Origin of the sequence: Litoreibacter ascidiaceicola (genome assembly GCF_900129235.1) — a bacterium.
In the GTDB taxonomy this organism is placed as follows: Bacteria; Pseudomonadota; Alphaproteobacteria; order Rhodobacterales; family Rhodobacteraceae; genus Litoreibacter; species Litoreibacter ascidiaceicola.
Genome location: NZ_FQUV01000009.1, coordinates 57,672 through 113,038 on the forward strand (window position 1 = coordinate 57,672; position 55,367 = coordinate 113,038).

The following is a 55,367-nucleotide window of genomic DNA, read 5'->3' on the forward strand; positions in this document are numbered from 1 at the left end:
TCGACATTGATCCCGGCACTTATGTGCCGCGCATCATGACGATGGCGGATTTTAACCTCTGGACATGGAACAGCCGGATCTTCCCTGACATCGACCCTCTGGTCGTTAACAAGGGGGATAAGGTCCGCGTCCGCGTTGGCAATCTGACGATGACGAACCACCCGATCCACATGCACGGTTACGACTTCAAGGTCACTTGTACGGATGGCGGGTGGGTGCCGGAGTCTGCGCAATGGCCCGAAGTCAGTATCGACATTCCCGTGGGTGCGATGCGGGCCTATGAATTTGTCGCCGACAATCTTGGCGACTGGGCGATCCATTGCCACAAGTCACACCATACCATGAATGCCATGGGCCATGACGTGCCGACATTCATCGGCGTGAACAAAGATCAGCTGACCCAAAAAATCCGTAAGTTTCAGCCTGAATACATGCCCATGGGCACCGCCGGTATGGGGGACATGGCCAAAATGGAAATGCCGCTGCCGGACAACACCATCCCGATGATGACGGGTTGGGGGCCGCACGGACCCATTGAGATGGGCGGCATGTTTTCAGTCGTAAAGGTGCGGGACGGCATCGACGCGGACGATTATTCCGATCCCGGCTGGTATGAGAACCCGCCGGGCGAGCAGGCCTATGAATGGACGGGCGAATTGCCCGAATTTGCGTCTAACAACAGCGCCAAAACCATTCTCACATCAAAACCAACCTCGAAGGGCTGACATGCTCTTCGTCATATCCAACCAAACCAATCTACAGGACAATCAAATGAAAAATCTTCTTCTGACGACAACCTTTGCAATGGCACTGTCCCTACCGGCATACGCTTCGGGCACACATAGCGATGGACATGGTGAAAATGAGTCCACCGAGCAAGCAGCAATGATGATCGGTATGCCGGGCGAGGCCGCCAAAGTGGATCGGACGATTGATGTCATATTGCTCGAAAACGACGAAGGCCAAATGCTGATCGAGAGTGAAGACCTGAACATTGCGGCAGGCGAAACCATCCGCTTCAACATCACCAACAAGGGTGAGTTGGAGCATGAGTTTGTCCTCGACACAATCGAGCGCAATGCCGAGCACAAGATTGAAATGGCCAAGATGGACATGGAGCACGACGATCCGAACAGTATTCGCCTGGATGCAGGAGCTTCGGGCGAGATCGTTTGGACGTTCGCCAACGCGGGTGCGTTCGAGGCGGCCTGCTTGATCGCCGGCCATTACGAGTCCGGTATGTACCGTGAGATTGCCGTTAGCGAGCAGATGGCGAAGGCCGATGCTGAATACTCGACCGGCACGATCAAGAAGATCGACGTCAAAACTGGCAAAGTGACAATCATTCACGGACCTTTGGTGACCCTTGATATGCCCGCAATGACGATGGTGTTCCGGGCCGACGAGACGATGATCGCAAATATGTCGGAAGGTCAGGACATCGAGTTTGTCGCCGACCGCGTCAAAGGCAAACTGACCGTTACGCAGATGAAATAGGAATTTCGCCGCTGTCAAAATCCAACGGCGAAAAAGCGTGCACCGCCAGGCTTCCAAACCTCTGAAGAAAGGGGCCGGGCGGCGCACATATCGCAACGAAGGCTTAGCCTTCATCACAATCAAGCAGGAATAAACATGAAACTTTTCGCAATCACAACAACTACGTTGATCGTTACTCTTGGCGCCGCAAATGCAAGTTCCGACTTTAGCAGTGTTCAGGAACGATTTGCTTCCGATTCCGACTCCGCAGCTGAGCGGATTCTGAGGGGAACCAGCGAAGGCAATACACAAGCAGCATTGGAATTACTTGCTCAATCCAACAACTCGCCAGCCGAAATGGTTGTCCCTGACCGCAATGTCTTCAACCCTCATAACGAGACAGTGACGCGCGAGCGGTTGTCTCGGTACTTGAACTCCGCCGCAGAGATCGCAGCACAATAATCGAGCTTCGATACTTTAAAGGTATGCCAGTCGGGCGAATGTCAGAAACCGCCCGCTGGCACATGCTTTGACGCGGTTATGGCGATCGAGACGGCTGACGTTGTGTCGGTCGCCAGCATGATCTTTCTCAGCAAAACTCTGAGGCTGCGCTACGTTCTCTTAGTCCGCCTAAAAGCCTTCAAACGCAGCGCAAGCCACCTTGCAATAAACCAATGGAGAGACACCATGAATATTGGAGAAGTCTCAGCGCGCTCTGGTCTGCCGACCAAGACAATTCGCTACTACGATGAGATTGGGCTAGTTAGTCCCCAACGCGATACGAACGGATATCGCTCGTTCCGTGAAAGCGAGATACAAAAGCTCGCGTTCTTATCGAGATCCAGAGCTCTTGGGTTTACTATTGATGACTGTCGTAATCTGTTGGTCCTATGGGAAAACAATAACCGCGCGAGTGCTGACGTCAAACGTATTGCCCTCAGTCATCTTGATGCAATCGATCAAAAGGTGGGTGAACTCGTCTCCATGAGGCGAAGTCTTTCGGACCTGATCGACATGTGTGTTGGTGACCAAAGACCGGATTGTCCGATCCTGAAGGACCTTGCATCGTCCTGATTGAGAGCAATGTTTGGCAAGTGAACTCGTCGGATGAAAGTGACGGCAAACCGACCAATCACGGTTTACTCCGATGTGAATTACCTCGATGTGGCTGAAGTGGCGATGCTCACCAGCACAATTTCAAACAAACTGGCATCTGCATTCAACGGCAGAAAAAGTTCCGACTAAAACCGCGCAAAAATAACCCGGACTGTAGCCTTGTGATTTTGTTGTTCTGACCCTTCAATCGCAGGCTGTGTCCAAGCCAGATAGACCCCGTCTGATGTTTGCACCATTCGCGGAAAGTTGACGGAACCAGCCCCAGTATTGACCGTGATTGTTTGTTGCTGGCCACACGGTTCGCCTATTCTAGCTTGGCAGGCAAAAATGACTTCACCAGCCTCTTGCCACTCCACCCAAGTGATGAGTGCAGTCTGTTCGTTTAGCATTAGCGCGTCGACACGCCCCGCTGCCTCTCCGAGGTCTATTCGCATTGGCGCGTCAAAATATCGACCGCCATTCTTTGAAAATGCGACTTTTACAGCAGGAGTATCATTCGCAGCAGTGTACCATGCTACGACAGCGGTCTCGCCAAGTGCATCTATGGCCGGACCATTTACCGGGCAACCAGAAATCTTCCAGTTATCTTTATGCACGATGCTGGGCTTCGACCATTGTCCGTCTTCTAGCCGAACCACGGATATGTCACGAATTTCCGTGTCGGTCCGGTCACGATAGGCAACCAATACATCACCGTCAGAAAGAACCGTTGCTGATGTTTGGCAGCAACTGCATGTCTGGGCATCCAGTAGAATATCTTCGGACAGAATGCCGTCGGATGTGAGTTGTGTGGCGCGCAGTTGCATCGCATCTGGGAGCTCGGACGCCGGATCGGAAAACAGATCTTTCTTATAGGCACGCGCATCCAGCCAAACACTGATCAGCGCATTTTCTGTGATCGGCATCAAAGTTGCAAACCCATGCTGGCTTTGTGTGCCATCCTGATGAGGCACTATGGGCGCGCTCCATGTTCTGCCTTCATCCGCAGAGAGCGCAATGTTGACATCATAGGCAAACGGACCGTCGCCATCTTCTTGTAGCCAATGAGCTGCCAAGGTTCCGTCTGGAAAAGCTGCGATTGACGGGAAATCGGCCCAGTTAATGAACAGGTCATTGGATCTGACAATAGTGCGAGCCTCGGTCCACCCTGAAAAGTTGCCGACAGTCATTTTGACAACAAACCCGTCTCCATCCGGTTCAGTCCAACTCATAACGACGCGCCCATCGTTCAGAGCAAACAACGTGGGTTCCTGTGGGTCTAGCCCGACCGGCGGATCTAAGATGACAAACTGGAGGGGCTCTGCTGCGACAAAACTAGACGTCGCAATCAAAACGAAAGCAGTAACGATACTCACAAAAGCTGATCTTAGCATGGTACAGAGACTGTGCCATCAAAGACGATGTCTAGCTGTCTTCCATGCAAACAATATTCATTTGAGAGAAACCGCGAGAACCCCTGCTCTTTCCAGCTTTGGTTGAATACAAATATTTGTGGATTTGCGTGGGCAATAGGTGGGAAAGCCAAGCTTGCCATCGCCAGCGTTTTGGTCGCAAAAGAGGGCTTTCTGATCATTGAAACGTCCTAACTAAAAATTCCGGTTCTTAATCTACATTGGCGTTCGACAGATCCTTAAGAATGGGACAATCAGGTCTGTGGTCGCCGTGGCAAGCCTCTACCAAATGAGCTAGCGTGTTTCGCATGGACTTCAATTGCGCGATTTTCTCGTCGATCTGATGCAGATGTTCTTCGGCGATCTGCTTAACCTGAGCGCTTTCGCGGGTGCTGTCATCATAAAGCGCCAGCAACGTACGGCAATCTTCGATGGAGAATCCTAGCGCACGGGCACGGCCCAGAAACGCGAGTTTGTGCAGGTCGTTTTTTTGAAACGCGCGGTAGCCGTTATCACTTCTCAAGGGGCGGATTAGACCAATATCTTCGTAATACCGGATCGTTTTGGGCGGCAGGCCTGCGCGTTCTGCGACTTCTCCTATGTTCATTTTCGGCTCCTATTGTGCGGGTTGAGACGTCATTCTGGTGCGGGCAGCATCGGGTATTTCCATTTCGGACATGAGCGGTTTTACTCGGCGCAAACGCAAGGCATTGGTCAACACCGAAACCGAGGAAAGCGCCATGGCACCCGCGGCAAAGACCGGGGACAGGAGCACGCCAAATGCCGGATAAAGGACACCCGCTGCCACAGGAATAAGTGCTGCATTATAGCCGAAGGCCCAGATTAGATTTTGGCGGATATTGCGCATCGTCGCGCGGGAAACTTCGATGGCATTGACCACGCCGCGCAAGTCGCCTGACATCAGCACGACATCGGCGCTTTCAATGGCCACATCTGTACCGGTACCGATTGCAATGCCCACATCCGCGTGCGCAAGTGCGGGCGCGTCGTTGATGCCATCGCCGACAAAGGCAATCCGCTGACCGTCCGCACGCAGGCTGTCGAGCGCCGCAACCTTGCCCTCTGGCAATACGCCTGCAACGACATGGTCGATCCCCGTCTCGCGGGCTATGGCTTGTGCGGTTTCTTCCTTGTCGCCAGTAATCATTACCACTTTTATTCCCATTTTCCGCAACGCCGTAATCGCCGCAGCACTGGACGGTTTGACCGGGTCTGCCACGGCGATCACAGCTGCAAGCTTTCCGTCGATAGCGGCATAAAGCGCTGTCCTGCCGCGTTCGGCCAACCTGTGTTCTTCGCCAGCGAGCGGGTTAATGTCGATCCCTTCGCGCGTCATCAGGCGGTCAGCGCCAACCAAAACTTTGTGACCTTCGACTGTGGCCTCCACGCCGTATCCGGTAATAGAAGTGAAGGTGTCCGCCACAGCCAGTTTGATACCTTCGGCCTTTGCACTAAGCACGATGGCTTCGGCAATAGGATGTTCCGACTGAGCTTCTACAGATGCGACAAGGCGCAGAGCTTCAGCCCGAACGACCCCGTCCGCCAGAACGAAATCGGTTAGCGTCGGCATTCCTTCCGTCACCGTCCCCGTCTTGTCGAGCGCGATCACGTCAACATCGCTCAGCCCCTGAAGCGCGTCACCTTTACGAAATAACACGCCCATCTCGGCCGCCCTGCCGGTCCCGACCATGATAGATGTCGGTGTGGCCAAACCCATGGCGCAAGGACAAGCGATAATCAGGACCGAAACACCAGCAACCAACGCAAAAGTCAACGCGGGATCAGGGCCTACCGTTAGCCAGACAGTTACTGTGAGTGCGGCGAGGCCCAACACCGCGGGTACGAACCACTTGGTAACGCGGTCCACCAGACCTTGAATAGGCAGTTTGGCGCCTTGCGCGTCCTCGACCATACGAATGATCTGCGCCAGAGTCGTATCGGCCCCCACCCGCGTTGCGCCGAAAGTCAGGCTGCCTGTTCCGTTCACGGTACCGCCCGTGACTGCATCACCTATCACCTTGGAGACCGCCAATGGCTCCCCTGTAATCATGCTCTCGTCTACATTGCTGGTGCCATCGCTTACTTCACCATCGACGGGTATCCGCTCTCCGGGCCGGACAAGGATTAAGTCGCCTAAGCGCAGCGCATCGATCTGAACTTCCTCAATCTCGCCGTTTCGCATCACGCGAGCAGTTTTGGGCTGCAATCCTAGAAGTGCTTGAATCGCCGCGCCTGTGCGTCCTTTGGCGCGTGCCTCCAGCCAGCGGCCCAGCAAAATTAACACAACGATCACCGCTGCCGCTTCGAAATAAACTGCGCGAACGCCAGCAGGCAGAAGCCCCGGAAGAAAAGTTGCGACAACCGAATATATCCAGGCCGCCCCGGTCCCAAGGGCAACAAGGCTGTTCATATCCGGAGCACCTTTGACTAAGGCAGGCAGACCTTTCGTGAAAAATTGACGCCCAGGGCCAAACAATACAATCGTGGTCAGCACAAACTGGATCAGCCACGACATCTGAGTACCAATCGTGCGCTCTATAATCATGTGAAAGGCGGGAATCGTGTGTGCGCCCATTTCCATGACGAAGACCGGTGCTGTCAGGATTGCCGCGAAAATCATCCGCCGTCCCTGTGCGCGTGCTTCATCTTCCTTGCGCTCAGCCCGGCTGAGTTGTGCGTCGGCTTCGGCAATGTCGGCGGGATATCCAGCCGCATTACTGGCTGCGATCAAAGCCGCCGGTGTCGTTGCGCCCTTTAGGTATTCCACAGTGGCGGTTTCGGATGCCAGATTGACTGATACATCCAAAACTCCCGAAACCGCTGACAGTGTTTTGTCCACTCGGCCTACACAAGAAGCGCAATTCATCGAAGCAATATTGAGCGTGACGCGCGCTGTTTGCGCCGGGTATCCCAGCTCGACCAACGCGGCCGCGGCAGCCTCTAATGGCTCAGATCCATTCACTGCAAACGACGCCGTTTCTGTTGCCAAATTCACGGAGACGTCCTGCAGGCCCGGTATGCTGGCCAAAGTGCGATCCACACGACCCACACAGGACGCACAGGTCATTCCCTCAACAGACAGGTTGATCATATTCGAATCAGACATCCGGTAGTTCCTTTAGTTTCTGTCTACGTATGTAGGGGTTCCAGTTGCCGGAAGCTCAAGGGAAAAGTTTTTTGCCCAAAGATTCGTTTTCGAACTTGACCTTCCACCTGCTGGAAGCACCATTTATCGATAAGAACTTCCAATGGAGCATACGATGAAATTCCATGTCCCAAAGATGAGTTGTGGCCACTGTACGGCGGCAATTCAAAAAGGAATAATGGCCAAAGACCCAACAGCAGAAGTTACGACAGAGCTTGAAACGCACCACGTTCTGGTCGCGAGCAGGCTTGCGCAGGCCGATGTGCGACAAGCCATTCTAGATGCTGGCTATGAGGCCACAGTGGCTTAAGGCGTTTCTGCCAAGCCCCACCACTCTAGTTGGCGGCGCGGGCCTGTTTGACAAGCTCAATCATCTGATCCGCTTCGATCAGGCCCGGAACCAGTGCTTCGCCAATGACAAATGACGGCGTCCCGCTGAATCCAAGCGCACGCGCGAGGCGCATCGACGTCTCGATATGCGCGGCAACCTCTGGCGCGTCCATATCTCGACGCAACTGCGCGATGTCCAGACCCACCTGTTCGGCGGCGCTGATCACAGAGTCTTCCTCAGCTCGACCATTCAAAGCCATCACAGCCCAATGAAATTCTTCATATTTGTCCTGCGCACGCGACGCCAATGCCGCCCTTGCAGCGAATACTGACCCCTCGCCGAGAATTGGCCATTCGCGGTACACGACACGTACGTTGTCATCTGCAGCCAATAGCGCTTCCATATGCGGCTTCACGCGTCTGCAGTACGGGCAGTTATAGTCAAAGAACTCCACAACCGTGACGTCGCCCTCAGGGTTTCCGAGCACGGGTGCATTGGGATCTTGCTCAAGTGCCTCCCTCTGGGTGGAAAGAACCTCAGCCGACGCAGCTTCCCTTGCCGCGCTTTCGCGAGCTTCGATGATGCCCACAGCTTCTAGAATGATCTCAGGATTTTCTCGGATGGCTTCAAGAACCAATTCCTTGATCCGACCCTCGTCCAGCCCGTCAGCAAGGGCAGACAGTGGCAAAAGTAACAAAGCGATGCTTGCGAAAAGTGTTTTCATGTCTATTCCCCTTGCGAATTGCTGTCAGCGGCTGTGCGCTCTGCTTGACTAGCACGGACACGGTCAGACCATGTGGACTTGATGTAGGCGATAATATTCCAAATCTCAGTGTCACTGAGCTGATCACCGAAACCTGGCATGCCGCTGTTAAACTCCATACCCTGCGCCGCCAGCGTCTTTTTTCCACCGAGTTTTGTGTACGTAAAAAGCAAGCTGTCAGGATGGTGCCAGGTGTGGCCCGTCTCATCATGGGGTGGTGCTTTCAATTGACCATCATCCCCTGGACTCTGCCAATCTTCCTGACCTTCTAGATTAGCGCCATGACACGACGCACAGGTTTCCAGATACAGCGTTTCACCTTCAGCAATGTTGATCGGAAAGTCTGCCACAGTCGGGGGGTTGGCATTCGAACTATCCCAGATGAGCGCAGCCCCACCGGCAAAAACCATTATCGCCAGCCCGCCATATACCAAGAAGCGCTTCATGCCACATCAATCCACGTGCTCATACCGGAAGCTGCATGAGACAGCATATGACAATGCAACAACCACTTTCCCGGATTGTCTGCCACAAAGGCAATCTCGCGGGTATCACCTCGCTCAATCAGTGTGGTATCACGCAACGCTCCAAGGTTTCCATCGTTTCCGATCTCGTAAAAATGCATACCATGCAGGTGCATGGCGTGTGGAAACACTGTGTCATTGGCAATGGCGATGCGGACATGCTCACCTTGTGAAAGTTCGGCGAAGGCAGGGCCATCCATCCCATCAGCCGCACCGTTGAAAGCCCAGAAACGGCCCGCATCCACGATCTCACCAATGGATTTTGAGTCACCACCCAAGGTTGCAGATCGAAGGCCACCCATCGCACCGCCCTCCATCGTCAAAGACATTGCTCTCGCCTTTCCCAAGTCAACCATGGATAGCGCGTTAGGGGGCAGTGGCGATGGCACACCACGACGCTTGACGGCACCACCCGCGCGCACCTCAAAGGCCACCTGACTGAATGCATCGCCTTGGCCCAGGTGGACGACATGCGCAGTCTCCCCCTCGCTGGCCACCACATCCACAATCAGGTCGATCCGTTGAGCAGGCCCCAGAACAATTGTGTCCGTTATCGGTAGAGGCTTCACAAGCGGCATGCCATCCAGAGCAACGGTCCAGCCTTGCAAACCATCCAGCCGCAATGGGAAAATACGGGCGTTGGAAGCGTTGATCAGACGCAGTCTAAGCCGCTCGTTCTGCCGCGCATCCAGCGCCAGATTGTAGACGCTGTTAGTTGTGATGTAGTTCCCAATTCGGCCACCATGGCTCATTGCATGAGGTGCCGCGAAATCACCCACGATTTGGGCCGTATCGGGATCTAGCAGCCAGTCGTCGAGGATCAAAACCTCTTCGCGATCCACGTCGACCTCATCGGGTTCTTCAATGATCAAAGCACCGGATAGTCCACGGGCTACCTGTTCAAACGACTTGTTATGCGCGTGATACCAATAGGTTCCCGCGTCGCGTACGACGAAATCATATTCAAAAGTCTCGCCGGACGGCACGGCGTTTTGGGTAAGGCCGGACACACCGTCCATTGCATTATCAATCCGCACTCCGTGCCAATGAATAGATGTGGGCTCGGGTAGGGAATTCACCAACCGACGTTGCAGACGGCTCCCTTGCGCAAGCCGGATTTCTGGCCCCGGTGCCGTTCCGTCAAATCCCCAGATCGAAGTTGGCCCATATCCCTCGGGCAATAATTGAATGTCGGCAACCAGCGCATTCAATTCGACTGAGGCGGAGGCCGCCAAAGACGTGCTAGCAGGGAGCATAGCAAATGCGCTGGCTGTCGATAGAAATTGACGTCGGTCAAGCTTGAGCACTGAAATCGCTCCCTTTTAGATATCGCTGTCCATTATATAGGTCGCCATGGCTTTCAGATCATCGTCAAATAGAAAGCGTGTTCCGAATTGGACTACTTCGGCCATGGACCCGCCGAATACATCGCCAGAGGGAGTAACTCCTGACCGCAGCGCATAAGCTAAATCGTCCACGCTCCACCCCTCGGCCTCAAGATCATCAGGTAAAATAGACGGGGCCTTCCCGCCAACCGGGAGCAACGCATTACCTGCAAACCGCTTGGATGAGATGCGAGCACCTGCAATGTTGCGTGGCGTGTGACACGCCGCGCAATGTGCAGCCCCCCTTACGAGAAGCTTGCCACGGTTCCACGCATCGCTTTTGCTCGGAACGGGCTCTACATTTGTTGGAGCTAGGAAGGCAGCACGCCAGAGTTTCAGCCCCCACCGCTGATCGAATGGAAAAGCCGTATCGTGTGGCAGTGCCGACTCATTGACAGCTGGCACCGTCTGAAACGCGGCCCAAAGATCCGCGATGTCCTGATTGGTAAAATTGGCATAAAACGAATATGTGAATGTAGGGTAATAAGGGTCACCGCTTGGCGAAATCCCTTGCCGGACCGCTTTGGCGAATTGTTCTACGGTCCAACTGCCCATCCCGAACTCGGGATCGGTGGTCAGGTTCGGCGGGTAGAACGTGCCAAAGTCTGTTTTCAAGGGCGCGCCGCCAGCCAAAGGCGCACCACCGGCTTCTGTGTTGGTGTGGCAAGCAATGCACCCGCTGGCACGGGCCAGATAGGCACCGCGATCAACGTCTCCCACCTGCGTAATCTTCTCTATGTTATTGCCAATCGGCCAGACAACAGTTGCAGCGGTCACACCTAACCCAGTGCAAGCTCCAGTGAGGAGCACCCACATCCAAGTTCGCATTAGATCACTTTTCCTCTGCGCGGAATTTCTGATGGCATGCAGAGCAAGTCTGCACGACAGCGGTAAACGCCATATCCACTGGCATGGACGCAAGCATTTCTGGCGTTATGGTTTGCTCAGCACCCATCATGCCGCCCCCCATTGAAACGCTCGCCGTCCCGCCCATCATTGATGAACCCTGCTGCACCGCATTTTCAGCCAGACCATTGTCGGCCCCTAGCTTCATGCCTTCAGCATAGCTTTTCAGTTTCTTCGCCAATTCGGTGAAGCCTTCCCAGTCTTCCCAGACCGTTGGCAAGGCTGATGAAGGTTTTGCGCCTGTTCCTTCGGGGAATAAGCGCGTCATCGTTTCCCCAGCATGCGCAATCATTACGTCGGCCGAGGCGCGCACTTGCGCGGCGTCATATGGCGTTTGCCCACGCATCATTGGTGTTAATACTTTTACGGCTTTGCCCATAGCAGACATACCGTCCATGCGCTCTTTCACGATACCGGTTGCCCCGCTATGCGCGAACGCTGCAACGCCTGTTAATGCTATCAGTGCCGATGTTATCCATACTCTTGCTCGCATTTCCGATACCCTTTTTGACTAGTTAATTCCATTGGCCCGCTGTAGTTCGCGCACGTAAGCCACGACCATCTTTATGTCCGCGTCGGTTAATCCCTCAATTGGTGGCATATTCCCAAACCGCCAATGATGCGCCCTTACGCCATTTTTAGCCGCCAATAGAAACGATCCGTCCCCGTGATGATCTGGTTCGTATGTTTTGTGCACCAAGGGTGGTGCGACACCGTTCTGACCTGCCGCATTCACGCCATGGCAGTCGGCACATTTGGCGCCAAACACGCGTTTTCCTATCTGAGCGTTGGAGGAAAACTCTGCGGGAATCGTAACCTGCACGATCGGGCCACCTTCCGCGACCTGAGACAGGTCTGGAGGAGTCATCGAGTGCCCCTCCGATGGAGCCGATTGCACTTGCTGCCACACGATCGCAGCTCCGGCGACAACAAGAAACGCCGCTATAAAAAGCCCTGACTTCGCCATTACAGAAGCTTCACCTGAGTTCCAACCGGCGTACGGGCAAACACTTCGGCGATTTGCTCATTGAACAGGCCAATGCAACCATTCGATGATTTTCGCCCGATCTTGCGTGTGTCCTGCGTCCCATGGATACGGTAGTATTGCCATGACAGATAGAGAGCATGCGAACCAAGCGGATTTAACGGATCACCTCCCGGAATATAGGCTGGCCATTCTGGATTGCGTTCCCGCATCGCAGGTGTTGGTGCCCAACCTGGGGCGACCCGTTTCTCGACCACTTCAGTATAGCCACGTTTGGTCAGGTCATCAGAGATTGGAACCGATGTTGGATAAATGCGCATTTCACCGTCGGCGGTCCAATGCTGCAGAACCTTCGACGTGGTATCCGAAAGCAAGATGCCCTTCCCGATTTCATTAAAGTGGTCCTGCCATTCATGGGTCAGGAAAGACGATACGTTCCGACGGACTGCTGTTTGCGCCTGAGCGCGGAGTATGGAGGGCGCAAACAATGCTGCCGCACCTGACACCGAAATGAAGCTGCGACGGGTCACGGTTTTTATTCTTGTCGACATCAGACTTGCCTCGTTCGGTTACATGCAGATATGGCAAGCTATCTGCTTGGAGTGTTTTTCTGAATAGTTTGAGAGGTGGATTTTTGTAACGAAATGTATCGCCAAGCGGTTGCCGAATTGACGGGTAGATAATCGTCCGAATATACCCGCACTCAAAAAACCTGTTATGCTTTCAAATGGTTACGAACATCCAAACCCTTGGTGTGGTTCTCTTGCGCGGGATGGTCCGTATTGGAGGAAGCTTGCATTTCCAGTTCCAATGGCAATCGTACTTGAGCGCGCAATCCACCCTCCGGTAAATTTGACAGCGAAATCGCCCCACCGTGTTCCAGAATGATGCTTCGCGCGATCGAAAGTCCAAGCCCGTGTCCGCCAGTGTTGCGTGAGCGAGAGGTCTCTAAACGCACATAGGGCCCAAAAACCGCCTCAAGTTCACTATCTGGTATGCCGGGGCCTCTATCATCCACCCAGATCACCGCGTCAGGGCGCACCACCTGCCAAGTTACGCTAGCTTCATTTCCGTAACGTATGGCATTCTCCGTTAAGTTCCGAAGCGCCCGCCGCATCGCACTTGGTTTAACGGGTATGACCAAAGCCTCGTTGCTAAGCAAGGACAGTCCCGGCGCTTCAAGGCTTGCCATCAGTTCTCTCACGTCTGTCGGATTAACTTCTTCATGTTGCCCGACACCCTTCGCAAAATCTAGCGTGGCTTCAACCATCTGTTGCATCTCTTCGCTTGAGGCAATCAACGACACACGGGTGTCTTCATCCCCAACCATTTCCGCTCGAACCCTGAGCGCCGTAAGAGGGGATCGCAGATCATGTGCAAGTGCTGCCATCATCTGCGTACGGTCTGACACGAACCGTGTCAGGCGATCTTGCATCGTGTTAAACGCTCTTGTCAGATCTTGCACTTCCTTGGGGCCCACAATGGGTAACGGCCCTTCCCCTGCGCCTCGGCCGAGACGCTCCGACGCTTCTGCCAGAGTGTTCAGTGGGCCAGTCAATCGGGTTAACAAAAACCAGAAGCTGACCACCAACAGCAACGACGCCGTGATTACGAACGACACGTTCGAAGCTAGCGACCATTGAAGCGGCGGACGTTCAAACCGGGTGCCGACGTTCAACCATTGCCCTCCAGCCAAAGCGATAGAGAGCTCCATTTCGATCGCGGCCAACCTGCCCTGCATCATCTCGGCATGCATTTCGGCCAACTCAGGCGAAAGGTTCGGCAATGGAAGCAGGCCTTGCTCGGTTTCATGAACCTCAACTCGAATATCTCGACTGTAACTGTCCCCAAGTAAGGCGCGAAGGCGTGTTTCAACCGCAACACCCTGGTTTTCGTGCTCATGAGTGACCTTTGGTTGAGTAGATAGATCAAACCGAACAAGCGGCGATGTCGCGGCGCTGATGATCTGGGAATGAAGGTCCGAGGGTGCCCCTTCAATCAACCGGGCGACGTTCGCCGCACGCCCTGCTGCCTCTGCGCCGATAGCTGCTTGAACGGCTAAACTGCGCTCATCGACGAAAAGCCACAGGCTGAGAGCCTGTGCCACGAATAGGACGCCCAGCACGAGAAGCGCGATCTGGGTGCGTAGTCTCAACGCAAAAACCCTCACGATAAAATCTCTACGTCGCAGGTCAGGCTGTAACCTCCGTTCCGTACTGTCGCTATCACACGGGGCCGAAGGACATCTTCTTCGATCTTGCGGCGCAACCGACTAATCTGATTGTCGATTGTGCGGTCAAGCGGTCCTGCTGTACGCCCTGCGCTCAATTCCAACAGTTCATCGCGGCTCAGAACCGTACGAGGCCGTTCAAGCAAAAGACCAAGCAGCTTCAACTCACCCGACGTCAAAAGCGTGCGTGTCCCATCAGACGCAACTAGGGTGCGGCCGTCATAATCCAGTTTGAGGTGGGCAAACTGAATGGTCCTGCCTGAAAGAGCGTCGATTTCTGGAATGCTCTGTGTCCGGCGCAGTATCGCATTGATCCGCGCAAGAAGCTCTCTTGGGTTAAACGGCTTCGCCAAGTAGTCATCAGCTCCTCCGTCAAGCCCGGCAATTCGATCATCGTCCTCACCCAGTGCCGTCAGCATGAGAACGGGAATATTACCGTCCTTTCTCAGCCGCTTACACGCACTCAAGCCGTCTTCACCCGGCATCATCACATCCAGAACAATCAGATCGAACTTGGCTCGGGCGAGTTGTGTGTCCATTTCTATCGCGTTTTCCGCGCTCGAGGTGCGCATACCGTTTCGTTCAAGATAACTTGAAACAGATTTGCGGATCTCTGAGTGATCGTCGACAACAAGGATATGCGGAATGTCAGTCATATTGGCTTTATAACCAATGAAAGCCCAAAAGACCCATGCCGTGTTTGTAGCCAAATGTAACAAGGATTAATGGGAACCTCGCTCGACTATTCTGTATGCCAAGCCTAGATATTGCCTATCGAAAGGATCAACAACAAATGCAACGACGACATTTGCTCATAGCTGCGGCGAGCTACCTAGCCAACAGACCTGCCTTTGCCGCAGTATCACCGACCCTTAGGGTCGTGAAGTCTCCTACCTGTGGGTGCTGCACCGCATGGGTCGAACAGATGCGTCAAGCCGGATTGAATGCCGTCGTCCAAGATGTTGACCAAGACACGCTCTATGCTTTGAAAGCTCAGCTTGGTATCACGCCCGATCTTTCAGGCTGCCACACAGCGACAATTGGCAATTACTTCATTGAAGGCCACGTGCCCGCCGAAGACATCCGCCGCCTGCTGGCCGAAGCGCCTGAGGCGCACGGCATTGCAGTTCCCGGGATGCCAATGGGGTCACCCGGAATGGACATTGGCGATGAGCGCGAGGCTTACGATGTAGTTCTTGTCCTCAAGGACGGCTCAACGCTGGTTTTCGCGAGACACAACTGACTTGCTCTGGTCGGTCATGCTGAACAGGTACTTTGACACAGACCTGCCGTTCCTGCGCTTTTGCTGGAACGTGCTGGTATTCAGTGCAGTTAGCTTATTTCCGGTCCTGCTCTTCTATGTCGTGCTGTCACCCGGCTTGGGCGCGATGCTCATCACGAACGAGGCGGCATTTGTTCGGTTCGCGCGGCAAGTTCTGACCAACGGTGTGACAGTGGTTTTTGCGGTAGATTACGCGGGATTCTTCGCGTTGGCACTGTTCCAACGACAACGGGGCAGCAAGAGACCGCACTATCTATTCCTAGACGTGCTTGCCCGCGCACTACTTTTTGTTTTGTTGCATGTGTTGATCTACGTCCTGTCAGCGGATCTTTTCGCGTCCTTCGGTGGAGACCCTAGAGTTGCCTTGCAAGTCGTCGGCCCCACACTCGAGCGTGCCTTTCTGTTTGAAAACATGTCGGGCGTCTATCTCTACAGCACTCTACCCGGAGCTTTCATTGTTTACCTTACAGTGCTTCATCAAAATTCAGGCTCAGCCGCAGTAAATCCAAATACTTGGTTTAAGTCCGTTACCGCCATTGGTCTTTGTGCTGCAGTCGTGGTGTTGGTAACCACGATGTCTGTTGGATTAAACCATTCCTTGGGAGAGCCTTAACAGTCAGCTATTGAGGCAATCGCTTCGTATTTAACTGGTAGAAGCCACGCCGCGTGTTTTCTACCCTCCCCTGTTTTACTAACTTACGAAGTGCCCGGTAAGTGGCCTCATGGGTCAGGGAAATCGTTGCGGCAAAATCGATCACTTTACCAACAAGCAATCCCGCAGCTAGGCCTGCAAAGACACGCTCTTCAGCCGATCGAATAGCAAGGACTTCCCTGATCTGACGCATCTGTTGCACTTGCAGGGCGAGAGCCTGACAATAGGTTTCGGCGAATTCCGCACTTTGAAGTCCAAGCAATACCGCACCCTTGTCGATCCGGTAAACCGACCCATCACCCTGCGCAATCGCATCGCAATGATAGGTTCCCGAAAACAGCGAGGCTTCGGCGAAACACGTCCCTGGTGCGGCGCGATGGACTATAGTCGATTGCCCATCCTGCCCCATTCGAACCAAATGCACGTCAACATCAATTGATGCGAACAAGCCCACAGTTGTGTCTCCAGACCGAAACAATACACTGCCTCGCCGCACTGCAAGTAGTGCCGCAGAGGTTGGCGGTAAGAGGTTAAACGGTGCAGGTATCATATGATCAAAATCATAAACTGATATGTAGAGATTTGATACTGTGAGCTTCATTTTCTGAAAGGAACCACTTGTGAAACTACTCTTAGGGCTCGCTTTGGCGCTCGTAACTGCGACGGCCGCGATGGCGCAACACGATCATTCCAGTGACGTGGGTCACACATCTTCCGGCGCGAAAGAATCCGGCCAGTCAGCGTTTGCTGCGATCGCCGAGATTGTGGGCATTTTGAAAGACGATCCGACAACTGACTGGTCGCGGGTCGATATTGAGACACTGCGTCAGCATCTAATCGACATGGAACTCGTTACCATCGGCGCAGATGTATCGACCGAGCGAACGCCGCAAGGCGCCATTTTCTCAGTTACAGGAAACGAGCGCACCCTTCGGGGCATCATGGCAATGGTTCCTGCTCATGCACCATTTCTCGAAGGAGAAACCGGGTGGGACGTATTGGTCACCGAAGTCGAGGGCGGTGTGCTTATGCGAGTGGAAGGGAATCCAGCCCAGATTCAGGCCTTGGGCTTCATTGGCCTCATGACCATTGGCGCCCATCACCAAGAACATCATTTGATGATGGCCAAAGGAAACGTGGTTCACTGATTTAACGTGCACAAAGTTGACGAGATAACTCATCGCTACGAAGACAATCGAACCATGCGCCTTCAGTGGCTTGCCTAAGAGTGCGCGCGGAAAGGTCTAGCCTTTCCAACAAAAGTCGATCAAGTTCAGGAGATTGTGGGAGACGCTTACTATGAAAATCTCAGTCTGGCTTATTGGGTGTGCAACGCTAACACTCGCGTCATGCGGTAACATTCAAAACGGTGGTGGAAATCCATCCGATCAGTTCATTACTGAATTGCCAGAAGGTGTGCTCGCGATCGCCGCTCCATTTCAGGACCTGAGAGCCGTCCGAATTGATCCATTGGACGGATGCTACGTATATCGTCACATTGGAAAAGTAGAGACTACGTTCCTGCCGCTACGGGCGCGGAATGGACGGCCAATTTGCACCCGCCTACCTGACGAAGCTCAGCTAGGCTAATCAAGTATCGACGCAAGCAGCTGCGTGTTAGATGCGCGGATGGTCAGCTTTGGGCTGATATTCGATCTTCGGGCGGATACAGATAAGCTGTCGATCCGGTGGAAACTTGCCCGTAAAGACCGTTGATATGGGCCATTACCATACGAACGCATCCCGAGCTGGCACGGCCACCGATGGACTTTGGGCTCGGAGTGCCGTGGATACGCAAATAGGTGTCTCTATTTCCAACATACAAATATAAAGCGCGCGATCCGAGTGGGTTTTTTGGCCCAGCATCCATTCCCTCGGCGTGTTGTTGATAGAGGTCCGGGTCACGCTTGATCATAGCCGCAGTCGGAGTCCAGATCGGCCACTTGGCCTTGCGCCTAATTGTATAGATCCCCGGTTCGTAGAGGTTTCCCCGTGCAATTGCGACGCCATAGCGCATCGCCGTGCCATCATCACCAATATGATAGAGGTACCTTGCGACTGCATCGACATGAATATCACCGGGTGTCAGACCTGCATTCGCCTCCACACGTTGAGGCAGGAACCGCCGGTGAAAACCCCATGGATTTGATGTTGCAGGATCATAGTCGGCGGGTGTCACCTGCGCATCCCATGCCGACCATTTCGATCTGTTTGATGTCGGAGCTGCCCACGCCGTGCTCAGAATAGGGGGCGAAAACAAAGCTGCGGCCGAAACTACAAAATGGCGTCTGTTCAACATGGGTCCAAATTCCTCAACTACGTCTCATTAAGCGATCAAGCTTTCGAGTTAAACATTACACCACGGTGCAAAGCCACTCACATGCCCGTGTGCCGTCCGCAAGTGCACTGATGCACGTTCAGAATGTATAATGTCCGAAGGCTGAAAGAACGCCAGAAGCAATATTTACCCGAATGTATCCTTGACCTTCCCTTACTGGAAGCTTCGACAGTGCTAGCAAAATAACAGTTACGAGGTATCCATGTCCAATATCGACGCTGAAAAGACAGACGCTCCGTCCAAGTTTATGCACTACGGGATGATGGCCTGCTGCGCAGTCATGTTGTTGCCAGTTGCAGCATTTTTTCTTGCCGGTGGCAGCATTGCCCAGCTTTGGACTAATTTGGGTATCTTTGCACCCATAGCGCTTTGCATCGGGGTCCACTTGCTCATGTTTAAGATGATGGGAAAGTCTTGCCATGGCACGAAAAGCGAAACCGACAGAGAAGCCAAAACCGAAATAGAATTGAGCAGGATACCGGCTATCACGCGGGACCATAGCACATGATCAACGCTCTCCGCAGATCAGGCACGGCACATCATCCGACGTCGGTTACCGCTGACGTCTTCATTCGATTGGATCAGCCAGTACTTTATCTAGGCATTCCGTCTTTTGTCTCCTTCAGCCGCATCTAGTAGAAGCGCATTGAGCGCTTGAGCTTCACTGGATTTACCTACTCTGGGTGAAGACAGCTGAGGATCGCGTCGTCTCAAATCATATCGAAGCGCTGTGACATTTCATTACAAATTACTGCCCTCCAAAACCTTTACCAGTTCGTCACGGCTCCCAATATCTGGAAAGACTTCAAAAAAGGAGAAGAAGGATGACAAATAAGAAAGCGCTTGCACTCGGGTTGTTGATTTCGGTTGGGCTGGCAAGCGCCACACTGGCCGACAGCGGCCACGGACATGACAAAAAGGTAGAAGCGACGCCGTCGGTGCCTGGGATGAAGATGCAGGGCGGTGACCCGCAGATGGGCATGATGGGTGGCGACCATCAGGCAATTATGCGCTCGATGATGCAGATGCATATGGCGGGAATGACGGGCAAAGGTATGGAGCAAACCAGAATGGGCATGATGGATCGTGATATGATGACCATGATGATGCCCGGTGACGGGGGCCAGAGCATGGGTGACGCGATGCGCACCAAAATCGACGAATTCGACGCTGACAATGACGGCGCATTGACGCTAGCGGAGTTTGAAAACCTGCACATGGCCGCGCTGCGCGAACGCATGGTTGACCGTTTTCAACACCTCGATTCTGATGGTGACGGACAGATCACGCAGGGCGAAATCGAGGCGGCTGGCACAAGAATGGGCGCGATGAAGGGTAATGCTAATGCCACGGGAATGGGCGGGCAACGCAACGGGGACAACTAGTGGTCCCCGTCGACTTTGCTCTATCAGAGCGAAGATCGTCGATGATAATACTGTTGAATCGCTGCCGGACTGTCGCCTGTGAGTATAGAAAATGCGATCTCGGCTTTGCCGATATCATTAGTCTGAGGAGTTACTCGTGAATCGCCGTCAAATGATGCAAGCCGGAGCTGGTCTAGGATTGGGCGTTGTGCTGCCCAACGGTCTTTTCGCACAATCCATCAAGAAGCTCGAATTTCCTCCGCTTCTCGATGCGACCAGCTCGCAGAAATTTCACTTGCGTGCGCAGGCGGGTGAAACTCAATTTGCCGAGCGTGCGGGCACCGATACGCTTGGCTTTAATCAAGCCTATCTTGGCCCCACCCTGCGGCTTCGCACCGGTTTCACAACACAAGCGGAAGTCGAGAACACTCTGGACGAACCCATGTCTGCGCATTGGCACGGGTTAATGGTACCGGGCGAGTCTGACGGTGGACCACATCAACCCATCTTGCCCGGGCAAACGTGGCGTCCCCTTCTGCCGCTTGATCAGCCTCCAGCGACAGCGTGGTATCACAGCCACGTACATGGCGCGACGGCGCGGCAGGTTATGTATGGTCTGGCGGGTGTGCTGCAGGTCACAGATGGGCGGGATGATGAGCGCGGACTTCCTTCAAACTACGGGGTCGACGATCTCACACTTGTCCTTCAGGATAGGCAGTTCGACTGGCGCGGTCGAATTAAATACACCCCTGGAATGCACGAGACAATGAATGGGTTTCTGGGCGACACCATTCTGGTCAATGGGCAAATTGATACTGCGGCAGAGGTCCCTCGTGGTTTGGTCCGGTGCCGTTTGGTAAACGGCTCAAATTCACGTATCTACAATCTCTGGTTGTCAGATGGTCGCCCAATGCACGTGGTTGCAACGGACGGCGGGTTTATCGATCAGCCTCTACCACTCACAAAATTAACGCTCGCACCCGGTGAAAGATACGAAGCTCTCATCGACTTCACAAACGGGAACGACACTGTTTTGATGTCCGACAATGTCAATAACTCTCCCATGGGGGGAATGATGGGCGGATCTGACGGCGGTGCTGGCTTTGCGGTGTTACCTTTCAGAATTAACGCGTCCCTGCCCGTCCGAATTACAAAGATGCCTCTGCACTTGAACAGCGATATACCGGACTTGATCGGAGCAGACGCGACTGTCAGACGCATATCACTCGATATGTCGATGGGAATGGGCATGATGATGTCGCGCTCGGGTCAGCAATTCTCGATCAACGGCGAGACCTTCGATCAAAACAGCTTAAACTTTACGGTCGCGCAAAACAGTGTCGAGCGTTGGGTTGTTAGCGCCGATATGATGATGCACCCCTTCCACATCCACGGGGTGCGGTTTCAGGTCGTTTCGGAGAATGGCCAAACACCGCGCGCACAAAACGACGGGTGGAAAGACACAGTGTTGATTGATGGGACTGCGGAATTGTTGATGCAATTCGAAAAACCGGCCTCCGCAACGGCTCCTTTCATGTACCACTGTCATATTCTGGAACATGAGGACGGAGGCATGATGGGACAATTTAGTGTTGCGTGATGCCAATAAGCCTTGACCTTCCCCCAACTGGAGCCTGCTAAGTTCGCCTTCCATAACATGCCTGGAGCTCGTCAATGACAACGGAGTTAGATTTACGGAATCCAGCCCTAATCGGTGGCCTTCTCTTCTTGGCAACTGTACCGGTTCATCTTCTTGTGCCGCAAGATGTGTCCATAGCTCTAGCAGCAGTCAGTCTCAGTCTGATCGGCGGTGCATATATCGGGTTTGGCGCGCGGTCAGATAGCTTTCCCGCATTTGCGATGGAACTTGTGGTCGCCAGCATGTTTGGCATGGCCGCCCTCACCGGTCTTTTCTTGCATTGGAGCGCGATTCCCATTGGATTAACCCTTCACGCCGTGTGGGATCTGCTGCACCACAACCCCAGATTTGGCGCCACCGTTCCGCGTTGGTATATCCCGCTTTGCATCGTCTTTGATCTGGCAGCAGCGCTGTTTTTCATCATTTTGTATGCGGTCTAACAATATGCGTTTCCGAAACCTTGGTATCTGGACAGTTGCAGTACTTGCGATAGCGCTCACTGCCGCATGGGCAACGGGGCGACTGCCGCAGGTTGATAGAGAGATGGTTGCCGCACTCGTGGAAGAAGCAGGGCCTTGGGGTCCAATCTTGATCATCGCATTCATGCTTGCTTCCATCGTTGCCAGCCCAATTCCAAGTGCTCCCGTTGCTTTGGTAAGCGGAGCTGCATACGGGCACCTCTACGGCACCATTTATGTCGCGATCGGGTCTGTGCTGGGGGCCGTTACAGCCTTCACTATCGCACGACACATGGGGCGTGGCTATGTGGAGCGTTGGCTGGGCGACAAGACCAATTACGGCCTCCTGGGTTCACAGAACTTGCTCATGTTGACCGTTTTCGGATCGCGTCTTCTGCCATTCATCTCCTTTGATGCAATGAGTTATGCTGCTGGATTGAGCCGACTGCATCTTTGGCGGTTTCTCGTTGCAACTTTGGCGGGGATTTTGCCCGCCAGCTTTGTGCTTGCACATTTTGGTGCTGAAGCGATGACCGGCGATTTCGGAAAAGCCGAATGGATTGTCTTAGGCCTCGGATTAATGACGGCTATTCCGCTAATTTTGGCAGCGATTTGGCGGGGATCAGAAACGGCGAAGTCTTAGGTTTGCAGCCATATATGTGCCAGCGCTCTTCATAGATGAAATTTCACTATCCCTTGACCTTCCTGGACGGAAAGCCTGTTTCCTTAAGTTATGAGCTTCCGATGACATGGGTCTTACGCAGTGGAAAACCACGATATAGTGATCACCACTAAGGGATTGTTATAATGAGAGATTTTGCAATTTTCTGCGAAAATGCCCCTAATCTCTGAAAAAACCTTCAATATCCTTTGACCTTCCATCTACTGGAAGGACTAGGTTCTGGGTAGCACCCGCTTAAAGGAATAATCCATGGCTCAGCATATCCATTCAAACGCAGATACATCACTTTATGTTTGCCCCATGCACCCCGAGGTGCAGCAAGACGGACCCGGAAATTGCCCGAAGTGCGGGATGCATTTGGTGACAAAGACGCAAGCAGATAAAACCGCCCATGCAGACCATGGGCACCACGGCCATCATTCGCCCGAGAAAGCGCCGGATGGTGACTTGGATATCGTCCCCGCCGGATTTTCCGGGCCAGTTTATACCTGCCCGATGCATCCAGAAGTGCGCCAGCCTCATGCCGGGTCTTGTCCAATTTGCGGTATGGGGCTTGAGCTGGAGTCGGCTTCAATGGATGCTGGCCCAAACCCAGAATTGAATGATTTTACCCGCCGGTTCTGGTTCGGGACTATCCTCACAATTCCGTTGTTGATCCTGACAATGGGCCCATATCTGGGGTTGCCGGTTCGTGAGATATTCGGTGAGCGCGCCACGCTGTGGATTGAATTGATCCTTGGAACGCCCGTCGTCCTTTATAGTGGCTGGCCCTTCTTGGTGCGCGGATGGAATTCATTCCGAACGTTGAATCTGAATATGTTTTCTCTGATCGCGATGGGGGTCATGGCAGCTTGGATATTCAGTATTGTCGCTGTCCTTATTCCATCCGTTTTCCCGAGCGGTTTTAGGGATGCGGAGGGCAACGTAGGCGTTTACTTTGAGGCCGCTGCGGTTATTGTTACCTTGGTCTTGTTAGGCCAGCTGATGGAATTGCGCGCACGTGAAGGCACCGGCAAAGCCATCCGTGCGCTCCTCGACATGGCGGCCAAGACGGCACGCGTGATCCGGGGTGACGACACCGAAGAAGAAATTCCGCTGGAGGATGTCCAAGTCGGTGACCGGCTGCGCGTCCGTCCGGGTGACAAGGTGCCGGTGGATGGCATCGTTACCGACGGGCGGTCGTCGATCGACGAAAGCATGATTACAGGCGAGCCGGTGCCCGTCGAAAAAGTGTCCGGCGACGCCGTAACAGGCGCAACCATCAACGGCACAGGTAGTCTCGTTATCGCCGCCACGCGCGTAGGCTCCGATACGATGCTGTCCCAAATTGTCGAGATGGTATCGAGCGCGCAACGCAGTCGCGCGCCTATCCAAAAATATGCAGACCAAGTCGCTGGGTTCTTTGTCCCAATCGTGATCTTGATCGCCATTCTTGCCTTCGGGGCATGGGCGCTGTGGGGTCCGGCCCCCGCGTTGTCCTATGCGCTTATTTCAGCGGTCGCGGTCTTGATTATTGCATGTCCTTGCGCGTTGGGTCTAGCGACGCCGATGTCGATCATGACCGCTACTGGGCGTGGCGCGCAAGCTGGCGTCTTGATCAAAAACGCCGAAGCCCTGGAGCGGTTCGAAAAGGTCGACACATTGATCGTCGACAAGACCGGTACCTTAACCGAAGGCAAGCCAGTATTGGTCGCGGTCATGCCGGAAACAGGCCACGATGAGGCCGAAGTGCTGCGTCTGGCAGCCTCGCTCGAGCGCGGGTCTGAGCATCCTTTGGCAGAAGCGATTGTACGCGGCGCGGAAGATCGTGGCGTGGACATGGTCACCGCAACGGACTTCGAGGCGATAACTGGCAAAGGCGTCAAAGGTGTTGTTGATGGTAAAAATGTAGCCCTTGGTAATCGCGCGTTGATCACGGACATGAGCCTTGAGGGTGGCAACTTGGTCGGCAAGGCAAACTTGCGCCGTGACGAAGGTGAAACGGTAATGTTTGTCGTGCTTGACGGAGCGATTGCGGGCCTAGTCAGTGTTGCGGATCCGGTCAAGGAAACGACCCCGGCAGCCCTTAAAGCACTCCATGAACTAGGGTTTCGGATCATCATGGCCACAGGTGACAATGAACGCACCGCCAAAGCGATTGGAGCCCGTCTGGGGATCGACGAAATTCGCGCCGACGTTCTGCCCGAAGACAAGGCCCGTATCGTGCGTGAATTGCAGGAAGCTGGCGCAAAGGTTGCTATGGCCGGTGACGGCGTGAACGACGCACCTGCATTGGCGCAAGCCGACGTCGGTATTGCGATGGGGACGGGGGCAGATGTCGCGATTGAAAGCGCAGGGATCACCCTTTTGAAGGGGAACCTTGACGGGATCGTGCGCGCGCGCCGCTTGGCAAGTGCGACGATGCGCAACATCCGCCAAAACCTGTTCTTTGCGCTGATCTACAACACGGCAGGTGTTCCGGTTGCTGCGGGCATTTTGTTCCCCTTCTTCGGGATATTGATCAGCCCCATGTTCGCCGCATTCGCCATGAGCGCGTCTTCGATTTCCGTTGTGCTGAACGCACTGCGGTTGCGCAGTGCAAAAATCTAAGGCGAAGGGTATCCAATGCAATATGACCACAACGGCGCAGACATAAACAATGGCTCGATCAGTCTCAATAGTGCTGTGGGCATGGGACCTGGGGTCATGATCTGGACAAGAAGCCGCGCACTGAAAAATCTGATTTTTCTTGGGGTTTGCCATTGCTTCACCCCACACTTTGGGTTCGGCACTTGACGCGGTTTTCGAAGGTTCGGCGATTGAGCGTGATTTTGTGGACCTTGCGCCGTGAAGTGCGGGCATTGCGTCGATACAACTTGCAGTCCCGTGGCGAAACCGACCCGACTCGGTTTGTTGAGGCCCTAATCGAGCTCGGCCCTACATTCGTCAAACTGGGCCAGATTCTCAGCACTCGGCCCGATATTCTGCCTGAAGAATACGTCGCTGCGCTGGAACGACTGCAAGAACGGGCTCCAGTGGTTCCACTGGACGTCATCAAGGCAACCATCAAAACCGAACTTGGTGGCAAACTGGCTGATCACTTTGAGACATTCGAGTGCGACCCAGTCGCTTCAGCGTCGTTGGCACAAGTGCATCGGGCCACTTTGAAAGACGGCACCGTAGTCGCGGTCAAGGTTCAACGACCTGATATGGATGCATTGATCTCACGGGATATGGCGGCGCTAAGCTTCGGCATTACGATTTTAGCCAAAATTGTGCCCCGCAAGCTGCGTCGATCAAACCTGTCAGATTTTTTTGCTGAGTTCCGACGATACACCCTGAACGAGTTGGATTTCGCTGCCGAAGCCCAAACGATAGAAAGGTTTCGTCTGAATTTCGTCGGTCACGATACCGTAACAATCCCCAACACCTACCAAAAACTGACCACACGGCGCGTTTTGACGATGGATTGGGTTGAAGGGCTGCACCTCGGCGATGCGGCTGCGATATTGACCGATGAAAAGAAAGACAAGTTGGTGAGCGGTCTGGTCAATATGCTGCTCAAGATGTTCGTGTCCGATGGCTTGTTCCATGCAGACCTGCACCCTGGCAACATCGTGTTTCATTCTGACGGGCGACTGACGCTGCTTGATTTTGGTATGTACGGCCAATTGGAGCCACGTCAACAAGACCGCTTCATTCTGTATTGGATGGCCGTTGTTCAAGGACAGACGCGCCGCGCCTTCCATCATTTTCGCGCTCAAACAGATGCATTACCTGACGCAGACGAGGCCGCTTTCTTCGGCCAGTTCGCGAAACTGGCAGAGGAATTTTATACCTCTCCCCTACGCGAAACGAGCCTTGCAAAGATATACTTAGAGATGATGCAGGCCGGGTATCAAACTGGGTTTGTTTTTCCCGCAAGTCTGATGTTGCATGCAAAGGCGCTGACGACAGCGGAAGCCTTGTTGTTCGAACTGGCACCCGATGCGCGATTTGAACAGCTTTCGCGGCCATACATCGCTCGGGAATTTGCAGCGCGCGTGGCTTCCCCCAACAGATTGGCCAAACGCGCGTCACAAATTTTGCCCGAGCTTCTGCTACTTGGCGAACTGCCGCCGCAAACCGCTATGGATGAGGACTGGGATTGGTCCACGACCAAGGCGCTGGCAAATGACCTTGCATCACAAATCGGGCTGACAAATGTTGACGGGGGGCGAACTATGCTACGCGATTTGGTGGAGCATCATGCGCTGCCAATTCTACAGGCCACCAAACCCGCCTTAAATGTGCCAGATATTCTGAAAGCGACATGGCGTCGTTATGATGAATTGGAGCGCAATCTACGCATAGCAGAAACGACGGGTGCGATGATCACAACCCATCTCGCCGCGCTCACTCTGGCGATTTACGAAAGCTTGGTCGCACAGGGTCAGAGCCCCGAAGAGGCGCACGGTCTCGTGTATCAAATTGGCTGGTCGATCTACGAGCCCATGTCAGAACTGCCACTTATGCTGGCCAAGACACTGTCCGCTGATCCAACCAAACAGATGCGTATAGCGACTAACGTCTTCCGAAAATTCCCGTTTGGTGACCCGGCGTATGGATGGCGAGACATCGACACCGACCCGAATACCGTAGGTTTTGACTGCACAAAGTGCCCAGTTGCATCGTTCTTCAAACAACATGACGCCAGCGGTCTGTGCGTGAAGACTTGGTGCGCATTGGACTACCCGCTGGCGCAAAAATGGGGCGGAAAACTGGAGCGGACGGGCACCATCGCAATGGGCGATGACCACTGTGATTTTCGCTGGAATATGGATCCGGCCCGACCAAGTCAGCAAAACAATACAAAGGCCGAAACATGACACACTCTCATGGCGATGAGGATCCCAACAAAGACTCGATCAGCCTCTTTGGCGCTGTGGGCATGGGCACCGGGGTAATGATTGGGGCGGGAATTTTCGCGCTGACCGGGCAGATCGCTCAATTAGCGGGTCCCTACTTTGCCCTGTCCTTTGTATTGGGTGCGATCATCACATCTTTTAGTGCCTACAGCTACATCAAGATGTCCAATGCATGGCCATCCTCAGGCGGGATCGCGATGATCCTGCAAAAGGCATATGGGCCCGGCGCGATTGCAGCCGCTGCCTCACTTTTAATGGCGCTCTCGATGGTCATCTCTGAAAGTCTCGTTGCACGAACATTTGCGACATATGTCTTGCGTCCGTTCGATATTGCAGGGGGCCCATTGGTTCCGATCCTGGCGGTCGGAGTGATCCTGTTTGCATTTCTTGTGAACATATCAGGCAACAGGTCCGTTGGCCTTCTGTCGATCATCATGGCGGTGATAAAGATCGGCGGCATCGCATTATTCGGCATCGTGGCTCTCTGGTCCGGTGGGTTCAGTCTTCCAGAGGCCAGCGGCAATGTCAGCGGATTTAGTACAACGGGCTTTGTGGCGTCTGTGGCTCTTTCGATCCTCGCGTTCAAGGGCTTTACTACAATTACAAACAGCGGCGGCGAGATCACCGATCCACACCGAAATGTTGGTCGAACCATCATGATCTCTATTGCGATCTGCATTATGATTTACCTGCTGGTAGCTCTAGCGGTTGGTTCCAACCTGACGATTGATGAGATTGTTGAATCAAAAGACTATTCGCTCGCCGAAGCGGCTGAACCGGCCTTCGGTCAGGCAGGTTTTTATTTCACTGTCGTACTTGCGGCCGTCGCAACTGCATCAGGTGTTTTGGCAAGTGTCTTTGCCGTCTCACGTATGCTGGCGATGCTGACCGAAATGAAAATGATCCCTCACAGTCATTTTGGCATGTCAGGCCCAATTCGCAGCCATACGTTGGTTTACACTGTGGTCCTTGCATCAACGCTGGCCGTCTTTTTCGACCTGAGCCGTATCGCTTCCCTTGGCGCATTTTTCTATCTGATTATGGATATGCTGGTGCATTGGGGAGTGTTTCGGCACCTGCGCAAAGAAATCGGCGCAAGCGGAGCGATATTGCTGTGCGCCCTGGGATTTGACGCGATTGTTCTGATAGCGTTCGCAACGATGAAACTGAGATCTGATCCCATGATCGTGCTTTATGCAGTCATCGCCATCACAGCTGTCTTCGCTTATGAGCGGATATATCTGTCGCATTGGGCCGCCCCAGAGGACGATGGCGGGGACTAGCGGCACGCATCTTTTATAGTAGGGCTTATTGATGTCCTGAGTGGAAGTATACTATATGCGGGCTTTCGCGAATCGAGATCAGATTTAGACTACAACATCGGCGCCCCTCCAGCTTCTGTAGTCAGATGCACTTTCCTCATTCGGAGGGTCCGGGGTTCTTTCTTTCAGCTGAAAACAGCTCGCATATTTTAGTCATTACACTCTCGCGAATTTCTGGTGGTTCCAACAATAAGTTGTGTTTGGCATCCTGAATGATCTCAATCCTACCGCCGGGCCAGCGAGCCATGCGTTCGCGTACAGCAGGGACACTGATGAGTTCATCATGGTCTGGGCAGAAGGTGATACATGGCAGTTCAGGAGACGGCATTTTGGATAAACTACGTGTTTCGGTGAGTGTTTGATAGAGCCAACCCATGCTGGGTCCGCCTGTATGCAGATCAGGAGCCTTCTGAGCTTGATTGACCATGTATTGATACATGTCGGGGTCATTGGTTCGCCTGTTGTCTGGAAAACCAACGCTGAGGATATAGCTCTCGCCGGAGTGACCGGGAGCATAGGTCTGGCCCTTCCCTACCATCTGGGCAGTCCACGACACAGGCCATGCGGCCAAACGCTGAACAGGCGAAAGCTCAATGTCCCACATCGGGGCGCAAAACGCGCAGGCAGCCACTGGTAGCCCGTCGATCAGAGCGCGTAAGCCAATGCAGGCTCCCATTGAATTCCCTACCAAATACCAGGGTTTCGGCAGATCCAGTTCATGTGCCGCTTTGATCATAGCCGCGACGTCTTTGTGATAGTCGGAAAACCGATTCACATGTCCAGTTATCGGATCTTCAGCTACGCGATCAGAAAGCCCATGCCCTCGCCAATCAATCACGAAGGATGAGTATCCAAATTTTTCGAAATCTGCTACCGTACGACCAAACGTCTCTACGAATTCGGTCCTGCCTGGAAACACCAAAATGGAACCCTTCTCGGGGTTTTCTGCTTTCCATATCGCCACACGGAGCCGCAATCCATCTTCCGTATAAATCCAGTGGGCCCTGCCGTTTGCTGGCGCATCTGCAATCTCAGAATAAAAAGGAGCCCTTTCCATAATTCTAGTTTCCTTCGAGTTTCGTCACGTTGATTACCGTTGTTTTTTGTACAGCGCCTAAATCCGAATAATGAGACTGTATGTCGCCACCAGGACACTGACAGCAAGAAGGATGGAAAAGCCCGTAAATTGGCCAATCAGAATAAAATTCACAACGAGCAACCCTACAACAACGGTCATCTTCAACCAAGAAACCCTCGACGCGCTCAACAGGCTTTTGAACAACTGAGTATCACCTGAAGCTGACGCTTCGTTGAATGCCGAGACCTGCTCCAAGGCACGGTAGGTCTGAGCCAAGCAGATCAAGAAAATGAAGCAAGTAATAAACAGAACAAAAAAACTAGTCATGTACGCCGAAGGACCTCGAGTAAGCCAGCCCCACTCTTCGTGGCGCAAACCCATGGCAGTGAGCGCATCGCTAGTCATCCAAACTAAGATATTCTCCGCGTCTGATATCAAATATACGGCGTTCAACTTGATGGATGTGGCTGAGAACAGGCCTAGTATTGTGCAGCGGAATACAAATCCCAATACTCGACCTCCAACCGCGAAGACTTTCCGTCGATCTTCGTCACGAATCTCAAGCCGTTGTTCGCTGCACGCCTGGCAAAAATCGTTAACGACTATGAAGAGAAACAGGAGGCCGGTAAAATAGCACCAATAGGCGAAAGCCGAGTAGAGGTTTGCCAGCCCCGACAAAACTATCGCTTCAGTGATCGAAACGACGTCTGGACGGACGACCGCCACGAGAATCCAGTCCACCATAGAATCGCCAATAGTCCCGCGGCTCAGAGGGCGTAGATATACTCCGGCCCATTGAACTAAGAACACGATCACAAAACAAACGCATAAGATCGCCCAGAAAGGAAAAGCATAAGTCTCGAGCTTTTTTGTCCAGCTAGCGTCTTCGGTCGTTCTTGGATTTCCCAGAATAATCAACAAACGCTGTTCCTTCTTCCAGAAGTTTAGCAGCCCTCCGACAGCGATTGTGAACAGCGGGATAAAGACCATACGATCAACAGTCCAACTCGGCGCCCACAAAAACCCAACTTGCTTTTCCTGATCCGTTACCAAACTGTAAGTAATGCTGTGAACGCCAGCAATATAGACCAAGAACCATAGCAAACCGCCACATGCCCAGATTGCGATCGGTAAATTCAGCGAATCTGTTTCTGAGAACAGAGCTTCCGATCTCGCTGCCAAAGATCGAGATCGTTTTCGCGGTCCGGGTTCATTCTCAAGTCTGATGGCCTTCGCAACGGGTCCAATACTGGTAGCTGCAGACGCTCTGAGTTCTTCGGCAGCCCTACGTTCCGCTTCCTTCCGTTCGCGCCTGTTAGTCGCTAATTTTGACTGAGCCGCTGCAAGCTCAATCTGCCATTGGCTCGTTGCAACCGGATCATCACACCCAAAAATCCTTGCCAGCCACCTTAGATTGTCCGGGCTCACGCCCCTGTCGTTATCCTGAAACCAAAGCTGTACGGTTCGAAGCTCTATTCCTGATCCGTTTTCATCGATCTGAGAAATTGCGTCGGCGAGAAGCTCCGCCGTCCAGGGACTCGGGGAAAACCCATCCTTTTCCATAGGTCGACCAGCACCTGCTGCAGAAAGCCTATTGAACAAGGTCTTGAAATCAAGACCATTGTGTGTCGGGGCAACAAAAAATTTATCGTTTTTGATCATGTGTTTGAAAGAAATAATTTCGTTCTGTTTCGTAATTTTTCGTTTGATTGCGTGACTGTTTTGCCATCGGAGTATGATCTAAAAGCGTATTCTTTTCCGATTTAGACATTTTTCTTTAACAACGATATCTTAAGGAAATTCTCATGCCTGAACTCTTGGAACATCGTTTCGATCACAGGCTCGAAGCACGGTTTGTAAGTTTCATCTTAGACCGGAAATCGCACGAAATCGTTGGCTGGCTATTCGAATGGAATACAGGCGAGCAAATGCCGATGTGGAAGGACGAAGTGCACGAAGACGTCGTGTTTAGGTCGTAAGCCTCATTCTCTATAGCTATCCACATCATCGATACTTCCAAAGTACGCAGTGATGTTATCAATAGCAATTAGTCTGATCATTCACTCCTTACTGGTCAATAGTCTCGATAAATTTGCTATACTCCTTGCTGATCTCACGCGCTTCGTCGAACACGCGTGCTCTTTCTCCATCCAAACACTGGAAATACCGCAGAATGCCTCGGAAGTAGTTCTCAAAATCCTGTCGGATCAGATCAGCATATTCGACAGCCACCACAGGGTCGCTCGGAACAAAGGGCCGCTCTGGTGCGAGACAGGTGGCGCTGCTTGCTGAACTTCCAACCACAGCGCTCAATAGTATAACTTGCGGGATCAAATGCAGCATCTTCATCTTGGGGCAAGAATCCTCTATGTTCCGCAGCACGGCAAAACCGTCGGGCTGATCTGCCCGAGGACAAATACTACATCAGAATCGCAATATTATATCTTGCGCTTCATTAATATACTTTCGTATGTTCGTGGTGTCCATGGTGGACATGGCGATCATGCGTCTCGAGATGAGAGAAGTGTGATCGCGGTTATGAACTGGGAAGTAGAAGTACCGAATGTGGTCACAGAGGCTAGATTCCGCGAACTCGTGGAAAGCGGTTATAGCGCCGAAATCTTGTGCCAGGAATCTGCGCACAAGAAGGGTCCGAGCTATTACGGTATCTGGATCATGCGCGCTGTCAGTGATGACGGCGTGGAAAAGACCTTGGTTACGGCCCGGACCCGCACAACCCACAACGACATCAAAATCCGCGAATTCAAGACCATCACTGGCGTCGTGTCCTTCTTGGTTGGCATCGGCTTCACGCATGCAGATGTCCCGCTCGAAGAGGGGCAGCGAACCACGCATAGGCTCATTGAACCCGTCAAAGGCAGCAGCGACTAGCGTTCTCTTCGTTTGGCTGCTTGCACCACCTGCGGCAGCCCAAATGGTTTTGGTCATGGAGAGCGACGGCTCGCTGACGGCTACGCAATCCCAAAACAGCTTTGCTCGGAACTACAATGACGGCGTAGGCCAAGGCTCGGCAGCCGATGCACTCGCCATACTTGACGAAATTGACGTTGTCGCAGCACCAGAGGAAATCCGCATCGCCGCCATCGCGCCGCGTACTCCCCTGCCCCGAGCAGACATTCTTTCGGCGATTGAGGCCACGGCGCTACGATATGGCAGCCACCCCGGGCTGCGCCGTGCGGAGCTTTCAGTTTCAAACTGGCTCACCCTCTTCCGCGCCAACATAGAAATCGAAAGCGCCTATCGGCAGAGCGCGGTTTCCAGCGCTGGCGCACTTGGTCTTGGACAGCTGATGCCCGCAACCGCGCGCGACCTCGGTGTTGATCCGCGCGATCCCCTCCAGAACCTCGATGGTTCAGCCCGCTATCTTGCGATGATGCTTGAGCTCTTTGGCGATCCGAGCCTTGCTTTGGCAGCCTACAACGCCGGTCCCGATGCCGTGCGCCAATATGGCGGAATACCCCCTTACCGAGAAACCCAAAATCATGTGGCCCGCGTCATGGCGGTGATCGCTCGACTAGAAGGAACAAACCCATGAGACATTTTACATCCCTGTTCACGGCATCATTGGCGTTGTTTTTGATGGTCGCGGGACCTGCACTTGCGCAAAGCATCGACCTCTCTCCGATCCAAAGCCTGCTACAGGGCATCGTTGACGCTCTGACCGGCCCGCTTGGCGTCGTCATCGCCACACTCGCGGTTCTCGGTGTCTTTCTGAGCTGGTTCTTCAACATCATCGATCTGCGCCAAGCGCTCTGGGTGCTCGTCGGCATCGCCGGTGTTGCGGCAGCCCCTACCATCGTCGCTGCAGTTTTCGCTGGTGGCTGAGCGCTCTCCCCTCTTCCTCGGCCTCGTGCGCCCGCCCAAGCTTTTGGGCCTGCCCATCATGTATGCGATGGTCTGGCTCTTTGGCTCGGTGCTGTTGTTCGTCTGGGTTCAGCACATCGTGATCCTCGGGGTTGCGATCGTGCTCTATCCAGTGCTGTGGAAAGCAGCAGATTGGGATCCGCGCTTCATCGACGTGATGATGACGGCCTTGCAAGAAACGCCTCCCACTCGAAACAGGCAAGTTCATGGCGGCGACAGCTATGCACCTTGATAAAACCGGCGACGAGACCCTCGACACCCGCACATTGACGCCAGACTGGTATGCTCGTGAGACACGCCTCGCGCATATGCTGCCTTATGTCAGTTTGGTCGATGATCAAACAGTACGCACGCGGGTCAACGAGCTGTTTCAATGTATCCGTCTGGATGGGGTGAACAGCTACACGACCGACGATGCTTACCTCGACAAGGTCACGTCCCTCTTTGCACGTATCGTCGCGCAGCTGGGGCCAGAGTTCAGCTACTACGTCCACAAGGTGTCGAAAGCGATCGCGCCGGAATTGGAGCCCATAGCTGACGACAGCTTGGCTGGCGAGGTGGATCGACTCTGGCGCGAGAAACTCGCCACCAGTGGCCTCCGAGACAAAACTCTGACACTCACGGTCATTCATCGCCCGCCCCCGAAGAACTTTCTGCCGTTTCTCAATCACAGCGCGCCAGAACGGCTCAAGGAAGCGACCCAGAAACGCCTGCGCCGTCTTGGCGAGGCGGTGAATGTGTTTGTGTCAGGCCTGACAGATCTGAAGCCACGGGTTTTATCTGCAAAATCTGGCGAGTTGATCGGCTTTCTCAGCGCATTGAACACGGGTCAGGAACTGCCGCTCTACCCAGCCAACTCTTATGGGTTTCTGTCGTTCAACGTCGCCAATACCCGCGTAACCTTTTTTGAGGATCACTTTGAGCTTTCAGAAGGCGTCGTAGGCCACCGCTACGGCAAGAGTTTCACCATCGGGGAATATTCAGAGGCGACGTCCTGCACGATGTTTGACATGCTGAACCTGCCGGTCGACATGATCGTCACCCATTCGTTCACGCCAATCAATTCCAACCTCATGGCAGGGCGGATCAAGCGCCAGAAACGACAGATGCAAGCCTCGCAGGATGCCGCCCTGTCACTGATGGAAGCGCTGGACATTGCCGCCGATGATCTCGAAGCCAAACGCCGGAGTTTTGGCGAACATCATATGGTTGTAACCATCTTCTGCGACACGCTTGATGAGCTGCAGACGTTGAGCGCCGAGATCGTCAATGCAGCTGCCGCTGAAGGCGTGAAGATGATCGGCGAGCGGGTTGCTGCCAAGGCGCATTATCTCAGCCAGCACCCCGGCAATCAGCCCAAGCGGGTTCGCGCCAGTGCCATCACCAATCGCAACTTTGCGGATTTCGCAGCGTTTCATCGCACACAACTCGGCAAAGGGGCGGGTGACGTGCCTTGGGGCAAAGTTATCACCATGCTGCCGACGCCCGAGCAAAGTGCCTATCGGTTTTCTTATCACGAGCAAGGCAGCCCAGACAAAGAGCCGACCAGCGGACACACTTTAATCATGGGGCGACCCGGATCGGGCAAATCTGTCCTCTCCGCCTTCCTTATGACCCAAGCCCGTCGAGCAGGCGCTCGGATCTTCGTCTTTGATTACCGTCTAGGTATGGAGATGGCGGTCCGTGCCAACGGGGGCAGCTATGCAGCATTGAAGGCTGGACAAGCCACCGGCCTCAACCCGCTTTGGACCGAGGTAGACAACCGCGGCACGGCTTGGCTCTCGGACTGGCTAGGCACCCTGCTCTACCGCGCGGACAAGCCACTAACGCCCGTTCAAACCAACCGCATCCAAGAAGTCGTGCGCCAAAACGCGAACGCCACCGATCCAGCTTTGCGCAATTGGAAGGACTTCGCTTCGCTCTTTGTCTCCACCGATGATGGCGGCGATTTGCACCAGCGACTGCTCGAGTGGACCAGCGACGGTCGCTACGGCTGGATATTTGGCCAGTCGCTAGAAGACACGTTCTCTCTCGAAGGCGATGTGGTCGGGTTTGATCTGACGGGTATTCTGGATTCTGAGTCCGAGAAAGAACGGATGGCCGTGCTCAGCTATCTGTTCCGCCGTGTGGAGCGTGAGATTGAGGACCGTCGCCCTACGATCATTGTCATTGATGAAGCCTGGAAGGCGCTGGACAACGTTTACTTTGCCGAACGCCTTTCAAACTGGCTGGTGACAGCGCGCAAGCAAAACACGGTCGCGGTGATGATGACGCAATACGCGAGCCAGTTAGAGCGCACCCGCACCGGCAAAACCATTGTCGAGGCGGTGCCCACGCAAATCCTGCTCCCCAACATCCGCGCCCATGCATCCGACTACGCGATGCTGAACCTCTTCGAGAAAGAACTCGATGTGTTGCTGAACACTGGCAGCAATTCGCGGTTGGCACTCATTCGCGACGACCAAGGTTCCATCGTCGTCGATGCCGATCTCAGTGCTTTGGGCGCTAATCTCACCATCCTGGGCGGCATGGAAAAAGGTGAAGCCCTTGTTGGCGCTGACTACCGCGAACGACCGGACTTCTGGAGATTGACATGACGAAATTACTGATCCTGATCTGCGCACTTGGTGTGCTCGCATCCTGCGCACAATACCAAGAGCCGCAAGCGAACTGCTTCACTTTCTTGGCTGCTGTTGCACCGGTAGAACCGGATTGCATCTTCACGCCGGTCAACAGATTGGAGGGCGACATTGAAGTCTAGCCTTCCCCTTCTTTTCTGGCTCTCAACCGCAGTCAGCTTCGTGCATGCCCAAGGTGTGCCGACCAATGATAGTGGGCTAACAATACGCGACATCGTGGAAACCGGCGATCGGGAGATTGATCTCGCGACCCAAGCCGACAAGCTGTCCGTGCGCGAAATCATTGCCGAGATTGAGCGGGAGCAATTAGCGACGCTGGAACGTATTCTGGATGCCCAAACCAGCTTTGGCGGTCAGGGCATGCCTGCGATGGTGTCCGGCTTGGACTCTGGAAGTGGTGATCCTACCCGGTCGGTGGAGGCCGTTTATGGCTCAGGCGAGGTTGATCCCAATCCCGCGGGGACGCAGATGTTTGGCGATGCGGCCCAGAATATCGAACAACTCATTATCCGCGTCGCTCAAGAGACCAGCGGCTTTGCGGGTGTAGGGCGTGCCGGACTCTCTCCCGTCCAATGGCGCGCCCTTCTTCAAGCCCTGATTTGGCAGGAAAGTCGTTTTACCATCGGTGCGCGTTCCCCGGTTGGCGCGTTTGGCCTGACCCAAATCATGCCGGGCACAGCGAGCGATCTCGGCATCAATCCAGAATACTATGACAGCCCCTATTTGCAGGTGCATGGCGGCGCGCGGTACTTGGCCACGCAACTTAACACCTTTGATGGCAACATCATCAACGCACTTGCCGCCTACAATGCAGGGCCGGGCCGCGTGTTTGAATACAGCGGAGTTCCACCGTTTCGCGAAACCCAGCACTACGTCACTGTCATTCCCGAACGCTACAATCTCTATCTCAGCCGGATCGGCGGTATCGAAGCCTTGGGAACAATCGATCCAGCGCTACTGGCCAATGCCAACCTCTCCATCACAGGGCATGGCGCTGCTTTTTACGGAAACAATTCTCCTACTGCCATCAGACAGGCAGCCCTGCGGATCCGTGACATCGTGGAGCGGATTTCCGAGACGGAGGATGTGCAGGAAAGCATGGCGCTCAACACCTACGCCCGCGCGGAACTTGTGCGCCTTGTCGCGGCACGCATTCGCCTGCAAGCGGCAAGAACACGGGCCATGAGCGCGGTTGAACTGGCCCAAGCCTCCGCCCGCATGGCCGAAGGCAACTTTATGAATTTCACAATCGAGGAGTTGGACTGATGCGAAGATCAAATTGGCTTTTGAGGACTGCTCTGGTTGGTACGCTTGCTATGGGGTTCCACGCGACTTCACGTTCCTCGGCGGCCGCCCAAGGCGTTCCTGTGGTCGACACCCAGAATATCGCCCAAAATATCCAGCAACTCCGGCAGATGATCGAAGACGAGATTTTGCAAAACGAGCAGTTGGTGCAGCTTCGTGAACAACTCGCCACCCTCACGGACCAACTCGCGGAGCTGCAACGCACCTATGAGGCCCTGACCCGTCTCGCCGAGCTGCCTGAAATCATCCGCACGCAGATGGAGGATGAACTCAACGGCCTTTTGGACCAAGAGTTTGGCGATATCATCGCGACCATCGAAGCCATCAAGAACGGGGACTTTTCTGGCCTGTCCGGGTCGGGCGCAGGCGAAATCGAAACCCAGATGGACCGCGTTCTGGCTGACCTTGGGTTTGACGACGATACGCTCTCGGAAATGGCCAGCAGCGGGAACGCAAGCGCCAACCGGATTGCGACCCAAGCCACGACTGGCGCGCTGGTCTCGGCCGCGGCGCAAAACAGCTACGGCGATGCAGGCCAATCGCTTGAACGCGTTGATCGGCTGGTCGGTCTGATCGACGACATGGATGAGTTGAAGGAAAGCGTCGATCTCAACACGCGTGTGACGGCAGAACTTGCTATTGCGCTTGTTGCCATGTGGCAGCTTGAAGCCATTCAAACCGTCGGTGACGGCACCGGTGGTGTGATCGATGCCGCAACCATCGCTGAAGAGCAGCGGTTCATGGATTTCACCTTGCCTGAACTCAGCGCTGATTGAACCTGAGGTATGATGCGTGGCGAGTGAGCAAGAAATCATTGAAGAAGAACTAGTCTACGGTGCCCTTCGCCGTGAGCGGACTTGGCAACGGCTCGGCCTCATGGGGCTGATCTTTGGCATCTTGGGTTGTCTGAGTGCGGCGGCTGTTGCACTGCTCGATGTCGATCCACCACCCGTCGTCGTGCCCTATGATCCTGCGACCGGCTTTGCACTTCCCGAGGTCTCTGTCGGAGCCACCACAGTTACGGAAAACCAAGCCATTATCGAAGCGGAAGTGTTTCGCTACATCAGTGATCGCGAGGTCTACAACCAACTCGACAATGATGTGCGTGTGCGCAGTGTTTTGCGGCGATCCGACGGCGCAGCCGAAGCCTCACTTCGCCAAATTTGGAACAGCGCCAATGCGGACTACCCGCCCACGCTTTATGGCACGAGCGGTCGGTTGGACGTCGAAGTCCTGAGCATCAACCGGATCGGCATCAATCGTGCCACAGTGCGGCTGCGCAAGCGCCTCAACTCAATCAATGGCGTCCAGACCGGCCTGTTCACCGCCACGCTGCTGTTTGAGTTCAGACCCGAGGCGAGCCGCTCCATTGATCAGGTTTGGTCCAATCCCTTTGGCTTCACCGTGCTGGAATATTCCATCCGCTCCGACAGATTGGAGAATTAGTTTGTTAATCAAGTATTTCGTTTCGCTGCTGGTTATCCTATTGCCCAGCATTGTCTTGGCCGAAGCCATTCCACGTGGCGGTCCAAATGACAGCCGCGTCCGGCTCGCGACCTATCAAGAGGCTCAAGTCTATCGTCTGAACGTATCACTAACACATGTCACCACCATTGAATTTGGTGAGGGGGAAAGCATCCGTTCGATCATTGCAGGCGACACAGAAGGCTTTGAGATTGATGGCGTTCCTGGGGGACAGGCCTTCGCGATCAAACCCATTGCGCGCGGGGTTCATACCAATGTGACGGTCTACACCAATCGCCGTAGCTACTACTTCAACGTCCAAGAGGTCCAAAGCACCACGTTCTATGTGGTCCAGTTTCGTTATCCCGATGATGACGCGCGGCCAACCCGCGCAATTGCGAGCCAAGCCCCCAACTATAACTACGGGGCCAGCACGCAATCTGAGTTCACTCCGACGCGCGTTTGGGATGACGGGACGTTTACGTATTTCGCGTTTCCCCGAAATGCGCCTGTGCCAGCCATCTTCCGATACTCCAGTGGCCGTGAGCGCACGGTAAACACGCAAGCCGCTGAGGACGGTGTGATCCGCGTCTCAGGCGTGAACACGCAGTGGGTGTTGCGTCTCGGTGATGAGTTGGTTTGCATTCAGGCGACCCCACCAGCAGGGGCGTCATCATGAGCAATTCAGAGGACCCAGAGCTCGAAAAACGCCTCGCCGCACTAGAAAAGGGCGGAAATCGCGGGGGTTCACCTAAGGCTAGACGCTCGCCCCTTCTTGCCCTCATCGTCGTCGCACTCGTTGGTGCCGGTGGCGCCGTTCTCTACATGACATCCGGACCAGATGAGGAAACGTCTCTCCCAACAGCCACACCTGATGTGTTTCAGAACGAAGGTGATGGATTCGGGGCTATTGAGGCCATCCCCCCTCCCCCTGCCCCGGAAACTCAGATTGTCGTGGCCCCTGCCGTGCCTTCGGAACCTAATGCGGAACTCCTCGCTCAGCTGGCCGCCCTTCAGGCGCAAATCGAAGAATTGCGCAATGCGCCGGAACCGGTGGTAGAAGAAGATACAGCGGCTGCAGACGCCATTGATGGGCTAACAGCTCAGATCGCAGCATTGCAAACTGCGACCCAAGCAGCCCAACAGCTGTTTCAGGATGAGCTGGCAGCACGTGATCGCGAGCTCGAACAAATCCGTATGGACTTGGAGCTGGCCCAACTTGAGGCCAATCGGCCAGTGCCTGCGCCAGTTCCTATCGGACCGTCTGAGGAAGATCTTCTTGCGCGAGAGGCAGAACGGTTGCGCCGTGAAGAGGAGGCACGTCGTATGGCGGATCTTGAGCGCCGCGCGGCAGAAGAACGTGCGTTTCAAGATCGCCGCGTTACCTCCCCTACGATTGCATTTGGTGGAACGTCAGGAGCGAATGAAACACCGCTTGCCGAGCGCACATTCGGCGAAGTGACTGATTTTGTCCTGAACGGCGCGTTGCCGACCTCCGTCACCCAAGCACAGGTGATAGCCAATCCTTCCAACACCATCATTCAAGGCACGATGATTCAGGCTGTCATGGAAACGGCACTCGACAGCTCCTTACCCGGTCAAACCCGCGCCGTCGTCTCCGAAGATGTCTTCAGCTTTGACGGGTCGCGCCTTCTCATCCCACGCGGGTCGCGCCTGATTGGGCGCTATCGCTCGGGGCTAGATATTGCACAGCAGCGCGTTACCATCGCTTGGGACCGCATCATCCTGCCAGACAATCAAACCATCCAGATCAGCTCCTTCGGCGGCGACGAATTGGGACGCTCCGGCGTGACCGGCTTCGTGGACACGCGCTTTGCGGAGCGGTTTGGCTCTGCAGCTCTGATTTCGCTCATCTCGGCGGCCCCAAGTGCCGCAGCTGCTTCTGTTAATGATGAGGCGACGGCGGATGTTCTCGAAGACGTTGGTGATGATCTGGCCGATGCGACTGACAGCGTGATCAGCGACTACCTCTCCATCGGTCCCGTCATCTACGTCAACCAAGGCGCCCGCGTCACCGTCATGGTTGACCGCGATCTGGAGATCTTTTGATCCTATGTCGCTGAGCTATCTTCAAACCTCACTTGATAAGCTGGACGCCGCGTCCCGCGAAGATGTCATCGAGATTTGCATCAACCCCGACGGCACCTGCTGGGGAGAATTCCAGGGCGATCACTTCATGCGTCTTCTGGATCAATCGCTCACGGAAACTGAGGTTAAAGACTTGGGCAATCAGATTGCCTCCAGCGCAAACACCACCATGAGTAAAGACAGGCCCATTGTATCGGTCTCGATTGCCTATCGCGATCGCCCAATCCGCGCGCAGGTCATCACGCCGCCTGCCGTAATGTCGGCCATGTCGATCAGCTTGCGGTTTTTCTCAAGTCTCTCCCTTGAAAAAATTGAACTGTCGTTTCTGTTTGGCAAAGAACGCAAGCTCGAAGAGCTGCGGCAGGAGAAGACCCAGGAATTGCGCGCAGTCGTGGCGTCAGGCGTGATCGACGATGCGCTGGCCTTTTGCGTTGAGAATAGGCTCAACATGATCGTCTCGGGTGGCACATCGACGGGCAAAACCGTGGCAGCCCGCAAAATTCTCTCCCATGTCGGCATCGAGGAACGGATCATCACGATCGAGGAGGCTGCCGAGCTTCTGCCCGCGCAACCAAACGTGGTGACGCTTATTGCCAACCGCGATGCCGAGTTCCAAACCGCCGACGTGCTTCTCACCGCAACGCTGCGCATGCGGCCAGACCGGATCATTCTTGGCGAGGTGCGCGGTAAAGAGGCCATGACCTTCTTGGAAGCCATCAACACGGGTCACGGCGGATCAATGACCACGCTACATGCCGAAACCCCGCAACTGGCGGTGCAGCGATTGGCAATCGCCGCCCTCAAGACGGAGATCCCAATGACCTATGCGGACATGGTGCGATACATCGAAAATTCCATCGACGTGATTATCCAAACCGGGCGTCACAACGGCGGGCGCGGCATCACCGAATTCTACCTCCCCGGCATGGAACAGATTGGAGCATCCGCATGAAAACCTATGAATACGAGATCCTGTCGTTCCCGATGAATCGCAAAAACAGCCTGATCGAGATGCAGGCCGCGTTGAATGCGAAGGGCCAGCTCGGGTGGGAGGTCATCTCAATCAGCTCTTCCGAATTTGCCAATATCGGGCACACAGCTTTCCTAAAACGCGAAACCTCCGAAAGCGCAGATGTTGGAGGCACGCGATGAAGCATCGGATTGTCCGACTCACTTGGCTTACCGTTGTTTTGGGACTGATCGCTGCGCCCTTGATGGCGGAGCGTAATCGGATCCCCAGCCTCGAGAGCATTCCGGATGTCTGCTCTGAGCGCCCAGACGAGCCCGATTGGATGGAAAACATCGCGCTGCGAGACGCCTACCAGCGTGTCTTGGTCCAAGACATCTATCGGGCACAGAGCATGGAATGGATCGTTGAGACAGGGTCCTGCGATTGTTCTGTCCGTTTCCCGACTTGGGACACAGCCGAAGACGCCTTCAGAAAAAACCACGCCGGTGCGGACCGTTCAGAAATGCTGCAAGCCTCGGACACCTACAACCGCCGTGCAAATGAACTTCGACCTCAAGCCCAAGCGATCTGCGAAGCCGCAGGCAATTGGTAGGGAAATCCTGAAATGAGCGTTGTCACCTACTTCGTTGAAACCTCACAAGGCTATCTCGACACCGCCGCCGAAACGCAATTCGGATCGGTCGCCGCGACGGTTGGTACGCTGCTCGTCCTTGGAACAACGGTCGTCGTGATCTTCGTCTTTCTGAACATGATCTATCAGTACAAAGCGATGGACGGGCGAACGGCGTTCTGGCTTGCGGTCAAGATCGGGCTCATCGGGATATTTGCGACCAATTGGGTGCAGTTCAACGCACTATCATCCGCGATCCTCGCGGGGATCGACAGTATTGCCGGGGCGCTTGTCGCGTCCGTGGGCGGCGGCGTGCCCGGCCCTTCAGGCACATTCGCCGAAGAATTTGACCGACTCATTGCCGAGCTAGGCGAATATCTGAATGCCGCAGGATCGGAACTCAATTGGATGGCGGGCGCAATGCTCGACATCGTTGGCGTGCTGATGTTGTCGATCCTTGGTGGGCTGGCGGCGTTCATACTGGTCGCGTCGCGTCTAATGATCGCCCTTCTGATTGGCATTGCGCCGATCATGATATTCCTCACGCTATTTGATGTGACAAAAGACTATTTTGCACGCTGGCTGTCGGCACTAATATCGTTCGCAATCTATCCCATCGTTGTGGCAGGCGTCTTCGCAACCATCACAGGAGTCGCGTCAGCACTGATCGGAGAGCTTGGCGATCCTGAAGGAGCGACGAACATCGGAGCACTCATCCCGTTTTTTATGATGGTGCTTATGGCCAAGGGATTCATCATTGCCACTCCATTCATCGTAAGAGCGATTTCAGGGAATATCATGATGCCCGCCTTGTCTGGTGGTTTGGGCGGAAGCTACAGCTTTGCGCGCGCGGCGATGGGCAATCAGCAAGCTTACAATCGCTATCTCGTTGGGGGTGCAAGTGGGGCAGAATACGCCGCGCTCAGAGCGCGTCAGATGTTTGGAGTGCAACAAATGCCTCAACGGCCGGGGATGGCCAATGTGACACCCTCAGGGGGCAATCCTGCCTCTGGAACCGGATCGCAAATGCTGGCTCAGCTTGCGAGGCTTGGCAGATTGGGGAGAAGGTAGTGTAGAGCAGCCATTCGTACACAACGCAGCGAAGGTCTTAAGAGAGCCCCACCGGAACAATTGATTTTGTGCTGCGTGCACTCGCAGCATGGATATTGCGGCAATAGCGCAAAATCCTATGCCGCAGCGCCGCGAGAAAACTGGTCATTCATGCCAACCGCAGCGAATTCGAAACGCCCAAGGATCATGTCGCGGGACAAAGCAGACTCGTGCAGGTTCGGCTCTTGTTGAAGCAGCACTTCCAAAATTAGGTGATTTAGGTTAAGCTTTGGCTGACAAAATGTCCCAACAAACCCCGAGCGTGTGATAGTCGGTTTTACCTGGTGGTGACTTCTGGTTGTCGATTTTGTTGCCTTCGGGCGTAAGAACTCGGAACCAGGCACCGTGCTCATGATCGATCAAATGGTCCCAAGCGTAGCACCAAATCTCGTGGTAATTTTGCCGATAGGTTTCTTCGCCGGTGCGCTGAAAAAGCCTCCAGGCTGTGGCTGCAGCCTCGCTGTTTACCCAATAGTATTTCTCTCGCGCACAGGGAGTGCCGTTTGGCGCGAAGCCATAGATCAATCCGCCCAGTTCTTGATCACGACCATGCTCCATTGCCGCCCCGAACAGGGCGATTGCACGAACCAGATACCATTTTTGCGGTCGGATCTGATCGAGCGTCAGAAGCAATCGCGCCCATTCAACAAGATGTCCGGGCTGGATACCCCAGGGTTTGAATAGGTCATTCGGCTTGTCTTTGTGATAATCGTGGTCCGGCGCCCAGTTGGCGTCGTAGTGCTCCCAAATCAACCCGCCGGTTTTATCCGAAAGCTCCATTGTGAATTTATAGGCCAAGGCTTCTGCTCGATCCAGATAGCGTGTTTCGCCGGTTGCCCGAAAGGCGGCAATGCACCCTTCACAACTGTGCATATTGGCGTTCTGGCCGCGATACGGGCTGAGGTCGGACAGATCGGCGTTGCGCTCATCTGCATAAGCGCCGTGATCGGGTTGCCAGAACTGCGTCTCCATGAAGTTCCAGATATGGTTCAGCGTCGGGCGTGCTTCCGCGATCCCCGCCTCCAGCGCAGTGGCGCTGGCAATCATGACAAACGCATGGCCGTATGCCATAACTTCGCCGTGCGTTACCTTTCCGTTTCGCAATTGCCAAGCATACGCGCCGTTGTCCTGACGGTGTGTGTTTTCGAGAAACTCAAGTCCGTGCAGGGCCTTGTCCCGGTGCTGTTGTGCACCCCGTTTCCGAAAGGCCAGGGCATAGTTGAAAACGAAGCGGCACGAGCTTACCAGATGGCGCAACTCGCTGTCATAGATGCGCCCATCATCCTCGAAACAATGGAAAAAACCGCCATCTGGATCGACCGCCCGGTCTTCATAGAACGCAAGGGTTTTCGAAATGTGATCGTTCAAGAACGACACAGATTCAAAATCCGGATAAGCAGGGTTGGTGGTCATCTTGTTCGCCAATTTTTCAGTTTCCACTGGGTTACTATTAGGCGATCGGGCAGCGAAGAGCCTGACCTGTCAGCGCGCGCTCAAGCTCTTCGGCAACCAATCTTTGAACCCGCTTGTCCGATCCTTGCGAATAAAAGGCTGCGTGAGGAGTGAGCAACAGATTGGGCGCTGTTCGCAGTGGCGAATCCGCAGGTAGCGGCTCTACGCAGAACGCATCCAATGCCGCACCTGCGATAGTGCCGTCATGCAAAGCAGCAACCAGATCTTCTTCGTTCACGATCGCACCACGCGAGGTATTGACCAGGAAACCGGTCGGGCCGAGTCTTTTTAACAGCGACGCGTCTATCATCCCGGTTGTCTGCGGCGTGGCTGCGAGGTGCAGTGAAATTACGGTGCTGATCTCGGCCAGTTCTTCTAACGCTACCATGCGGACATCGGGCGGAACCGACGACGGATCAAGGTGCGGATCATAGGCGGCAAACTGGAACCCAAACGAACTCATCTTGCGATAGGCAGCCTGTGCGATCCGACCGAACCCAACAAAGCCAACCACGGTCTCTGAAAACAGCGGAATGGCGGCGCGGTCCAGGCTTGGATTCCACGCACCCGTTCGGATGGATTTGTCAAACTCACCGAGTCGGCGTAGCAGAAAGCCAACCATCGCCGATGTGTGTTCTGCGACTTCTTCTGTGGTGCCATCTGGCAAATTTGCAACCCGAATACCGTGCTCGGTCGCAGCGGCGACATCGACTTTGTCGTAACCCGCCCCATATTTCAGAATGTAGCCGCCCTCATTAAGGCCTTCGATCATCTTTCGGGTGACTGGAAAGTGCGCGCCTTGTGACAGTAATATTTGGGCGCCAAGGGCGGCATCGACAGCTTCTTCGATTGATGCATCCGACAGGACAAGCAGTTCGGCGCCATGTTTCTCGGCAGCGTGCCGTTCGGCCGAAAGATCGGCCAGAACATTGTCCAGCAATACAACACGGGTCATGAGTTTACCTCTTTCATGCGTTTCAGTGGCTTCAAAGGATTCTGGCCCATCAGTCCAAAATCCAGAGAGCGATCTGCGGGAAGGCCAAAACCAGACCGAGTACGGTGATCTGGATGCAGACGAAGGGCAGCGTGGATTTGTAGATTTCTTCCAGCGTGACGTCAGGCGGAGCAACGCTTTTCAGATAGAACGTGGCAGGCCCGAATGGGGGCGACAGAAACGCAACCTGAATCGAAATCGAAAACAAGATCCCGAACCAGACCGGATCGAACCCCAGATCCTTCACGATCGGAATGAAGATCGGGATCGTCAGAAGCAGAATGCCGACCCAATCAAGGAACATTCCCATCAACAGGAAAATGCCGACCATTATCATCACGATCACAATCGGCTCGAACGGTAGACCCGTGAAAAGCTCACCCAAATAGGCGGTGCCTCCAAGGCGCGTATAGATCCCGACAAGGGCGTTCGCTCCCAGCCCAAGCCAGATCAGGGCACCGATTGATGTGATCGTCTGCCGCAGGCTTTCGGTGACCACCTTAAAGCTGAGCTCGCGGCGCAGGGCTGCGAACAACATGACTGAAAAGGCGCCGATCGAAGCGGATTCGGTAATGGAAGCAACGCCGCCATAGATCGATCCAAGCACCGCAGTGATGATCAGAAGCGGCACGATCATCCCGCTGGCAATTTTGGCTTTTTCGCGAAACGACAACTTGCTTAGTTCGGCATCCTCGGAAGATGTGGGCGCCCAATGCGGTTTGAGATTGGCCATGATCAGGATGTAGGTAATGTAGCTTGCCGCAAGCAGCAGGCCCGGCGTGATCGCAGCTTTGAACAGGTCACCAACCGAGATGTTCGCGGCCAGGCCAAACAGGATCAGAACGATTGACGGTGGAATCATCGTCCCAAGCGAACCGCCCGCACAGATCGTGCCGATCGAAAGACCGCGGTTGTATCCCAACTTGATCATCTGCGGCAGGGCCAGCAAACCAAGAAGAACCACTTCGCCCCCCATGATGCCCGACATCGCCGCCAGGACGACAGACACCAATACGGTCTGGACTGCCGTTCCTCCCCGGAAATTTCCGGATATAACCTGCATTGCAGCGAACAGATCCTTGGCGATGCTGGTCCTCTCCATCAGAGAAGCCATGAAAATGAAAATCGGAATTGAGACAAAGACGTAGGCTGTGGAAAGGCCGTAAACCTTGAGGGAAATCAGCGAGATGCCCTTGGGTCCGATCCAGACGAGCAACAGCACGGCAGCAACCGTCATAGTCACCCAGGAAAGCGCCATGCCGGTCAGCATAAGACCAAACAGGAGCACCAATGCGATGATTGTCATGCCACCAAGGCCGATGACGTCGAGGCTGAGAAAATCAAACATCGTCATGTCCTTCGGCCGGACGTTGCGCCTGCAACAGCGTTTCGTCTTTTGATGTGGTGGTCTCTGGGCCGTTTTTGATCAGTTGAAACAGGTGAGACAGGAGCTGAAGCACAATCAGCGTCGCGCCAATCACGATCATTGGTTTTAGGATCTGTGGCGACGGTGGATCCCAAGGAGTTCCGGCCGTCTCACCCCGTATTAATGCGCGCTCCGCCGGCCCCCAGCCGGACCAGATCAGCACGGACATGGCAAAGATTCCCATGCAATTTCCGAAGATATCAAGGCCATAGCGGATGCGGGGTGATACCATGTCATGGATGACGGTGATGCCGATGTGGCGCCGTTGCTGGGTGACATAGCCGCCCGCGATGAAATAACCGGTGGCGCAGAGCATGACCGTCAGTTCGAACGCCCAGATCGTTGGTTTATCAAACAGATAACGCGCAAAGACCTCGTAAACAGAAATCAGAATGGCAATTGCAAACAGATATTTTCCAAATTCACCCGCATAAAAGTTTATCCAACCTATAAACGTGTCAGGTTTTAGCAGCGCCTGCTGCTCTTCTCCTGCCGCATGACGAATTTGATCGTCATCAACAGTGCGTTTCATTTCAGTTTCCACTTTGCCCCTCCCCTGACGCATCTTGGTCGTGCAGTACGCCCCAATACTTGCCGCCCTGCACTGTTGCATGTGCAGGGCGGCAAGCTGGTGATACGAACCTTACTCGAGCATACCCATCGAGCGCATGAAGTTGATGTTCAGGTCGTAAGCTTCCTGTGCCAGGTCCGATTCTTTGGCGGCATCCTCCCAGGCGCCTTTGGCGATTTCACGCAGCGCATCACGATCTGCAACAGACCAGTCGATGATGGTGAGACCGGTTTCAGCAGCATTGGCTTTGTCTTCGGCAACAAGACGGCGATCACGCTGGTCGACCCACATCATCAGGTCCAGGCTCATGGCCTGGAACCAGACATCCAGAGCCACTCTGCTGCCTTCGCTCAGGCTGTCATACACGTCACGGTTAACTGTGAAGTAAGAGCCGGGCATCGAGTGGATACCAGGAAAAAGCGGGTATTTTGCGACTTCATGGAAGCCATTGTCTTTGTTCACACCATAGTTCGAGGCGTCGGCTGCATCGATCACGCCTTTGTCGAGCGACGTGTAAACTTCTGAAAACGGCAGCGGTACGGCGACCGCACCGGCGCGGGAAAAGATTTCAGCTGCCAAGCCTTCGGGCGAGCGAATCTTAAGGCCCTCCAAATCAGCCACGCCATTGATTGGCACCGCGGCAACAAAAGCTTCCCGCTCAAATGATCCGCAACCGACAACGACAACATTGTCGGTGTATGTGTCGACGATTTTCTGCAGCATCTCCCTACCACCACCGTGGTAACAAAGCTGCATCATCTGCAGCGGGGTATCATATCCGGCGACCAGATCGCCCATGATGGAAAACGCAGGGTCGATACCCGCAAAATAACTCGGCAAGACAAAGTCGCCGCCCAACAGGCCCTGATCGATTGCATCAAGCGTTTCGCTGTGCGGTACAATCGAGCCACCTGAGACCAGCTCAAGTTCGACTTCGCCATCGGTCATCTCTTCAAGCTTGGGGAGCCAGTTATTGATGATATGCTGGTTCACACCGCCAGAAATGTCCCCGCCGACCTGAATTTGAACCGTTTCGGCGACCGCTTGGCCCGACATAGCTAAGGGTGCCGTCAGGGCCAGTGCAGCCAGTGTTGCAGAAATCCTATTCATTTGTGTCCTCCACTTGGATGAATACCGCGCCAGTTACCTTGACGCCGATGGTCGCCTTGGTTACATACATATGTATATAAGTCAAGGCAGGTATGTACATATGTACACGCCGCAGAGGAGTGAACCGATGAACGCCAACCCCCAGTCACATTACAAAGCCGGTTTTCTGACCGCGCTCACCACACCATTCACCGCTTCGGGCAAGATTGACGGCAAAGCCGTAAGCGCTCTGGTGCAGAACGCAAAAAACCTCGGGCTGGACGGTCTCTATGTCGGCGGCTCAACCGGTGAGGGCTTTCTGCTGTCTCCCGAAATCAGAGCCGAGCTTTTTGAATCTGTTGCCGAAGCCGCCGACGGCAGCCTGAAGCTGATCGCGCAGGTTGGTGCCATCGAGGTGGCCCACGCCGAAAGAAACGCGGTTTCTGCGGCCAAAGCGGGGTTTCACGAGGTTTCCTCGACGCCACCGATCTATTTCAAGCATACCTTGGCTGAAATGAAAGACTATTATCGCGATCTGCAAAGCGCTTGCGACCTTCCGATGGTGCTATACAACATCCCAGCACTGACGGGCGTGTCGCTGCCCAACCAGTTCTTTTTCGATTTGTCTGAAGATATGAACATCTCCGGCATCAAATATACGTCGACCGACATCATCCAACTGGTCGGCTTGCTGGATGGGCTAAAGGACGTTCCGGTGTACTACGGTGTTGACGAAATGCTGGTGGCAGGCCTTTCAGTTGGCAGTCATGGCGGGATTGGCTCAACCTACAACATTCTCGGGCGTGAATACCGCGAGCTGGCAGAATACCTGGCGTCTGGAAATCTTTCTGCCGCAGACGAGCTGCAAGCCAGAGCCAATCGTTTCATTGATGTTCTGGTTTCCGTTGGAATGCCAACAGCGTTGAAGGCGTGCCTTGAAATAAGAGGGCTATGCTCTGCGCGGCCCATGCGTCCGTTCCACGCTGTTTCAAAAGACGATATGAAAAGACTTGAGGTGGCACTCGAAAAACTTGACCAAAAGTGAGGTAGAGCAGATGCGGGCAGATCAAAAAGCGAAAGATGCGGCTGATGGGCCCGGAAGTGCACGCCTTTTTGAAGCCGTTGAACGGAGGATTCTTAATGAGATTGTAAGCGAAGAACTAAAGGTCGGTGATCCGCTTCCCTCTGAAAAAGAACTGATGGAAGCTTTTGGGGTTGGACGCCCAGCGGTTCGCGAAGCTCTATCCTCGTTAAGAATTAAGGGATTTTTGGAAGTTCGGCGGGGGGAGCGACCGGTCGTCAGCCCGCCGAATACCAGCCCTTTGCAGGAATTCATGAGCGACTTTGGACGCGTGCTTTCGTTGAGCGAGGATGGGGTTTATCAGCTGACCGAGATGAGAAGGTTGATGGAGTCGGCCCTTGCCTGGGAAGCCGCCAGCAAGGCTACCGAACAGGACATTTCTGATCTCATGCGGATCAACGAAGAGAATGCGTCAGATATTGATGCACCAGAGAAGTTTATAGCCGGTGATCTCCGGCTTCACCGGAAGATCTTTGAGATAAACAAAAACCCTCTTTTTGAGGTATTTTATAAGTCGTTTGTCGCCTGGCAGATGCCGCTCCGAAACGACACCAGCCAAAACGCGCTTGAAGTGACCCAAATGCAGCATACAGCGATAGTGGAGCAGATCGCAAAACGGTCACCCGAAGGTGCCTATTCAATGATGAATGCGCACCTCTATCGAACGCAAAGCCGCCAAGTTGAGCAAGCACGCAAGCGACAATTCGATAAAGAGTAACACGATTTGACCAACGACGGGGGTCGTTCAAGCGCGCTGGCGTGGCAGGGCTTTCAGCATTCATGCCAGGTAGGCCAGTTTTTATGAAGGTTGAGCACTCAGAACGGATCAACATCTGAGAATCTTGACGAACGGCAGGAGCCGTTCGTCAATTCGAAGCGGTCACGGCCGCTTGATAATTCCTACGGCAGCGCTGAGCCCCCCTTTGCAAAATGCTGCGCCAGGGTTTGGACGATCGCGATGCGTGCACCGCGTATACGGTGGTTCGTATTGCCACCCGTCCTGCGTTTTGTTGTATACGCACTGTTCAGATAGCCGCTACTAAGGCCGCTGCAGCTAATTGGCGCTCTGTCCGTGACCTGATTGTTGAGCAATCGTGTAACGAAAGGGAAGATTGCGACTGCCAGATTTTACCATCTTCGATGGAGCGCTCTGACGAAATCCGCTGCGCTGCCAAAAGATCGCTGCTGCACGTGCGAAGGAATGCTGCGTCAGCAATAGCCGCACTTGCACAGGTCCGCTCCGTCCCGCATTCCGTGAGTTCAGGCAGGTGCGGCGAATGCCCGGTCTCGCACTGAGCTGCCGCCGTGCTGCGCCCCAACTAGCCTTGGTCGCTTGCGGCCATCTCGCCGATCCGGCGGTTAAGACGCGCCTTGGCAGCCGCAAGCTTCTCACCGGTCGGTTCTTGTCTGGGTTTCAGGCACTGGAGGCGCGCCTCGACAAGAGGCTCCGCGTCCTCGTAGGCGCATTGCAGCTCTTCCGCGATGCTTGAGATGAAGGCATGACGATTGGCCTCGGCGCTCTGTAGCCCGCCCAGGGTGCGCTGGAGGAAAATGAACGCCGACGCGATTTCCTGATATCCCGATGCGGCAGCTTTCTCGAACTGCCGTTCACCGAGCAGGCCTTCAAGAGCATCGAGCGCCTTGCGCAGATCACCAATGGCATGGGCAACGCCAACGACTTCGCCCATGACAGCATGATCAACAGTTTCAAGCTCAGCCGTCCGGGTGGTCAAAATGGTGTCGGTGTCAGCCATATCCAATTCGCCAAGGCCCCCTACCCTGCCGCGCGATCCAGAACCTCTTCGGCCCATTGATTCAAGCTCTTGCCTGACAGCTCGGCCGCGAGTGCCGCCTTGCGGTGCACTTCAGGATCGACACGGAACATCACCTGGCCCGAGAACGCCTTCTGCGGCTCCTTGCCGATCTTTGCGCAGGTCTCGATGTAATCTTCGACTGCCTCATGAAAGGCATCGCGCAAAGCTTCAACCGTGTCTGCATGAAAGCCGACACCATCACGGATGCCGGCGAGGCGTCCGGTGAAGATTCCATCGTCGTCATCATACTCGATGCGGGCCGAGTAGCCTTTGTAAGTCATGGAATTGGTCATGGCGTTACTCCGATCCGTTCCAGAAACGCCCGTGCGGCGCGCACCTGGTAGCGCTTGGCTTCCTTGGCGGGGTGCGGTCTGTGAAACGTCTCGACCTCGCCATCCTTCTCGAACCGCACCCGCGAGCCGCGCCCTTCGATTACCTGTGCGCCAGCGGCGACAAGCAGACGCTCGACCGCTGACCATTCGATTGTTCCTGACACTGGGTCTGTGAAGACAGCGGCCAGAGTCTTGCGGTGTTTGCTGTTCATCAGGTTATGTAGCCAATGCTAGCGCATAGTGCAAGCAAAACCCTCTTTTTTCTCGGCCGTTATCTGGTTCCTCCAAGGTGGCAGTGATTATCGCCGAGGTAATCTTGATGAGGTAAGGTCAATCCAGCACGCAAAGACGCGTTGCATGCAAGCATGCTTACATGTTTTGCGCTTTGTATGCTTCCCACATCCTGAGAAAGAGCTGTTTCTTTGATCCGTGGCTGAAGCCGAATTCGCGCCCTGCCCTTTCCGAGAACTCTTCAAAAACCGCTCTGGGGATGCGCACCTGAAGCGGTCTGAGCTCAACCTTCTCAGGGCGGGTGTCGTCTGCGATCACATCGGGCGCAACATCTGCGGGCGGCGGAGCGCCCTTCCCGCGTTTCAGCTTGGCAATATTCGTGCTCATTATGCCACCTGCCTTTCCTGAAGCTCGGCCATCTTGTCAATGACGCTTTGTGCCAACCTGGCCGCGCGGTCATTGAGGGTGCGGAACGAGGTTTCGGTGATAGCCTTGCCCATGTCGGAGGCCGACCCATAGGCCGTGGAAACGGAGACCTCCCCATCAAGCACCAGATACCCCGCTTCTGCGAGATATTGCCTTGCAGCGGCATTTTCGCGCTCGCTGCCCGTGGTCTTGAACATGGCAAAGGCGATCTTCTCGGGCGAGATGCCTTTCTTACGCAGGCTGTGCGCCAGTACGACGCCGGGGTGCAGATCATCAATGGTCTGACCTGTCGGAATCACGATGAGATCGGAGGCCTTGGCTATTTCCATTGTCTGCTCAGAGGCGTTTGGCTTGCCGTCCAGGATCAGCGCATCGAACCGAGGGGCGTCTTCGAGCGCGGTCTTTACCGAGGCAAAGCTCTGCACCTGCATTTCCGGGGTGACGCCGTTTTCGGCGCGACGACCAGCCCAATGGGCGCAGGTTTGCTGTTGCGTGTCCAGGTCTGCGATCTTGGTGGTGAGGCCTCCGGCCACGAATTCTCGTGCCATCATGCGGGCCAGAGTCGACTTTCCGACGCCTCCCTTTTGGGAGACCATTCCGATGGTGTAGGTCATTGATACTGCTCCAGTCTGCCTGCTTGTTGTTTTTTGGCATGCTAGCATGATTGCCCTGTTTACGCCAAGCATGGATGGCGACTTAGCGCAAACGCGACTTGCATGCATTCATGCGCGTGCGAGCACAGCTGGGAATGCGCCGCTATTTAGTGGCTCGGTGGGGAAATTGGTCATTATATTTCAAGAGGTAATGATCTTCGGCGTGTGATGCGCCGAGGGAATGATCATTCCCGCCCAAGACCCCAATTTCGGTCAGGGTCGTTTCTTCGATTGCGTACAGTCTCAGGCACCGCATCTCCCTGCCGATTGCCTTCCGCATCCAACCAATAGCAATAGACTTGCCCTGAGTAGCGAGTCTTGCCGCTGTTGGACAAACTGCCCGCTGTCATATCCTTGTGGCATTCCAATCCGGCGATATGCAACGTGCCGAACTTCCTGTACCCCAGCCGTTTCAAAAACACCTTGTCGATAAGGTCGCTGCTGAGTTCATCGGCCCGCGCGCAATCCGGATTCTCGGCAATCTCCGCGATCCGGTACTCGTAGGCTTCCTTCGCGGCTATTCTCACCTCGACCTTCGCGCGAAAGTCCGCTTCAGTCTCCACGTACTCTACAAGTTCTGATAGGTCTTTCGGAGACCCTGCGCGTTTTTGCGGAATCATCCCCGCCTCGAACAGTTGCTTTAGAATCCGGCCACCAATCGGCGATATGCGCATTCCCCAACCTTCAGCTATCGCCAACTTGCGATCTTCGTCCGACAGAACGGTATTGCCGATTTTCCCGGTGCTTACAGCGTCGCGAAGCGCCGCCATCGCAAGCCTCGGTTTGACTTCCGGGATCAAGGCGATGATGTCTTTCGCTCGGACCATCTCGCTCATTGCTTCGTGCATCGATTTTGTTCTTTCTTCATTTCGTCAGGCCCCCAGTGTCACACTGGTTGTAAATTGGCGACGCATTCTTGGATTGCGAAGGTAGGACTGCTGCAAATCTGGCGAGTTAACCTCTATGGGAGAAGCCGGGCTTAATACGACCTAGTCCCATCATAGACCCACCAGCCATCATTCGAATACTTGTAGGCGTATGGAGGGGAGGGGCCGAAGATGAGCTTCCGCCACCACCGCTCGTCCCGTTCAATACAAAGCTCTCCTTGCGACACGAGAACTTGACCCTTTAGCGGGCCATCGAGTGCGATGCCTTTGTAGTTGTTCTTCTCAGTCATACTGCCTCTGATGTCTTCAGCACTGCCTTGCATGAAATCATGCAAGGCGCATTAG

Annotated in this window: 65 protein-coding genes (2 of these 65 cut by a window edge); 34 read left to right on the plus strand and 31 right to left on the minus strand. The window is 54.4% G+C overall.

Annotation, left to right across the window (positions count from 1 at the left end; all coding sequences use genetic code 11):
- The 4 genes from BUB72_RS16260 to cueR (BUB72_RS16275) form a co-directional block, all read left to right on the plus strand.
- A protein-coding gene (locus tag BUB72_RS16260) for a multicopper oxidase family protein (protein ID WP_139250707.1) crosses the window boundary here: on the plus strand, positions 1–725 show its 3' portion. Its footprint begins 634 nt before the window's first position; only the last 725 of its 1,359 coding nucleotides appear in the window; its start codon lies beyond the left edge, outside the window; it ends in the stop codon at positions 723–725.
- 46 nt (positions 726–771) lie between these two features.
- A complete protein-coding gene (locus BUB72_RS16265) occupies positions 772–1,497 on the plus strand; it encodes a copper-binding protein (RefSeq protein ID WP_073145973.1) in 726 nt (241 codons plus the stop codon).
- 135 nt (positions 1,498–1,632) lie between these two features.
- On the plus strand, positions 1,633–1,938 hold the full coding sequence (locus BUB72_RS16270) for a hypothetical protein (protein WP_073145920.1): 306 nt from the start codon (positions 1,633–1,635) through the stop codon (positions 1,936–1,938).
- Between the two features lie 225 nt (positions 1,939–2,163).
- A complete protein-coding gene (cueR, locus tag BUB72_RS16275; RefSeq protein WP_073145974.1) occupies positions 2,164–2,550 on the plus strand; it encodes a Cu(I)-responsive transcriptional regulator in 387 nt (128 codons plus the stop codon).
- A gap of 167 nt (positions 2,551–2,717) precedes the next feature.
- Here the strand turns inward: cueR (BUB72_RS16275) and BUB72_RS16280 are convergent, their stop codons facing one another.
- The 3 genes from BUB72_RS16280 to BUB72_RS16290 form a co-directional block, all read right to left on the minus strand.
- Complete coding sequence (locus BUB72_RS16280; protein WP_245814890.1) at positions 2,718–3,947, minus strand: sialidase family protein; 1,230 nt, start codon at positions 3,945–3,947, stop codon at positions 2,718–2,720.
- A 247-nt stretch (positions 3,948–4,194) separates the two neighbouring features.
- Positions 4,195–4,590, minus strand: a complete 396-nt coding sequence (cueR, locus tag BUB72_RS16285; protein ID WP_073145922.1) for a Cu(I)-responsive transcriptional regulator — start codon at positions 4,588–4,590, stop codon at positions 4,195–4,197.
- 9 nt (positions 4,591–4,599) lie between these two features.
- The gene (locus BUB72_RS16290) at positions 4,600–7,110 is read right to left on the minus strand and encodes a heavy metal translocating P-type ATPase (RefSeq protein ID WP_073145923.1); all 2,511 of its coding nucleotides are present in this window, start codon (positions 7,108–7,110) and stop codon (positions 4,600–4,602) included.
- Between the two features lie 154 nt (positions 7,111–7,264).
- Between BUB72_RS16290 and BUB72_RS19125 the strand changes: the two genes are divergently transcribed.
- Entirely contained in the window at positions 7,265–7,459 is a 195-nt protein-coding gene (locus tag BUB72_RS19125) for a heavy-metal-associated domain-containing protein (protein WP_281250223.1), read from the plus strand.
- 25 nt (positions 7,460–7,484) lie between these two features.
- On the opposite strand, the gene BUB72_RS16300 is transcribed toward BUB72_RS19125, so the two are convergent.
- The 9 genes from BUB72_RS16300 to BUB72_RS16340 form a co-directional block, all read right to left on the minus strand.
- On the minus strand, positions 7,485–8,204 hold the full coding sequence (locus tag BUB72_RS16300; protein ID WP_073145925.1) for a DsbA family protein: 720 nt from the start codon (positions 8,202–8,204) through the stop codon (positions 7,485–7,487).
- A gap of 2 nt (positions 8,205–8,206) precedes the next feature.
- On the minus strand, positions 8,207–8,689 hold the full coding sequence (locus BUB72_RS16305) for a c-type cytochrome (RefSeq protein WP_073145926.1): 483 nt from the start codon (positions 8,687–8,689) through the stop codon (positions 8,207–8,209).
- Entirely contained in the window at positions 8,686–10,023 is a 1,338-nt protein-coding gene (locus BUB72_RS16310) for a multicopper oxidase family protein (protein WP_073145975.1), read from the minus strand. Before BUB72_RS16310 ends, BUB72_RS16305 begins: the two co-directional genes overlap by 4 nt.
- A gap of 66 nt (positions 10,024–10,089) precedes the next feature.
- On the minus strand, positions 10,090–10,980 hold the full coding sequence (locus BUB72_RS16315) for a c-type cytochrome (RefSeq protein ID WP_073145927.1): 891 nt from the start codon (positions 10,978–10,980) through the stop codon (positions 10,090–10,092).
- A 4-nt stretch (positions 10,981–10,984) separates the two neighbouring features.
- Positions 10,985–11,467, minus strand: a complete 483-nt coding sequence (locus tag BUB72_RS16320; RefSeq protein WP_342742173.1) for a c-type cytochrome — start codon at positions 11,465–11,467, stop codon at positions 10,985–10,987.
- Between the two features lie 102 nt (positions 11,468–11,569).
- Positions 11,570–12,025 (minus strand): c-type cytochrome, encoded by a 456-nt coding sequence (locus tag BUB72_RS16325; RefSeq protein ID WP_073145929.1) that lies wholly within the window; start codon positions 12,023–12,025, stop codon positions 11,570–11,572.
- Positions 12,025–12,594 (minus strand): L,D-transpeptidase, encoded by a 570-nt coding sequence (locus tag BUB72_RS16330; RefSeq protein WP_175549188.1) that lies wholly within the window; start codon positions 12,592–12,594, stop codon positions 12,025–12,027. Before BUB72_RS16330 ends, BUB72_RS16325 begins: the two co-directional genes overlap by 1 nt.
- A gap of 164 nt (positions 12,595–12,758) precedes the next feature.
- On the minus strand, positions 12,759–14,198 hold the full coding sequence (locus BUB72_RS16335) for an ATP-binding protein (RefSeq protein ID WP_245814892.1): 1,440 nt from the start codon (positions 14,196–14,198) through the stop codon (positions 12,759–12,761).
- Positions 14,199–14,209: 11 nt separating this feature from the next.
- Positions 14,210–14,929, minus strand: coding sequence for a response regulator (locus tag BUB72_RS16340; RefSeq protein WP_073145931.1), 720 nt, complete (start codon positions 14,927–14,929; stop codon positions 14,210–14,212).
- 224 nt (positions 14,930–15,153) lie between these two features.
- On the opposite strand from BUB72_RS16340, the gene BUB72_RS16345 reads away from it, so the two are divergent.
- Positions 15,154–15,516 (plus strand): DUF411 domain-containing protein, encoded by a 363-nt coding sequence (locus BUB72_RS16345; RefSeq protein WP_342742174.1) that lies wholly within the window; start codon positions 15,154–15,156, stop codon positions 15,514–15,516.
- Between the two features lie 16 nt (positions 15,517–15,532).
- Positions 15,533–16,168, plus strand: a complete 636-nt coding sequence (locus BUB72_RS16350; protein ID WP_175549189.1) for a hypothetical protein — start codon at positions 15,533–15,535, stop codon at positions 16,166–16,168.
- A gap of 7 nt (positions 16,169–16,175) precedes the next feature.
- Here the strand turns inward: BUB72_RS16350 and BUB72_RS16355 are convergent, their stop codons facing one another.
- Entirely contained in the window at positions 16,176–16,808 is a 633-nt protein-coding gene (locus BUB72_RS16355) for a Crp/Fnr family transcriptional regulator (RefSeq protein ID WP_083588713.1), read from the minus strand.
- A 19-nt stretch (positions 16,809–16,827) separates the two neighbouring features.
- On the opposite strand from BUB72_RS16355, the gene BUB72_RS16360 reads away from it, so the two are divergent.
- Positions 16,828–17,355 (plus strand): hypothetical protein, encoded by a 528-nt coding sequence (locus BUB72_RS16360; protein WP_245814893.1) that lies wholly within the window; start codon positions 16,828–16,830, stop codon positions 17,353–17,355.
- A gap of 485 nt (positions 17,356–17,840) precedes the next feature.
- Here the strand turns inward: BUB72_RS16360 and BUB72_RS16370 are convergent, their stop codons facing one another.
- Entirely contained in the window at positions 17,841–18,506 is a 666-nt protein-coding gene (locus tag BUB72_RS16370; RefSeq protein WP_073145935.1) for a L,D-transpeptidase, read from the minus strand.
- A 241-nt stretch (positions 18,507–18,747) separates the two neighbouring features.
- Here BUB72_RS16370 and BUB72_RS16375 point away from each other — a divergent pair, with 241 nt between their 5' ends.
- From BUB72_RS16375 to BUB72_RS16410, 8 genes are all read left to right on the plus strand, one after another.
- On the plus strand, positions 18,748–19,053 hold the full coding sequence (locus BUB72_RS16375) for a DUF2933 domain-containing protein (protein ID WP_073145936.1): 306 nt from the start codon (positions 18,748–18,750) through the stop codon (positions 19,051–19,053).
- A gap of 316 nt (positions 19,054–19,369) precedes the next feature.
- Positions 19,370–19,930 carry an EF-hand domain-containing protein gene (locus BUB72_RS18890; RefSeq protein ID WP_073145937.1) on the plus strand — a complete coding sequence of 187 codons (561 nt, stop codon included), beginning with the start codon at positions 19,370–19,372 and terminating at the stop codon, positions 19,928–19,930.
- 136 nt (positions 19,931–20,066) lie between these two features.
- Positions 20,067–21,509 (plus strand): multicopper oxidase domain-containing protein, encoded by a 1,443-nt coding sequence (locus tag BUB72_RS16385; RefSeq protein WP_245814895.1) that lies wholly within the window; start codon positions 20,067–20,069, stop codon positions 21,507–21,509.
- Between the two features lie 74 nt (positions 21,510–21,583).
- Positions 21,584–21,988, plus strand: coding sequence for a DUF6010 family protein (locus tag BUB72_RS16390; protein WP_051153790.1), 405 nt, complete (start codon positions 21,584–21,586; stop codon positions 21,986–21,988).
- A gap of 148 nt (positions 21,989–22,136) precedes the next feature.
- The gene (locus BUB72_RS16395; protein WP_245814897.1) at positions 22,137–22,649 is read left to right on the plus strand and encodes a TVP38/TMEM64 family protein; all 513 of its coding nucleotides are present in this window, start codon (positions 22,137–22,139) and stop codon (positions 22,647–22,649) included.
- Between the two features lie 288 nt (positions 22,650–22,937).
- A complete protein-coding gene (locus BUB72_RS16400) occupies positions 22,938–25,277 on the plus strand; it encodes a copper-transporting P-type ATPase (RefSeq protein WP_175549190.1) in 2,340 nt (779 codons plus the stop codon).
- A 230-nt stretch (positions 25,278–25,507) separates the two neighbouring features.
- Complete coding sequence (locus BUB72_RS16405) at positions 25,508–27,535, plus strand: AarF/UbiB family protein (RefSeq protein WP_175549191.1); 2,028 nt, start codon at positions 25,508–25,510, stop codon at positions 27,533–27,535.
- Positions 27,532–28,857 carry an APC family permease gene (locus tag BUB72_RS16410; RefSeq protein ID WP_073145941.1) on the plus strand — a complete coding sequence of 442 codons (1,326 nt, stop codon included), beginning with the start codon at positions 27,532–27,534 and terminating at the stop codon, positions 28,855–28,857. Before BUB72_RS16405 ends, BUB72_RS16410 begins: the two co-directional genes overlap by 4 nt.
- Before the next feature lie 136 nt (positions 28,858–28,993).
- Here the strand turns inward: BUB72_RS16410 and BUB72_RS16415 are convergent, their stop codons facing one another.
- The gene (locus BUB72_RS16415) at positions 28,994–29,953 is read right to left on the minus strand and encodes an alpha/beta hydrolase (protein WP_073145942.1); all 960 of its coding nucleotides are present in this window, start codon (positions 29,951–29,953) and stop codon (positions 28,994–28,996) included.
- A gap of 57 nt (positions 29,954–30,010) precedes the next feature.
- Positions 30,011–31,636 (minus strand): RcgA family putative transporter, encoded by a 1,626-nt coding sequence (locus BUB72_RS16420; protein ID WP_073145943.1) that lies wholly within the window; start codon positions 31,634–31,636, stop codon positions 30,011–30,013.
- Between the two features lie 143 nt (positions 31,637–31,779).
- Here BUB72_RS16420 and BUB72_RS18895 point away from each other — a divergent pair, with 143 nt between their 5' ends.
- Entirely contained in the window at positions 31,780–31,953 is a 174-nt protein-coding gene (locus BUB72_RS18895; protein WP_175549192.1) for a hypothetical protein, read from the plus strand.
- Between the two features lie 88 nt (positions 31,954–32,041).
- On the opposite strand, the gene BUB72_RS16425 is transcribed toward BUB72_RS18895, so the two are convergent.
- On the minus strand, positions 32,042–32,317 hold the full coding sequence (locus BUB72_RS16425) for a hypothetical protein (RefSeq protein WP_073145979.1): 276 nt from the start codon (positions 32,315–32,317) through the stop codon (positions 32,042–32,044).
- 195 nt (positions 32,318–32,512) lie between these two features.
- Between BUB72_RS16425 and BUB72_RS16430 the strand changes: the two genes are divergently transcribed.
- From BUB72_RS16430 to BUB72_RS16495, 15 genes are all read left to right on the plus strand, one after another.
- A complete protein-coding gene (locus BUB72_RS16430; protein WP_073145980.1) occupies positions 32,513–32,866 on the plus strand; it encodes a hypothetical protein in 354 nt (117 codons plus the stop codon).
- Between the two features lie 43 nt (positions 32,867–32,909).
- A complete protein-coding gene (locus BUB72_RS16435; RefSeq protein ID WP_073145944.1) occupies positions 32,910–33,530 on the plus strand; it encodes a lytic transglycosylase domain-containing protein in 621 nt (206 codons plus the stop codon).
- A complete protein-coding gene (locus tag BUB72_RS16440; RefSeq protein ID WP_073145945.1) occupies positions 33,527–33,820 on the plus strand; it encodes a TrbC/VirB2 family protein in 294 nt (97 codons plus the stop codon). Before BUB72_RS16435 ends, BUB72_RS16440 begins: the two co-directional genes overlap by 4 nt.
- On the plus strand, positions 33,813–34,091 hold the full coding sequence (locus tag BUB72_RS16445) for a VirB3 family type IV secretion system protein (RefSeq protein ID WP_073145946.1): 279 nt from the start codon (positions 33,813–33,815) through the stop codon (positions 34,089–34,091). Before BUB72_RS16440 ends, BUB72_RS16445 begins: the two co-directional genes overlap by 8 nt.
- The gene (locus tag BUB72_RS16450; RefSeq protein ID WP_425435187.1) at positions 34,066–36,456 is read left to right on the plus strand and encodes a VirB4 family type IV secretion/conjugal transfer ATPase; all 2,391 of its coding nucleotides are present in this window, start codon (positions 34,066–34,068) and stop codon (positions 36,454–36,456) included. The genes BUB72_RS16445 and BUB72_RS16450 overlap by 26 nt, the downstream gene beginning before the upstream one ends.
- Complete coding sequence (locus tag BUB72_RS18900) at positions 36,453–36,620, plus strand: hypothetical protein (protein WP_175549193.1); 168 nt, start codon at positions 36,453–36,455, stop codon at positions 36,618–36,620. Before BUB72_RS16450 ends, BUB72_RS18900 begins: the two co-directional genes overlap by 4 nt.
- A gap of 55 nt (positions 36,621–36,675) precedes the next feature.
- A complete protein-coding gene (locus BUB72_RS16455; RefSeq protein ID WP_073145981.1) occupies positions 36,676–37,764 on the plus strand; it encodes a transglycosylase SLT domain-containing protein in 1,089 nt (362 codons plus the stop codon).
- Positions 37,765–37,814: 50 nt separating this feature from the next.
- Positions 37,815–38,579 (plus strand): type IV secretion system protein, encoded by a 765-nt coding sequence (locus tag BUB72_RS16460; protein ID WP_175549194.1) that lies wholly within the window; start codon positions 37,815–37,817, stop codon positions 38,577–38,579.
- Between the two features lie 16 nt (positions 38,580–38,595).
- Positions 38,596–39,249 carry a VirB8 family type IV secretion system protein gene (locus BUB72_RS16465; RefSeq protein ID WP_073145949.1) on the plus strand — a complete coding sequence of 218 codons (654 nt, stop codon included), beginning with the start codon at positions 38,596–38,598 and terminating at the stop codon, positions 39,247–39,249.
- Between the two features lies 1 nt (position 39,250).
- The gene (locus BUB72_RS16470; protein WP_073145950.1) at positions 39,251–39,946 is read left to right on the plus strand and encodes a TrbG/VirB9 family P-type conjugative transfer protein; all 696 of its coding nucleotides are present in this window, start codon (positions 39,251–39,253) and stop codon (positions 39,944–39,946) included.
- Positions 39,943–41,337, plus strand: coding sequence for a TraB/TrbI/VirB10 family type IV secretion system protein (locus BUB72_RS16475; RefSeq protein ID WP_073145951.1), 1,395 nt, complete (start codon positions 39,943–39,945; stop codon positions 41,335–41,337). Before BUB72_RS16470 ends, BUB72_RS16475 begins: the two co-directional genes overlap by 4 nt.
- Positions 41,338–41,341: 4 nt before the next feature.
- The gene (locus tag BUB72_RS16480) at positions 41,342–42,328 is read left to right on the plus strand and encodes an ATPase, T2SS/T4P/T4SS family (RefSeq protein WP_073145952.1); all 987 of its coding nucleotides are present in this window, start codon (positions 41,342–41,344) and stop codon (positions 42,326–42,328) included.
- Positions 42,325–42,528, plus strand: a complete 204-nt coding sequence (locus BUB72_RS16485; RefSeq protein WP_073145953.1) for a hypothetical protein — start codon at positions 42,325–42,327, stop codon at positions 42,526–42,528. The genes BUB72_RS16480 and BUB72_RS16485 overlap by 4 nt, the downstream gene beginning before the upstream one ends.
- A 62-nt stretch (positions 42,529–42,590) precedes the next feature.
- Positions 42,591–42,938: a hypothetical protein gene (locus tag BUB72_RS16490; protein WP_245814901.1), complete on the plus strand. Its 348-nt coding sequence runs from the start codon at positions 42,591–42,593 to the stop codon at positions 42,936–42,938.
- Between the two features lie 12 nt (positions 42,939–42,950).
- A complete protein-coding gene (locus tag BUB72_RS16495) occupies positions 42,951–44,027 on the plus strand; it encodes a TrbL/VirB6 family protein (protein ID WP_073145955.1) in 1,077 nt (358 codons plus the stop codon).
- Between the two features lie 116 nt (positions 44,028–44,143).
- Here the strand turns inward: BUB72_RS16495 and BUB72_RS19210 are convergent, their stop codons facing one another.
- The 6 genes from BUB72_RS19210 to dctP all read right to left on the minus strand — a co-directional run bounded on the left by BUB72_RS19210 (position 44,144) and on the right by dctP (position 49,619).
- Positions 44,144–44,266 (minus strand): hypothetical protein, encoded by a 123-nt coding sequence (locus tag BUB72_RS19210; protein WP_281250222.1) that lies wholly within the window; start codon positions 44,264–44,266, stop codon positions 44,144–44,146.
- 22 nt (positions 44,267–44,288) lie between these two features.
- Entirely contained in the window at positions 44,289–45,479 is a 1,191-nt protein-coding gene (locus tag BUB72_RS16500; RefSeq protein ID WP_073145864.1) for an AGE family epimerase/isomerase, read from the minus strand.
- 37 nt (positions 45,480–45,516) lie between these two features.
- The gene (locus BUB72_RS16505) at positions 45,517–46,473 is read right to left on the minus strand and encodes a C-terminal binding protein (RefSeq protein ID WP_073145866.1); all 957 of its coding nucleotides are present in this window, start codon (positions 46,471–46,473) and stop codon (positions 45,517–45,519) included.
- A 49-nt stretch (positions 46,474–46,522) separates the two neighbouring features.
- Positions 46,523–47,860 (minus strand): TRAP transporter large permease, encoded by a 1,338-nt coding sequence (locus BUB72_RS16510; RefSeq protein WP_073145868.1) that lies wholly within the window; start codon positions 47,858–47,860, stop codon positions 46,523–46,525.
- Positions 47,853–48,482 carry a TRAP transporter small permease subunit gene (locus BUB72_RS16515; RefSeq protein WP_175549185.1) on the minus strand — a complete coding sequence of 210 codons (630 nt, stop codon included), beginning with the start codon at positions 48,480–48,482 and terminating at the stop codon, positions 47,853–47,855. The genes BUB72_RS16510 and BUB72_RS16515 overlap by 8 nt, the downstream gene beginning before the upstream one ends.
- A gap of 99 nt (positions 48,483–48,581) precedes the next feature.
- Entirely contained in the window at positions 48,582–49,619 is a 1,038-nt protein-coding gene (dctP, locus tag BUB72_RS16520; RefSeq protein WP_073145873.1) for a TRAP transporter substrate-binding protein DctP, read from the minus strand.
- Between the two features lie 127 nt (positions 49,620–49,746).
- Here dctP and BUB72_RS16525 point away from each other — a divergent pair, with 127 nt between their 5' ends.
- Positions 49,747–50,643 (plus strand): dihydrodipicolinate synthase family protein, encoded by an 897-nt coding sequence (locus BUB72_RS16525; protein ID WP_073145875.1) that lies wholly within the window; start codon positions 49,747–49,749, stop codon positions 50,641–50,643.
- A gap of 10 nt (positions 50,644–50,653) precedes the next feature.
- Positions 50,654–51,397, plus strand: coding sequence for a FadR/GntR family transcriptional regulator (locus BUB72_RS16530; protein ID WP_073145878.1), 744 nt, complete (start codon positions 50,654–50,656; stop codon positions 51,395–51,397).
- Positions 51,398–51,998: 601 nt separating this feature from the next.
- Here the strand turns inward: BUB72_RS16530 and BUB72_RS16535 are convergent.
- The 8 genes from BUB72_RS16535 to BUB72_RS16570 all read right to left on the minus strand — a co-directional run.
- Positions 51,999–52,433 carry a hypothetical protein gene (locus BUB72_RS16535; protein WP_073145956.1) on the minus strand — a complete coding sequence of 145 codons (435 nt, stop codon included), beginning with the start codon at positions 52,431–52,433 and terminating at the stop codon, positions 51,999–52,001.
- A 20-nt stretch (positions 52,434–52,453) separates the two neighbouring features.
- On the minus strand, positions 52,454–52,786 hold the full coding sequence (locus tag BUB72_RS16540; RefSeq protein WP_073145957.1) for a type II toxin-antitoxin system HicB family antitoxin: 333 nt from the start codon (positions 52,784–52,786) through the stop codon (positions 52,454–52,456).
- Entirely contained in the window at positions 52,783–53,037 is a 255-nt protein-coding gene (locus BUB72_RS16545; RefSeq protein ID WP_073145958.1) for a type II toxin-antitoxin system HicA family toxin, read from the minus strand. The genes BUB72_RS16540 and BUB72_RS16545 overlap by 4 nt, the downstream gene beginning before the upstream one ends.
- Positions 53,038–53,194: 157 nt before the next feature.
- Positions 53,195–53,443, minus strand: a complete 249-nt coding sequence (locus BUB72_RS16550; protein WP_073145959.1) for a hypothetical protein — start codon at positions 53,441–53,443, stop codon at positions 53,195–53,197.
- Positions 53,443–54,096, minus strand: coding sequence for a ParA family protein (locus BUB72_RS16555; protein WP_073145960.1), 654 nt, complete (start codon positions 54,094–54,096; stop codon positions 53,443–53,445). The genes BUB72_RS16550 and BUB72_RS16555 overlap by 1 nt, the downstream gene beginning before the upstream one ends.
- Positions 54,097–54,320: 224 nt before the next feature.
- Positions 54,321–54,971 carry a hypothetical protein gene (locus tag BUB72_RS16560; RefSeq protein WP_139250708.1) on the minus strand — a complete coding sequence of 217 codons (651 nt, stop codon included), beginning with the start codon at positions 54,969–54,971 and terminating at the stop codon, positions 54,321–54,323.
- Positions 54,972–55,114: 143 nt separating this feature from the next.
- On the minus strand, positions 55,115–55,312 hold the full coding sequence (locus BUB72_RS16565) for a hypothetical protein (protein ID WP_139250709.1): 198 nt from the start codon (positions 55,310–55,312) through the stop codon (positions 55,115–55,117).
- A 51-nt stretch (positions 55,313–55,363) separates the two neighbouring features.
- A protein-coding gene (locus BUB72_RS16570) for a replication initiator protein A (protein ID WP_073145963.1) crosses the window boundary here: on the minus strand, positions 55,364–55,367 show its end. The gene runs 1,043 nt beyond the window's last position; the window shows 4 of its 1,047 coding nt (coding positions 1,044–1,047); the start codon falls outside the window, past its right edge; its stop codon occupies positions 55,364–55,366.

What these genes read in the sequence shown, in the direction of transcription:
- BUB72_RS16390 (WP_051153790.1), top strand. Translation starts at nt 21,584, where the DNA reads ATGACAACGGAGTTAGATTTACGGAATCCAGCCCTAATCGGTGGCCTT.
- BUB72_RS16545 (WP_073145958.1), bottom strand. Translation starts at nt 53,037, where the DNA reads ATGAACAGCAAACACCGCAAGACTCTGGCCGCTGTCTTCACAGACCCA.
- BUB72_RS16440 (WP_073145945.1), top strand. Translation starts at nt 33,527, where the DNA reads ATGAGACATTTTACATCCCTGTTCACGGCATCATTGGCGTTGTTTTTG.
- BUB72_RS16485 (WP_073145953.1), top strand. Translation starts at nt 42,325, where the DNA reads ATGAAAACCTATGAATACGAGATCCTGTCGTTCCCGATGAATCGCAAA.
- BUB72_RS16555 (WP_073145960.1), bottom strand. Translation starts at nt 54,096, where the DNA reads ATGACCTACACCATCGGAATGGTCTCCCAAAAGGGAGGCGTCGGAAAG.
- BUB72_RS16560 (WP_139250708.1), bottom strand. Translation starts at nt 54,971, where the DNA reads ATGAGCGAGATGGTCCGAGCGAAAGACATCATCGCCTTGATCCCGGAA.
- BUB72_RS18890 (WP_073145937.1), top strand. Translation starts at nt 19,370, where the DNA reads ATGACAAATAAGAAAGCGCTTGCACTCGGGTTGTTGATTTCGGTTGGG.
- BUB72_RS16530 (WP_073145878.1), top strand. Translation starts at nt 50,654, where the DNA reads ATGCGGGCAGATCAAAAAGCGAAAGATGCGGCTGATGGGCCCGGAAGT.
- BUB72_RS16400 (WP_175549190.1), top strand. Translation starts at nt 22,938, where the DNA reads ATGGCTCAGCATATCCATTCAAACGCAGATACATCACTTTATGTTTGC.
- BUB72_RS16565 (WP_139250709.1), bottom strand. Translation starts at nt 55,312, where the DNA reads ATGACTGAGAAGAACAACTACAAAGGCATCGCACTCGATGGCCCGCTA.
- BUB72_RS16315 (WP_073145927.1), bottom strand. Translation starts at nt 10,980, where the DNA reads ATGCGAACTTGGATGTGGGTGCTCCTCACTGGAGCTTGCACTGGGTTA.
- BUB72_RS18900 (WP_175549193.1), top strand. Translation starts at nt 36,453, where the DNA reads ATGACGAAATTACTGATCCTGATCTGCGCACTTGGTGTGCTCGCATCC.
- BUB72_RS16450 (WP_425435187.1), top strand. Translation starts at nt 34,066, where the DNA reads ATGGCGGCGACAGCTATGCACCTTGATAAAACCGGCGACGAGACCCTC.
- BUB72_RS16475 (WP_073145951.1), top strand. Translation starts at nt 39,943, where the DNA reads ATGAGCAATTCAGAGGACCCAGAGCTCGAAAAACGCCTCGCCGCACTA.
- BUB72_RS16490 (WP_245814901.1), top strand. Translation starts at nt 42,591, where the DNA reads ATGGCGGAGCGTAATCGGATCCCCAGCCTCGAGAGCATTCCGGATGTC.
- BUB72_RS16375 (WP_073145936.1), top strand. Translation starts at nt 18,748, where the DNA reads ATGTCCAATATCGACGCTGAAAAGACAGACGCTCCGTCCAAGTTTATG.
- BUB72_RS16310 (WP_073145975.1), bottom strand. Translation starts at nt 10,023, where the DNA reads ATGCTCCCTGCTAGCACGTCTTTGGCGGCCTCCGCCTCAGTCGAATTG.
- BUB72_RS16525 (WP_073145875.1), top strand. Translation starts at nt 49,747, where the DNA reads ATGAACGCCAACCCCCAGTCACATTACAAAGCCGGTTTTCTGACCGCG.
- BUB72_RS16420 (WP_073145943.1), bottom strand. Translation starts at nt 31,636, where the DNA reads ATGATCAAAAACGATAAATTTTTTGTTGCCCCGACACACAATGGTCTT.
- BUB72_RS16540 (WP_073145957.1), bottom strand. Translation starts at nt 52,786, where the DNA reads ATGACCAATTCCATGACTTACAAAGGCTACTCGGCCCGCATCGAGTAT.
- BUB72_RS16290 (WP_073145923.1), bottom strand. Translation starts at nt 7,110, where the DNA reads ATGTCTGATTCGAATATGATCAACCTGTCTGTTGAGGGAATGACCTGT.
- BUB72_RS16330 (WP_175549188.1), bottom strand. Translation starts at nt 12,594, where the DNA reads ATGTCGACAAGAATAAAAACCGTGACCCGTCGCAGCTTCATTTCGGTG.
- BUB72_RS16480 (WP_073145952.1), top strand. Translation starts at nt 41,342, where the DNA reads ATGTCGCTGAGCTATCTTCAAACCTCACTTGATAAGCTGGACGCCGCG.
- BUB72_RS16370 (WP_073145935.1), bottom strand. Translation starts at nt 18,506, where the DNA reads ATGTTGAACAGACGCCATTTTGTAGTTTCGGCCGCAGCTTTGTTTTCG.
- BUB72_RS16325 (WP_073145929.1), bottom strand. Translation starts at nt 12,025, where the DNA reads ATGGCGAAGTCAGGGCTTTTTATAGCGGCGTTTCTTGTTGTCGCCGGA.
- BUB72_RS16535 (WP_073145956.1), bottom strand. Translation starts at nt 52,433, where the DNA reads ATGGCTGACACCGACACCATTTTGACCACCCGGACGGCTGAGCTTGAA.
- BUB72_RS16430 (WP_073145980.1), top strand. Translation starts at nt 32,513, where the DNA reads ATGAACTGGGAAGTAGAAGTACCGAATGTGGTCACAGAGGCTAGATTC.
- BUB72_RS16435 (WP_073145944.1), top strand. Translation starts at nt 32,910, where the DNA reads ATGGTTTTGGTCATGGAGAGCGACGGCTCGCTGACGGCTACGCAATCC.
- BUB72_RS16500 (WP_073145864.1), bottom strand. Translation starts at nt 45,479, where the DNA reads ATGACCACCAACCCTGCTTATCCGGATTTTGAATCTGTGTCGTTCTTG.
- BUB72_RS16410 (WP_073145941.1), top strand. Translation starts at nt 27,532, where the DNA reads ATGACACACTCTCATGGCGATGAGGATCCCAACAAAGACTCGATCAGC.
- BUB72_RS16460 (WP_175549194.1), top strand. Translation starts at nt 37,815, where the DNA reads ATGGGGTTCCACGCGACTTCACGTTCCTCGGCGGCCGCCCAAGGCGTT.
- BUB72_RS16270 (WP_073145920.1), top strand. Translation starts at nt 1,633, where the DNA reads ATGAAACTTTTCGCAATCACAACAACTACGTTGATCGTTACTCTTGGC.
- dctP (WP_073145873.1), bottom strand. Translation starts at nt 49,619, where the DNA reads ATGAATAGGATTTCTGCAACACTGGCTGCACTGGCCCTGACGGCACCC.
- BUB72_RS16510 (WP_073145868.1), bottom strand. Translation starts at nt 47,860, where the DNA reads ATGTTTGATTTTCTCAGCCTCGACGTCATCGGCCTTGGTGGCATGACA.
- BUB72_RS16425 (WP_073145979.1), bottom strand. Translation starts at nt 32,317, where the DNA reads ATGCTGCATTTGATCCCGCAAGTTATACTATTGAGCGCTGTGGTTGGA.
- BUB72_RS19125 (WP_281250223.1), top strand. Translation starts at nt 7,265, where the DNA reads ATGAAATTCCATGTCCCAAAGATGAGTTGTGGCCACTGTACGGCGGCA.
- BUB72_RS16350 (WP_175549189.1), top strand. Translation starts at nt 15,533, where the DNA reads ATGCTGAACAGGTACTTTGACACAGACCTGCCGTTCCTGCGCTTTTGC.
- cueR (WP_073145922.1), bottom strand. Translation starts at nt 4,590, where the DNA reads ATGAACATAGGAGAAGTCGCAGAACGCGCAGGCCTGCCGCCCAAAACG.
- BUB72_RS16495 (WP_073145955.1), top strand. Translation starts at nt 42,951, where the DNA reads ATGAGCGTTGTCACCTACTTCGTTGAAACCTCACAAGGCTATCTCGAC.
- BUB72_RS16355 (WP_083588713.1), bottom strand. Translation starts at nt 16,808, where the DNA reads ATGAAGCTCACAGTATCAAATCTCTACATATCAGTTTATGATTTTGAT.
- BUB72_RS16505 (WP_073145866.1), bottom strand. Translation starts at nt 46,473, where the DNA reads ATGACCCGTGTTGTATTGCTGGACAATGTTCTGGCCGATCTTTCGGCC.
- BUB72_RS18895 (WP_175549192.1), top strand. Translation starts at nt 31,780, where the DNA reads ATGCCTGAACTCTTGGAACATCGTTTCGATCACAGGCTCGAAGCACGG.
- BUB72_RS16265 (WP_073145973.1), top strand. Translation starts at nt 772, where the DNA reads ATGAAAAATCTTCTTCTGACGACAACCTTTGCAATGGCACTGTCCCTA.
- BUB72_RS16415 (WP_073145942.1), bottom strand. Translation starts at nt 29,953, where the DNA reads ATGGAAAGGGCTCCTTTTTATTCTGAGATTGCAGATGCGCCAGCAAAC.
- BUB72_RS16300 (WP_073145925.1), bottom strand. Translation starts at nt 8,204, where the DNA reads ATGAAAACACTTTTCGCAAGCATCGCTTTGTTACTTTTGCCACTGTCT.
- BUB72_RS16340 (WP_073145931.1), bottom strand. Translation starts at nt 14,929, where the DNA reads ATGACTGACATTCCGCATATCCTTGTTGTCGACGATCACTCAGAGATC.
- BUB72_RS16550 (WP_073145959.1), bottom strand. Translation starts at nt 53,443, where the DNA reads ATGAGCACGAATATTGCCAAGCTGAAACGCGGGAAGGGCGCTCCGCCG.
- cueR (WP_073145974.1), top strand. Translation starts at nt 2,164, where the DNA reads ATGAATATTGGAGAAGTCTCAGCGCGCTCTGGTCTGCCGACCAAGACA.
- BUB72_RS16305 (WP_073145926.1), bottom strand. Translation starts at nt 8,689, where the DNA reads ATGAAGCGCTTCTTGGTATATGGCGGGCTGGCGATAATGGTTTTTGCC.